The 56,755-nt window shown below is 71.9% G+C and carries 51 protein-coding genes and 1 pseudogene (2 of these 52 only partly in view); 33 read left to right on the forward strand and 19 right to left on the reverse strand.

What is annotated here, in order from left to right; genetic code table 11:
• A protein-coding gene (locus tag RNL97_RS20630) for a glutathionylspermidine synthase family protein (protein WP_313751032.1) crosses the window boundary here: on the forward strand, positions 1 to 660 show its 3' portion. It extends 528 nt beyond the left edge of the window; 660 of the gene's 1,188 nt are visible here — the last part of the coding sequence; the start codon falls outside the window, past its left edge; its stop codon occupies positions 658 to 660.
• Positions 661 to 670: 10 nt separating this feature from the next.
• On the opposite strand, the gene rocD is transcribed toward RNL97_RS20630, so the two are convergent.
• Positions 671 to 1,879 carry an ornithine--oxo-acid transaminase gene (rocD, locus tag RNL97_RS20635; protein WP_030577772.1) on the reverse strand — a complete coding sequence of 403 codons (1,209 nt, stop codon included), beginning with the start codon at positions 1,877 to 1,879 and terminating at the stop codon, positions 671 to 673.
• Between the two features lie 312 nt (positions 1,880 to 2,191).
• Here rocD and trpS point away from each other — a divergent pair, with 312 nt between their 5' ends.
• Both trpS and RNL97_RS20645 read left to right on the forward strand, forming a co-directional pair.
• Positions 2,192 to 3,184, forward strand: a complete 993-nt coding sequence (gene trpS, locus RNL97_RS20640; RefSeq protein WP_030577768.1) for a tryptophan--tRNA ligase — start codon at positions 2,192 to 2,194, stop codon at positions 3,182 to 3,184.
• A 121-nt stretch (positions 3,185 to 3,305) separates the two neighbouring features.
• Positions 3,306 to 3,908: a 2'-5' RNA ligase family protein gene (locus RNL97_RS20645; RefSeq protein WP_030577765.1), complete on the forward strand. Its 603-nt coding sequence runs from the start codon at positions 3,306 to 3,308 to the stop codon at positions 3,906 to 3,908.
• 39 nt (positions 3,909 to 3,947) lie between these two features.
• Here RNL97_RS20645 and RNL97_RS20650 read toward each other — a convergent pair whose 3' ends face one another.
• A complete protein-coding gene (locus RNL97_RS20650) occupies positions 3,948 to 4,703 on the reverse strand; it encodes a decaprenylphospho-beta-D-erythro-pentofuranosid-2-ulose 2-reductase (RefSeq protein WP_030577762.1) in 756 nt (251 codons plus the stop codon).
• A 43-nt stretch (positions 4,704 to 4,746) separates the two neighbouring features.
• Positions 4,747 to 6,108 (reverse strand): FAD-binding oxidoreductase, encoded by a 1,362-nt coding sequence (locus tag RNL97_RS20655; protein WP_243314877.1) that lies wholly within the window; start codon positions 6,106 to 6,108, stop codon positions 4,747 to 4,749.
• A 173-nt stretch (positions 6,109 to 6,281) separates the two neighbouring features.
• Between RNL97_RS20655 and RNL97_RS20660 the strand changes: the two genes are divergently transcribed.
• A complete protein-coding gene (locus RNL97_RS20660; RefSeq protein ID WP_030577758.1) occupies positions 6,282 to 7,241 on the forward strand; it encodes a YihY/virulence factor BrkB family protein in 960 nt (319 codons plus the stop codon).
• Between the two features lie 158 nt (positions 7,242 to 7,399).
• Here the strand turns inward: RNL97_RS20660 and RNL97_RS20665 are convergent, their stop codons facing one another.
• Positions 7,400 to 8,743 carry a D-alanyl-D-alanine carboxypeptidase family protein gene (locus RNL97_RS20665; RefSeq protein WP_030575904.1) on the reverse strand — a complete coding sequence of 448 codons (1,344 nt, stop codon included), beginning with the start codon at positions 8,741 to 8,743 and terminating at the stop codon, positions 7,400 to 7,402.
• Between the two features lie 133 nt (positions 8,744 to 8,876).
• On the opposite strand from RNL97_RS20665, the gene RNL97_RS20670 reads away from it, so the two are divergent.
• The 3 genes from RNL97_RS20670 to RNL97_RS20680 all read left to right on the forward strand — a co-directional run bounded on the left by RNL97_RS20670 (position 8,877) and on the right by RNL97_RS20680 (position 12,365).
• Complete coding sequence (locus RNL97_RS20670) at positions 8,877 to 9,122, forward strand: SCO4848 family membrane protein (RefSeq protein WP_030575907.1); 246 nt, start codon at positions 8,877 to 8,879, stop codon at positions 9,120 to 9,122.
• A 33-nt stretch (positions 9,123 to 9,155) separates the two neighbouring features.
• Positions 9,156 to 10,541, forward strand: a complete 1,386-nt coding sequence (locus RNL97_RS20675) for a metallophosphoesterase (protein WP_243316386.1) — start codon at positions 9,156 to 9,158, stop codon at positions 10,539 to 10,541.
• Positions 10,542 to 10,811: 270 nt separating this feature from the next.
• Positions 10,812 to 12,365 (forward strand): ABC transporter substrate-binding protein, encoded by a 1,554-nt coding sequence (locus RNL97_RS20680; RefSeq protein ID WP_030575914.1) that lies wholly within the window; start codon positions 10,812 to 10,814, stop codon positions 12,363 to 12,365.
• Positions 12,366 to 12,400: 35 nt separating this feature from the next.
• On the opposite strand, the gene RNL97_RS20685 is transcribed toward RNL97_RS20680, so the two are convergent.
• From RNL97_RS20685 to RNL97_RS20725, 9 genes are all read right to left on the reverse strand, one after another.
• A complete protein-coding gene (locus RNL97_RS20685; protein WP_030575916.1) occupies positions 12,401 to 13,138 on the reverse strand; it encodes a TetR/AcrR family transcriptional regulator in 738 nt (245 codons plus the stop codon).
• 10 nt (positions 13,139 to 13,148) lie between these two features.
• Complete coding sequence (locus RNL97_RS20690; RefSeq protein ID WP_030575919.1) at positions 13,149 to 13,583, reverse strand: thiol-disulfide oxidoreductase DCC family protein; 435 nt, start codon at positions 13,581 to 13,583, stop codon at positions 13,149 to 13,151.
• Positions 13,580 to 14,014: a hypothetical protein gene (locus RNL97_RS20695; RefSeq protein WP_010058617.1), complete on the reverse strand. Its 435-nt coding sequence runs from the start codon at positions 14,012 to 14,014 to the stop codon at positions 13,580 to 13,582. The genes RNL97_RS20690 and RNL97_RS20695 overlap by 4 nt, the downstream gene beginning before the upstream one ends.
• A gap of 125 nt (positions 14,015 to 14,139) precedes the next feature.
• Complete coding sequence (locus RNL97_RS20700; protein WP_030575922.1) at positions 14,140 to 14,739, reverse strand: hypothetical protein; 600 nt, start codon at positions 14,737 to 14,739, stop codon at positions 14,140 to 14,142.
• 141 nt (positions 14,740 to 14,880) lie between these two features.
• The gene (locus tag RNL97_RS20705; protein ID WP_030575925.1) at positions 14,881 to 15,648 is read right to left on the reverse strand and encodes a succinate dehydrogenase iron-sulfur subunit; all 768 of its coding nucleotides are present in this window, start codon (positions 15,646 to 15,648) and stop codon (positions 14,881 to 14,883) included.
• Positions 15,648 to 17,402: a succinate dehydrogenase flavoprotein subunit gene (gene sdhA, locus RNL97_RS20710; RefSeq protein ID WP_030575928.1), complete on the reverse strand. Its 1,755-nt coding sequence runs from the start codon at positions 17,400 to 17,402 to the stop codon at positions 15,648 to 15,650. Before sdhA ends, RNL97_RS20705 begins: the two co-directional genes overlap by 1 nt.
• A 30-nt stretch (positions 17,403 to 17,432) precedes the next feature.
• A complete protein-coding gene (locus RNL97_RS20715) occupies positions 17,433 to 17,924 on the reverse strand; it encodes a succinate dehydrogenase hydrophobic membrane anchor subunit (protein ID WP_030575931.1) in 492 nt (163 codons plus the stop codon).
• Between the two features lie 5 nt (positions 17,925 to 17,929).
• A complete protein-coding gene (gene sdhC / locus RNL97_RS20720; protein ID WP_010058610.1) occupies positions 17,930 to 18,310 on the reverse strand; it encodes a succinate dehydrogenase, cytochrome b556 subunit in 381 nt (126 codons plus the stop codon).
• 259 nt (positions 18,311 to 18,569) lie between these two features.
• Positions 18,570 to 19,115, reverse strand: a complete 546-nt coding sequence (locus tag RNL97_RS20725) for a 2-oxo-4-hydroxy-4-carboxy-5-ureidoimidazoline decarboxylase (RefSeq protein WP_030575934.1) — start codon at positions 19,113 to 19,115, stop codon at positions 18,570 to 18,572.
• Between the two features lie 445 nt (positions 19,116 to 19,560).
• Here RNL97_RS20725 and RNL97_RS20730 point away from each other — a divergent pair, with 445 nt between their 5' ends.
• The 3 genes from RNL97_RS20730 to RNL97_RS20740 all read left to right on the forward strand — a co-directional run bounded on the left by RNL97_RS20730 (position 19,561) and on the right by RNL97_RS20740 (position 22,814).
• Positions 19,561 to 21,171 carry a family 20 glycosylhydrolase gene (locus tag RNL97_RS20730; protein ID WP_030575937.1) on the forward strand — a complete coding sequence of 537 codons (1,611 nt, stop codon included), beginning with the start codon at positions 19,561 to 19,563 and terminating at the stop codon, positions 21,169 to 21,171.
• Positions 21,172 to 21,335: 164 nt separating this feature from the next.
• Positions 21,336 to 22,169: a DUF4328 domain-containing protein gene (locus RNL97_RS20735; protein ID WP_243314883.1), complete on the forward strand. Its 834-nt coding sequence runs from the start codon at positions 21,336 to 21,338 to the stop codon at positions 22,167 to 22,169.
• Positions 22,170 to 22,235: 66 nt separating this feature from the next.
• Positions 22,236 to 22,814, forward strand: a complete 579-nt coding sequence (locus tag RNL97_RS20740) for a hypothetical protein (protein WP_030575944.1) — start codon at positions 22,236 to 22,238, stop codon at positions 22,812 to 22,814.
• A 112-nt stretch (positions 22,815 to 22,926) separates the two neighbouring features.
• Here the strand turns inward: RNL97_RS20740 and RNL97_RS20745 are convergent, their stop codons facing one another.
• Positions 22,927 to 23,145: a hypothetical protein gene (locus tag RNL97_RS20745; protein ID WP_010058605.1), complete on the reverse strand. Its 219-nt coding sequence runs from the start codon at positions 23,143 to 23,145 to the stop codon at positions 22,927 to 22,929.
• Between the two features lie 890 nt (positions 23,146 to 24,035).
• Between RNL97_RS20745 and kdpF the strand changes: the two genes are divergently transcribed.
• The 6 genes and pseudogenes from kdpF (at position 24,036) to RNL97_RS20775 (ending at position 29,046) form a co-directional block, all read left to right on the forward strand.
• The gene (kdpF, locus tag RNL97_RS20750; RefSeq protein ID WP_010058599.1) at positions 24,036 to 24,125 is read left to right on the forward strand and encodes a K(+)-transporting ATPase subunit F; all 90 of its coding nucleotides are present in this window, start codon (positions 24,036 to 24,038) and stop codon (positions 24,123 to 24,125) included.
• Between the two features lie 8 nt (positions 24,126 to 24,133).
• A complete protein-coding gene (kdpA, locus tag RNL97_RS20755) occupies positions 24,134 to 25,798 on the forward strand; it encodes a potassium-transporting ATPase subunit KdpA (protein ID WP_030575950.1) in 1,665 nt (554 codons plus the stop codon).
• Positions 25,795 to 27,909 (forward strand): potassium-transporting ATPase subunit KdpB, encoded by a 2,115-nt coding sequence (gene kdpB / locus RNL97_RS20760; protein WP_243314884.1) that lies wholly within the window; start codon positions 25,795 to 25,797, stop codon positions 27,907 to 27,909. Before kdpA ends, kdpB begins: the two co-directional genes overlap by 4 nt.
• 6 nt (positions 27,910 to 27,915) lie before the next feature.
• A complete protein-coding gene (locus RNL97_RS20765; protein WP_030575955.1) occupies positions 27,916 to 28,584 on the forward strand; it encodes a potassium-transporting ATPase subunit C in 669 nt (222 codons plus the stop codon).
• A gap of 92 nt (positions 28,585 to 28,676) precedes the next feature.
• Positions 28,677 to 28,793: pseudogene (locus RNL97_RS20770) on the forward strand (transposase); the annotation flags it as partial.
• Positions 28,794 to 28,830: 37 nt separating this feature from the next.
• On the forward strand, positions 28,831 to 29,046 hold the full coding sequence (locus RNL97_RS20775) for an arsenate reductase/protein-tyrosine-phosphatase family protein (protein WP_313751038.1): 216 nt from the start codon (positions 28,831 to 28,833) through the stop codon (positions 29,044 to 29,046).
• Positions 29,047 to 29,065: 19 nt separating this feature from the next.
• On the opposite strand, the gene RNL97_RS20780 is transcribed toward RNL97_RS20775, so the two are convergent.
• The gene (locus tag RNL97_RS20780) at positions 29,066 to 30,241 is read right to left on the reverse strand and encodes a UDP-N-acetylglucosamine--N-acetylmuramyl-(pentapeptide) pyrophosphoryl-undecaprenol N-acetylglucosamine transferase (RefSeq protein ID WP_030575966.1); all 1,176 of its coding nucleotides are present in this window, start codon (positions 30,239 to 30,241) and stop codon (positions 29,066 to 29,068) included.
• A gap of 370 nt (positions 30,242 to 30,611) precedes the next feature.
• Here RNL97_RS20780 and RNL97_RS20785 point away from each other — a divergent pair, with 370 nt between their 5' ends.
• Positions 30,612 to 31,379 (forward strand): RNA polymerase sigma factor, encoded by a 768-nt coding sequence (locus RNL97_RS20785; protein ID WP_030575970.1) that lies wholly within the window; start codon positions 30,612 to 30,614, stop codon positions 31,377 to 31,379.
• Positions 31,379 to 32,512: a hypothetical protein gene (locus tag RNL97_RS20790; protein WP_030575972.1), complete on the forward strand. Its 1,134-nt coding sequence runs from the start codon at positions 31,379 to 31,381 to the stop codon at positions 32,510 to 32,512. Before RNL97_RS20785 ends, RNL97_RS20790 begins: the two co-directional genes overlap by 1 nt.
• Positions 32,513 to 32,725: 213 nt before the next feature.
• Here RNL97_RS20790 and RNL97_RS20795 read toward each other — a convergent pair whose 3' ends face one another.
• Complete coding sequence (locus tag RNL97_RS20795; RefSeq protein WP_243314893.1) at positions 32,726 to 33,703, reverse strand: L,D-transpeptidase family protein; 978 nt, start codon at positions 33,701 to 33,703, stop codon at positions 32,726 to 32,728.
• A gap of 241 nt (positions 33,704 to 33,944) precedes the next feature.
• Here RNL97_RS20795 and leuE point away from each other — a divergent pair, with 241 nt between their 5' ends.
• A complete protein-coding gene (gene leuE / locus RNL97_RS20800; protein ID WP_243314895.1) occupies positions 33,945 to 34,631 on the forward strand; it encodes a leucine efflux protein LeuE in 687 nt (228 codons plus the stop codon).
• Between the two features lie 17 nt (positions 34,632 to 34,648).
• Here the strand turns inward: leuE and RNL97_RS20805 are convergent, their stop codons facing one another.
• Positions 34,649 to 35,107 carry a winged helix DNA-binding protein gene (locus RNL97_RS20805; protein ID WP_030575980.1) on the reverse strand — a complete coding sequence of 153 codons (459 nt, stop codon included), beginning with the start codon at positions 35,105 to 35,107 and terminating at the stop codon, positions 34,649 to 34,651.
• Between the two features lie 176 nt (positions 35,108 to 35,283).
• Between RNL97_RS20805 and RNL97_RS20810 the strand changes: the two genes are divergently transcribed.
• The 5 genes from RNL97_RS20810 (at position 35,284) to RNL97_RS20830 (ending at position 42,590) form a co-directional block, all read left to right on the forward strand.
• Positions 35,284 to 36,249: a glycosyltransferase family 2 protein gene (locus tag RNL97_RS20810; protein ID WP_030575983.1), complete on the forward strand. Its 966-nt coding sequence runs from the start codon at positions 35,284 to 35,286 to the stop codon at positions 36,247 to 36,249.
• A 3-nt stretch (positions 36,250 to 36,252) separates the two neighbouring features.
• Positions 36,253 to 37,641 (forward strand): polysialyltransferase family glycosyltransferase, encoded by a 1,389-nt coding sequence (locus RNL97_RS20815; RefSeq protein WP_030575985.1) that lies wholly within the window; start codon positions 36,253 to 36,255, stop codon positions 37,639 to 37,641.
• Between the two features lie 66 nt (positions 37,642 to 37,707).
• Positions 37,708 to 39,057: a tetratricopeptide repeat protein gene (locus RNL97_RS20820; RefSeq protein ID WP_243314898.1), complete on the forward strand. Its 1,350-nt coding sequence runs from the start codon at positions 37,708 to 37,710 to the stop codon at positions 39,055 to 39,057.
• Positions 39,054 to 41,390 (forward strand): tetratricopeptide repeat protein, encoded by a 2,337-nt coding sequence (locus RNL97_RS20825; RefSeq protein ID WP_313751042.1) that lies wholly within the window; start codon positions 39,054 to 39,056, stop codon positions 41,388 to 41,390. The genes RNL97_RS20820 and RNL97_RS20825 overlap by 4 nt, the downstream gene beginning before the upstream one ends.
• A 105-nt stretch (positions 41,391 to 41,495) precedes the next feature.
• Positions 41,496 to 42,590 (forward strand): acyltransferase, encoded by a 1,095-nt coding sequence (locus tag RNL97_RS20830; protein ID WP_243314902.1) that lies wholly within the window; start codon positions 41,496 to 41,498, stop codon positions 42,588 to 42,590.
• A gap of 10 nt (positions 42,591 to 42,600) precedes the next feature.
• Here RNL97_RS20830 and RNL97_RS20835 read toward each other — a convergent pair whose 3' ends face one another.
• Together RNL97_RS20835 and RNL97_RS20840 are read right to left on the reverse strand one after the other, a co-directional pair.
• Entirely contained in the window at positions 42,601 to 43,938 is a 1,338-nt protein-coding gene (locus RNL97_RS20835; RefSeq protein WP_243314904.1) for an alpha-2,8-polysialyltransferase family protein, read from the reverse strand.
• A complete protein-coding gene (locus tag RNL97_RS20840) occupies positions 43,935 to 44,918 on the reverse strand; it encodes a glycosyltransferase family 2 protein (protein ID WP_243314905.1) in 984 nt (327 codons plus the stop codon). The genes RNL97_RS20835 and RNL97_RS20840 overlap by 4 nt, the downstream gene beginning before the upstream one ends.
• A gap of 208 nt (positions 44,919 to 45,126) precedes the next feature.
• Here RNL97_RS20840 and RNL97_RS20845 point away from each other — a divergent pair, with 208 nt between their 5' ends.
• The 9 genes from RNL97_RS20845 to RNL97_RS20885 all read left to right on the forward strand — a co-directional run.
• On the forward strand, positions 45,127 to 46,512 hold the full coding sequence (locus RNL97_RS20845; RefSeq protein ID WP_030576003.1) for a DUF6716 putative glycosyltransferase: 1,386 nt from the start codon (positions 45,127 to 45,129) through the stop codon (positions 46,510 to 46,512).
• 53 nt (positions 46,513 to 46,565) lie between these two features.
• Complete coding sequence (locus RNL97_RS20850) at positions 46,566 to 47,810, forward strand: N-acylneuraminate cytidylyltransferase (protein ID WP_030576006.1); 1,245 nt, start codon at positions 46,566 to 46,568, stop codon at positions 47,808 to 47,810.
• A gap of 12 nt (positions 47,811 to 47,822) precedes the next feature.
• Complete coding sequence (locus tag RNL97_RS20855) at positions 47,823 to 48,755, forward strand: N-acetylneuraminate synthase family protein (protein WP_006127058.1); 933 nt, start codon at positions 47,823 to 47,825, stop codon at positions 48,753 to 48,755.
• 10 nt (positions 48,756 to 48,765) lie between these two features.
• Positions 48,766 to 49,800: a hypothetical protein gene (locus tag RNL97_RS20860; protein ID WP_030576012.1), complete on the forward strand. Its 1,035-nt coding sequence runs from the start codon at positions 48,766 to 48,768 to the stop codon at positions 49,798 to 49,800.
• Between the two features lie 210 nt (positions 49,801 to 50,010).
• The gene (locus RNL97_RS20865; RefSeq protein WP_030576019.1) at positions 50,011 to 51,249 is read left to right on the forward strand and encodes an amidohydrolase; all 1,239 of its coding nucleotides are present in this window, start codon (positions 50,011 to 50,013) and stop codon (positions 51,247 to 51,249) included.
• Positions 51,250 to 51,431: 182 nt separating this feature from the next.
• Positions 51,432 to 52,478 (forward strand): BMP family lipoprotein, encoded by a 1,047-nt coding sequence (locus tag RNL97_RS20870; RefSeq protein WP_030576022.1) that lies wholly within the window; start codon positions 51,432 to 51,434, stop codon positions 52,476 to 52,478.
• 374 nt (positions 52,479 to 52,852) lie between these two features.
• Entirely contained in the window at positions 52,853 to 54,436 is a 1,584-nt protein-coding gene (locus RNL97_RS20875; RefSeq protein WP_050499922.1) for an ABC transporter ATP-binding protein, read from the forward strand.
• Positions 54,433 to 55,551 (forward strand): ABC transporter permease, encoded by a 1,119-nt coding sequence (locus tag RNL97_RS20880; RefSeq protein ID WP_030576028.1) that lies wholly within the window; start codon positions 54,433 to 54,435, stop codon positions 55,549 to 55,551. Before RNL97_RS20875 ends, RNL97_RS20880 begins: the two co-directional genes overlap by 4 nt.
• Positions 55,548 to 56,755 carry the 5' portion of an ABC transporter permease gene (locus RNL97_RS20885; RefSeq protein WP_313751047.1) on the forward strand. The gene runs 58 nt beyond the window's last position, so 1,208 of the gene's 1,266 nt are visible here — the first part of the coding sequence; its start codon is at positions 55,548 to 55,550; the stop codon falls past the right edge of the window. The genes RNL97_RS20880 and RNL97_RS20885 overlap by 4 nt, the downstream gene beginning before the upstream one ends.

Below are 56,755 nucleotides of genomic sequence, written 5' to 3' on the forward strand. Positions count from 1 at the left end.
TTCGTCCACTCCGACGGCGACGAGATCGGCGAGGACCTGATGACGGTCGCGTATCTGCGCGAGACCGCCGACCAGGCCGGCCTGGAGACGCACGCGCTGTCCGTCGAGGAGATCGGCTGGGACCGGCTGTCGGGCCGGTTCGTCGACGACCGGCTGCGCTTCATCCGCAGCTGTTTCAAGCTCTACCCCTGGGAGTGGCTGGCCACGGACCGCTTCGGCCCGCAGGTCCTGGACACCCTCGACAACGGGGGCGGCTCCGGCACCACCTGCTGGATCGAGCCCGCCTGGAAGATGCTGCTCTCCAACAAGGCGCTGCTGGCGATCCTCTGGGAGCTGTATCCCGGCCACCCGAACCTGCTGCCCGCCTACCTCGACGGCCCGCGCGAGCTGGCCGGGCCCGACGGGGCGGGGTACGTCTCCAAGCCGCTGCTGGGCCGCGAGGGCGCCGGGGTCGATCTCCACGGCCCCGGCTCCCCGCCCGTCCCGCGCGACGAGCCGTGCTGCTACCAGGAGCTGGCCCCGCTGCCCGAGATCGACGGCAACCGGGTGGTGCTCGGCGCGTGGACCGTCGAGGACGAGGCGGCGGGGCTCGGCATCCGGGAGTCGGCGGGGCCGGTCACGGACGAGTACGCCCGCTTCCTGCCCCACGTCCTCCTCTGAGAGCCGCGTCCTACCCGGCGCTCAGCACCGCACGGAGCCGGTCCAGGCCCCAGTCCAGGTCCTCCTTGGAGATCACCAGCGGCGGGGCGATCCGGATCGTCGAGCCGTGGGTGTCCTTCACCAGCACCCCCTGCTCCATCAGCTTCTCGGAGATCTCCCGGCCGGTGCCGAGCGCCGGAGCGATGTCCACCCCCGCCCACAGCCCCCGGCCGCGCACCGCCTCCACCGCGCCGCCGCCCGTCAACAGGCCCAGCTCCCGGTGCAGATGGTCGCCCAGCTCGGCCGCCCGCTGCTGGTACTCGCCGGTCCGCAGCATCGCGACCACCTCCAGCGCCACCGCGCACGCCAGCGGGTTCCCGCCGAAGGTGGAACCGTGCTCGCCGGGCCGGAACACCCCCAGCACGTCCGCCGACGAGACCACCGCGGAGACCGGCACCACCCCGCCGCCCAGCGCCTTGCCGAGCACGTACATGTCCGGCACCACACCCTCGTGGTCCAGCGCGAACGTCTTCCCGGTCCGGCCCAGGCCCGACTGGATCTCGTCCGCGATGAACAGCACGTTCCGCTCGCGGGTCAGCTCGCGCACGCCGGGGAGATAGCCGGCCGGCGGCACCAGCACCCCCGCCTCGCCCTGGATCGGCTCGATCAGCACCGCCACGGTGTTCTCGGTCATCGCCTCCCGCATCGCGGTGAGATCCCCGTACGGGACGATCTCGAAGCCCGGGGTGTACGGGCCGAAGTCGGCCCGCGCCTCCGGGTCGGTCGAGAAGCTGACGATCGTCGTCGTGCGGCCGTGGAAGTTGTCCGAGGCCACGATGATCTTGGCCATGCCGTCCGGCACGCCCTTGACCCGGTAGCCCCACTTGCGGGCGGTCTTCACCGCGGTCTCCACGGCCTCCGCCCCGGTGTTCATCGGCAGCACCGTCTCCATGCCGCACAGCGCCGCCAGCTCCGTACAGAAGTCGGCGAACCGGTCGTGGTAGAAGGCCCTGGACGTCAGCGTGACGCGTTCCAGCTGGGCCTTGGCCGCGTCGATGAGCCGGCGGTTGCCATGGCCGAAATTGAGCGCCGAATACCCGGCGAGCATGTCGAGGTAGCGGCGGCCCTCGACATCGGTCATCCAGGCGCCCTCGGCCGAGGCCACGACGACCGGCAGCGGATGGTAGTTGTGCGCGCTGTGCGCCTCGGCGGAGGCGATGGCGGTTTCCGTGGTCGACACGGGGTCTCCGTTCGTCGTGCGGCTGGGCGGCGGGTGGTGCCCACTTTGTATCGTCGGCCGGGACCCGCGCCGGGAAACCTTCATCCGGCGGCGCGCCCGCCGTCGCACGCCGGGCGCGCCGGAATGTGGGGTTCGTCTCAGCCGTGCGCTCCCGTGCTCCGGGACCGTGCGGTGACGCGCCCTTCCCGCCCCGCACCGGCTGCCGGAGATGCCCCGGGCACCTGAGACAATGGGGCCATGGCCTCTGATCGCCCTTCGCTCCCCACTGACCAGCCGCAGACGGGCCGCACCGGTGCGGCCGCCCGTCCGCGCGTGCTCTCCGGGATCCAGCCCACCGCAGGCTCGTTCCACCTAGGCAACTACCTGGGCGCGGTGCGCCAGTGGGTGGCGCTGCAGGAGAGTCATGACGCCTTCTACATGGTCGTGGACCTGCACGCGATCACGATCCCGCAGGACCCGGCCGAGCTGCGGGCCAACACCCGGCTCGCGGTGGCGCAGCTGCTGGCGGCCGGTCTGGACCCGGAGCGGTGCACGCTCTTCGTCCAGAGCCATGTGCCCGAGCACGCCCAGCTCGGCTGGGTGATGAACTGCCTCACCGGCTTCGGCGAGGCCTCCCGGATGACGCAGTTCAAGGACAAGTCCGCCAAGCAGGGCGCCGACCGGGCCACCGTCGGCCTCTTCACCTACCCGGTGCTCCAGGTCGCCGACATCCTGCTCTACCAGGCGAACCAGGTCCCGGTGGGCGAGGACCAGCGCCAGCACATCGAGCTGACGCGCGATCTCGCCGAGCGGTTCAACGGCCGGTACGGACAGACGTTCACCGTCCCCGCGCCGTACATCCTCAAGGAGACGGCGAAGATCTTCGACCTCCAGGACCCGGCGGTCAAGATGAGCAAGTCGGCCTCCACGCCGAAGGGCCTCATCAACCTGCTCGACGATCCGAAGGCCACCGCCAAGAAGGTGAAGAGCGCCGTCACCGACACCGACACGGTCATCCGCTACGACGCCGAGAAGAAGCCGGGCGTCAGCAATCTGCTCTCGATCCTCTCCACCCTCTCCGGCAGCCCCGTGGAGGATCTGGAACGCAGTTACGAGGGCAAGGGCTACGGCGCGCTGAAGACCGACCTGGCCGAAGCCATGGTGGAATTCGTCACTCCCTTCCGGGCCCGCACCCAGGAATACCTGGACGACCCGGAGACGCTGGACTCCATCCTGGCCAAGGGAGCGGAGAAGGCCAGGGCGGTCGCCGCGGAGACGCTGGCACAGACGTACGACCGGATGGGCTTCCTGCCCGCGAAGCACTGAGTCCAAGGGCCCTGGCGAGATCATGGCCGCAGGGGTCACACTTGCGGCGGAACGCGCGGGCCGGACACCCGGCCCGCGCGGCATGACCGAAAACCGACCATCGACGACGGAGGAGAACGACGTGGGGACCGTAACGCTCGGCGTTTCGATCGCGGTCCCGGAGCCCTACGGCAGCCTGCTCCAGGAACGCCGCGCGAGCTTCGGGGACCCTGCCGCCTACGGCATTCCCACCCACGTCACCCTGCTCCCGCCGACGGAGGCGGACGCGGCGGACCTGCCCGCGATCGAGGCGCATCTCGACACGATCGCCACGGCCGGCCGGCCGTTCCCGATGCGGCTGTCGGGCACCGGCACCTTCCGCCCGCTCTCGCCGGTCGTCTTCGTCCAGGTCGTCGCGGGCGCCTCGGCCTGCTCCTGGCTCCAGAAGCGGGTCCGGGACGCCTCCGGGCCCCTGGTCCGCGAGCTCCAGTTCCCGTACCACCCGCACGTCACCGTGGCCCACGGCATCTCCGAGGAGGCCATGGACCGGGCCTACGAGGATCTCGCCGACTACGAGGCCGCCTGGACCTGCGGTTCCTTCGCCCTGTACGAGCAGGGGCCGGACGCGGTCTGGCGCAAGCTCCGCGACTTCCCCTTCGGCGGAGGCGGCGGCGTGCCCGCCGTCCCCGCCCAGGGCGGCTACACCATCGAAGCGTCGTCGTCGGCCCCGTCGCTGCGGCCCTGAGAGCACCCTGCCCCGGCCCGACAGGCCGGACCGGCAGCCTCAGAGCGGCAGCCGCCGGAACAGCGGGCGCGGCATGTGCCGCAGCGCCGCCATCACCACCCGCAGCGAACCGGGCACCCACACGGTCTCCGAACGCCGCCGCAGCCCCGTGACGATCGCCGCCGCGACCTCCTCGGGCCCGGTCGCGAGCGGCTGCTCCGGCAGCCCCGCCGTGGCCCGGGTCCGGACGAACCCCGGCCGGACCACCATCACCTGCACCCCGGTCCCCTGGAGCGCGTCGCCGAGCCCCTGGGCGAAGGCGTCGAGCCCCGCCTTGCTGGAGCCGTAGATGAAGTCCGCGCGCCGGGCGCGCTCCCCGGCCACCGAGGACAGCACCACCAGCGAACCGTGCCCCTGCGCCTGCAGTGCGCCGGCGCACACCAGCCCGGCGGAGACCGCCCCCGTGTAGTTGGTCTGGGCGACCCGGACCGCGGCCATCGGCTCCTCCTCGTCCCGCGCCTGATCGCCGAGGACCCCGAACGCCATCAGCACCACGTCGATGTCGCCCTCCGCGAAGACCTTGCCGAGGGTGGCCTCGTGGGAGGCGGAGTCCAGCGCGTCGAAGTCGACGGTGTGCACGTCGGCCCCGCGCCCGCGCAGTTCGGCGGCGGCCGCGTCCAGGGCGGGGGAGGGGCGCCCGGCCAGCCAGACGCGGCGGGTGCGCAGGGCGATCAGCCGACGCGCGGTGGCCAGGGCGATCTCGGAGGTCCCGCCGAGGACGAGCAGGGACTGCGGGGCGCCGAAGGCATCCTTCACGGAAATCTCCTGGTCAGATGGGGTGGGATTCTTTGAGCGCCGGTCACAGTCCGAGCCGCCGCGACAGGTCCGAGCGGAACGCCCCCGTCGGGTCCAGCCGCGCCCGCAGCTCCCGGAACTCCGCCAGCCGCGGGTACATCGCGGCCGCCGTCTCCGGCCGCATCCGGGAGTCCTTCGCCAGGCAGACCCGGCCCCCGGCGGCGGCCACCTCCTCGTCGACGCCGTCGAGGAAGAGGGCCAGGCCGGGCAGGGCCGCGGGCAGATCCAGCTCCAGGGACCAGCCGGGCGCGGCGAACGACAGCAGACCGGGATCCGCCGCCCCGAACCGCTGGAGGACGGCCCGCACGGCGGGACTCCGGCGCGCCGCGATCCGGCGCACCACCCGGTGCAGGGTCTCCTCCTGGCCGTACCCGACGGTGAACCGGTAGCGCACCAGACCGCCTCGGCCGTAGAGCGGGCGTACGTCCGGGAGGGCGTCCGACGCGTGGAAGAAGGCGGGGACGGGGCGCAGTTCACCGGTCCGCGCGCGGGGCGTGCCGCGGTAGCGGACCTCGTTGCACAGGGCGGCCGCTGGGCCGAGGAGCCCGCCCGGCAGCGGCGGGAGGCCGGGGAGGAGGGATCTCCCCGGCGCTGCTCCGGGGCGCCGGGAGAGCCGAGTGCGCCCCGCGTGCGCCGGGCGCATATCGGGAGTCGCGTGCTCCCCCCGGGTGAGGACCCCGCGCCCGGTCGCCCGGCCCCGGGCCATCAGATCGACCCAGGCCGAGGCGTACGGCAGCCGGTCGCCGCCCGCGGTGAGACGGGCCAGCAGATCGTCCAGGTCCCCGGCGCGCTCGGTGGAGACCGCCATCAGCCCCGTGGTGACGCGCCGGAGGCGGAGCGTGGCGCCCAGGACCACCCCGGTCAGCCCGAGGCCCCCGGCGGTCGCGTCGAAGAGGGTGGTGCCCGGCAGCACCGTACGCACCTCGCCGTCGGCGGTGAGCAGCTCCAGGGCGCTCACGTGCCGGGTGAACGAACCCGCTCGCCGGTGGTCGAGCCCGGGCAGATCGGAGGCGATCGCCCCGCCGACCGTCACCCTGCCGGTCCCCGGCAGGACCGGCGGCAGCCAGCCCAGCGGCAGCAGGACCCGCAGCAGCCGCTCCAGACTCACGCCCGCGTCGCAGCGCACCACGCCGGCGGTGGCGTCCACCCCGCCGATCCTGGCCAGGCCCGACAGATCGAGCACCGAGCCGCCCGCGTTCTGCGCCGCGTCCCCGGGCGACCGCCCGAGCCCGCGCGCGATGACACCCCGGGGCCCGCGCCCCCGGACGACGGCGGCCGCCTCCTCGTCACCACGGGGGCGGAACCGCACGGCGGTCGTCGGGGCGGTGCGGCCCCAGCCGGTCAAGGACACCGTGTCGACGGACATGAGGGTGACCGTATCGTCCTGGAAATCCGGTTTGCGGCATTGGTGAATTCGCTCACCGGAACGGGTGATGGAGTGAGTGTCAGCGCAGGGTGACGGAGCTCCGCCGGGCGCGTCCGGGAGAGTCCGGGGCGGGGCCCCTGGTGTTCCGGGCTCAGGAGGGTACGCGTGACGTCATGGACTGGCTGAAAAAACTCCCGGTGATCGGGCCCCTGGTCGCCCGGCTGATGGAGACGCACGCCTGGCGTTCCTACGAGCGGCTGGACCGGGTCCACTGGGCCAGGCTCGCGGCGGCGATCACCTTCATCAGCTTTCTCGCCCTCTTCCCGCTGATCGCGGTGGGCGCGGCGATCGCCGCGGCGCTGCTGAGCGACAAGCAGCTCGACACCATCAAGGACAAGCTCGCCGACCAGGTGCCCGGCATCTCCGACCAGCTCGGCATCGACGCTCTGGTCGCCAACGCGGGCACGGTCGGCCTGGTGGCCGGTGCGCTGCTGCTCTTCACCGGCGTCGGCTGGATCGGCTCGCTGCGCGAGTGCCTGCGCGCGGTCTGGGAACTGGACGACGTCCAGGAGGCCAATCCCGTCGTCGCCAAGGTGAAGGACGCCGTGCTGCTGGTCGGCCTCGGCGGCGCGGGGCTCGTCACCCTGGCGGTCTCCACCGTCGGTTCGACGGCGGTCGGCTGGACCGCCGACCAGATCGGCATCCCCGAGGACGGGGCCGGCGGCATTCTCCTGCGGGTGGCCGCGCTGGCGGTCGCGGTCGTCGCCGACTTCCTGCTGCTGCTCTACCTGCTGACCCTGCTGCCCGGAGTGGAGCCGCCCCGGCGGCGGCTGGTGGTAGCGGCGCTGATCGGGGCGGTCGGCTTCGAACTGCTCAAGCTGTTGCTCGGCAGCTACATGAGGGACGTGGCGGGCAAGAGCATGTACGGCGCGTTCGGCGTGCCGATCGCCCTGCTCCTGTGGATCAACTTCACCGCGAAGCTGCTGCTGTTCTGCGCCGCGTGGACGGCGACCGGGAGCAAGGAGGAGGAGGGCGTGGGGCAGACGGACGAGCGGGCCGGGGCGGAGAAGGAAGCCGGGGCGGAGCAGAAGGCCGCCGGGGCCGAGGCACCCGGCGGCTCGACCCGGGCCTAGGGGCTTTCGTTTGGATCAGGTCGGGTCAGAGAGCGGGGTCCGGTGCGTGCAGTTGCAAGGCGGAGGATCGAGGCAACGCGGAGCGTTGGTGATTGACGACAACGCCGCAGATGCGCGTGCCGGGGCCCGCGAGCCCGACATGATCCAAACGAGAGGCCCTAAGACTTGTCTGCGGGCTTGCCGGCGGAGCCGGCCGGCTCCGCCGCCTCCGCGGTCCCACCCGCGTCCTTCGTCTCCGGTGCGTCCGCCGTCGGCGCGGTGCGGCCGCCCAGGCCCGGCAGCGGCCAGCGGCGGTTGACCAGGTACACCGCGGCGGCCACGGCCACCAGCAGACCGCCGATGATCGCCAGGGCGACCCCGGCCCCGCCGGAACCCTTCCCCGTGGAGGCGTGCGTGGCCTCCGCCTGGCCCCCCGTGCCCTGGTCGGCGCCGGCGGCGGGCGCCGCACCCTTGCCGCCGGTCGAGGCGCCGGTGTCCACGGACTTCGGCGGAACGAGCTGGCCGACCGGGGTCACCTTGCCGCTGGCGGCGAAGCCCCAGTCGAGCAGGTGGGCGGCCTCCTTGTAGACGGCGTGGCTCTCCTCCGCGGACGGGTTCATCACCGTGACCAGGAGGACCTTGCCGTTGCGCTCGGCGACACCGGTGAAGGTGTTGCCCGCGTGGGTGGTGTAGCCGTTCTTGACGCCTGCGATGCCCTGGTACGGATCCACGCCGATGTCCCCGGTGATCAGCCGGTTGGTGTTCTGGATCTCGAAGGACTCGCGCTTCTTGCCCTTCTTCTTCTCGCCGGGGAAGTCGGCCGAGGCGGTCGCCGCGTACTCGCGGAAGTCCTTCTTCTGCATCCCGCTGCGGGCGATCAGCGTCAGGTCGTACGCGCTGGAGACCTGGCGCGGCGCGTCGTACCCGTCCGGCGAGACCACCACGGTGTCCAGGGCCTGGAGCTCCTCCGCGTGCTTCTGCATCGCGGCCACCGTCTGCGGGACCCCGCCGTACATCTCGGAGAGGACGTGCACCGCGTCGTTGCCCGACCGCAGGAACACCCCGAGCCACAGGTCGTGGACCGTGTAGGTGTGGTCCTCCTTGATCCCGACCAGGCTGCTGCCCTCGCCGACCCCCGCCAGCTCGCTCTCCGACACCTTGTGGGTCTGGGTGGGCTGGAGGGCGGGCAGCACCGTGTCCGCGAAGAGCATCTTCAGGGTGGAGGCCGGGGGCAGCCGCCAGTGCGCGTTGTGCGCCGCCAGGACGTCCCCGCTCTCCGCGTCCGCGACGATCCAGGACCGGCCCGACAGCTTCTTCGGCAGCACCGGCGCCCCCGCACCCAGGTTGACCTGGGTGCCGGCCTTGCCGAGCTGCTCCCCGCCGAGGCTGGACATCGTGCTCGGCGGCTTCGGCTGTTTGTCGTCGCCCTTGTCCTTGTCGGCCGCTACGGCCGGGCTGAGGACGAAACCGGACAACAAGGCGGCGGATGTGACCGTGAGGGCGATCTTTTTCAGAACAGGCACGGTCGGAAACGTACAGGGCGAAGTTGGGGATGAGGACCCGGACCGGCTGACCCGCCGCAGGGAACGCCAGGACGGCCCCGTTCGGAGGCCACCCCGGAGGAAGGGGCCGGGGGACGACGGCGATACTGGACCCATGAAGCTCAGCCGCCGCGTGTCCTGGTTCCTGCTCGCGTTCGGGGTGTGGAGCTGGTTCATCTGGATCACTTTCGTCAAAAATCTATGGCAGGACGGCAGTGGCCTCGCCTTCGACGACGCGGGTGATCCGACCGGCTACTTCTGGGTGCACCTGCTGCTCGCCGTCACGTCCTTTCTTCTGGGGACGGCGGTCGGCGTGATCGGGTTGCGCGGAGTCCGGGCTTTGCGCGACACGCGCGCATGACGACGGGAACATGGGGAAGCTCGGATGGCTGCAGTGGTCTTCGCTCTGGTGGGGCTCGTCGTGCTGGCGCTGCTCGGCGCCGTGCACCGGTACGTGTGGCGGCGCTTCGTCGGTGACACGACGGCGCCCGGCAGCCGGCTGCGCCGGGCGGGCACCGTCGCCGTCTTCGTCCTGCCCCTGCTGAGCGTCGGCGCCATGACGTCCGGCCGGGTGGGCGCCCCCTTCCGGCTCCAGCAGGCGCTCGCCTGGCCGGGCTTCCTGTGGCTGGCCTGCCTGCTCTATCTGACGCTGGCGCTGCTCGTGGGCGAGGTCGTACGCCCGGTGCTCCTGCGCGTCCTCACCCGGCGGGACGCGGCGCGGGCGGAGGCGGAAACCGGAACGGCTTTGGGAACCCTCACGGAGACTTCCACCACCCCCACGGAGGTCCGGGACGAGGCCCGTCCCCGTACCGAGGACCTGGTGACGTCCGGGTCCGCCGGAGCCTCCGCCCCCTCGGAAGCGGTGGCGCGTACGGCATCCGAGGCTCCCGACCCCGTGGCGGAACCGGAAACGGAACCGGCAGCCACCACCCCCGCTCCCGCCCTGGTCCCCCACCCCTCCCGCCGGCTCTTCGTCTCCCGGGTCGTCGGGGGCGCGGCGGCCGCCGCCGGGCTCGCGACCGTCGGGTACGGGGCCTACGGCGTGCTGCGCGGGCCGAGCGTCAAGCGGATCACCGTCCCGCTCGCCAAACTGCCCCGCGCCGCCCACGGCTTCCGGATCGCCGTGGTCAGCGACATCCACATCGGCCCGATCCTGGGCCGCGCCCACACCCGCCGGATCGTCGACACCATCAACGCGACCTCGCCCGACCTGGTCGCCGTCGTCGGCGACCTCGTCGACGGGTCCGTCGCGGACCTCGGCTCCGCCGCCGAACCGCTGGCCGCCCTGCGCGCCCGGCACGGCAGTTACTTCGTCACCGGCAACCACGAGTACTTCTCCGGCGCCGAGCAGTGGGTCGACCACGTCCGCGAACTCGGTCTGGTCCCGCTGGAGAACGCCCGGGTCGAGATCGAGGGCTTCGACCTCGCCGGCGTCAACGACATCGCGGGCGAGACCGAGGGGCAGGGGCCCGACTTCGGCCGCGCGCTGGGCGACCGGGACCGGGGTCGCGCCGCGGTCCTGATGGCGCACCAGCCGGTCGTCATCCACGACGCCGTCGAGCACGGCGTCGACCTGCAACTCTCCGGCCACACCCACGGCGGCCAGCTCTGGCCCGGTAACTACTTGGCCGAGCTGGCCAATCCCACCGTCGCCGGCCTCGAACGCTACGGCGACACCCAGCTGTTCGTCTCGCGCGGCGCGGGCGCCTGGGGCCCGCCCGTCCGGGTGGGCGCCCCGTCCGACATCACGGTCGTGGAGCTGGCCTCCCGTCAGGCGTAGGCGTTGCGGGTGCGACGGTCCGGAACCCTCCGGTCCGTCATCATGAAATCCACACCGGTGCGTCACCGTCAGCTACGGAAACCCGCAGGTCGAAGGCAGGAAACAGCCTTTTCGGACAGGGCTCCCCGCCCGTGTCCAATAAAAGGCTGTGAGTGCCCCATTTACTCTTCCAGATGTGAAAATCGTGTGATTGGGTAAGCGCGAACATGCGGCGATGTGCGCGTCACAAACGCGACCGCCGAGGTGGGGCTGGTAAGGGAGAGCACGGCAATGCGGTCGGTCCGGGTACGGATTCTCGCGATTCTCGCGGTATTGGTCATAGCGGGCGTCGGTGCCTGGCAACTGCTCCCGTCGGGGGAGGCGAAGACCGACGCGATCACGGTCGGGACGTCGGACGTCGTCACCTCGCTCGACCCGGCCGGCGCCTACGACGCGGGTTCCTGGGCGATCTACAGCAACATCTACCAGTCGCTGATGACCTTCAAGCCCAACGCCGTCACACCGGAACCGGACGCCGCCGAGAGCTGCGGGTTCGTCGGGCAGAAGCTCCAGACGTACCAGTGCAAGCTCCGTGACGACCTGACCTTCTCCAACGGCCGCAAGATCACCGCCGAGGACGTCAAGTACTCCTTCGACCGGATCTTCCGGATCAAGTCGGACGTCGGCCCCGCGGGTCTCTTCCCGACGCTCAAGACGGTGACGACCGAGGGCCGCACCATCACCTTCAACCTGTCCGGCAGGGACGCGACCTTCCCGCAGAAGATCGCCACCGGCGCGGGTGCGATCGTCGACCCCACCAAGTACGCCGGGGACAAGCTCCGTCCGGGCAACCAGGTCGACGGTTCCGGCCCGTACGTCCTCAAGTCGTACGAGCCCGGGAAGAGTGCCGAGCTGGTGCCGAACCTGAAGTACCGGGGCGCGCTCAAGAAGACCGGCGAAGCGGTCGACATCCGCTACTTCAAGACCTCCGAGGAACTCCAGACCTCCTGGGACAACGACGAGGTGGACATCGCCCACCGCCAGCTGCCGGCCGAGACGCTCGCCGACCTCAACGTCAACGACCCGGACGTGCGGGTGACCGAGGCGGCCAGCGCCGAGATCCGCAACATCATCTTCAACTCCCGGGAGGGCTCGCCGTTCGGGCAGAAGAAGGTCCGCCAGGCCGTCGCCGCCCTCCTCGACCGGGGCCCGCTGGTCCGGAAGGTCTACCAGGGCACCGTCGACCCGCTGTACTCGCTGATCCCCACCGGCTACATCGGGCACAGCACCCCCTTCTTCGACGCCTACCCCTCCTCCGACCCGGCGCGCGCCAAGCAGCTGCTGGAGCAGGCCGGAGTGGAGACGCCCGTCGCCATCGACTTCGCCTACCGCGAGGGCGACATGTACACCAAGGAGACCGCCGAGCTCCACCGTCAGCTGGAGAAGGACGGGCTGTTCAAGGTGTCGGTGCAGGCCGTGGAGTGGACGAAGTACCAGAAGGAGTACGCGGCCGGGAAGTACGACATGTACACCGTCGGCTGGTTCCCCGACTTCCCGGACCCCGACACCTTCAGCCAGCCGCTCGTCGGCACCGGCAACGTCCTGCACAGCGGCTACTCCAGCAAGAAGATGGACCAGCTGATCGCCGCCACGCAGCAGTTCAGCGACCGCAGCCGCACGTCGAACGACTTCAAGGAGATGCAGGCGCTCGTCGGCGAGGACGTCCCGCTGCTGCCGCTGTGGCAGAAGAAGGACTACGTCGTCGCCAAGTCCGAGGTCGCCGGCTCCCAGTACCTCTCCGACGGCACCGGCACCTGGCGGCTGTGGGAACTGGCCTGGATCTGACGGGTCCGCCCCGGCCGACGGCCGGAGGCACCGTTTCAGTCCGACGGCCGGGGCCCCGCCCCGGCCGTCGCCGTACCCGGCAGGAACTCCACCAGCAGGCCGTGGATCTGCCGCACCAGCGGGCGCAGCACCCGGAACCGGGAGAGCGCGATGGCCCGGGCGGCGATCGGCGCGGTGCGCTCGACGAGCCGGCGGCTGCGCTCGGCCCCCTCGCTGCGGTCGTACACCCAGAAGAGCACCAGACCCATCTGCATCAGCCACATCAACTGCGGCAGCAGCGGGGCCAGTTCCGGGTCGCTCTTGACGTCCGCTCCGGCGATGCAGCGCTCGTGGATGGAGATCGCCGCGTCGCGGGCGGCCGCCGAGTCCTCCGAGAACGGGGAGAGCGGGCTGTCCGGGTCGGCCGCGTTCTTGAAGAACTGGGCGGCGAAGCGGTGGTACGGCTCCGCCACGTCCAGCCAGCCCAGCAGTACGCCCCTGATCCGTACGGTCAGATCCCGGTCGCCCTCCAGCACCGGCCGGACCGCCGTCGCGTGCTCGTCGGCGATCCGGTCGTAGAAGCCCTGGACCAGGTGCTCCTTCGAGGAGAAGTAGTAGTAGGCGTTCCCGACCGAGACGCCCGCCTCCTGGGCGATGGCCCGCATGGTCGTCCGGTCGTAGCCCCGCTCCGCGAAGAGCCGGAGCGCCGTTTCGAGGATCAGCGTGCGGGTCTGCTCGCTCTTCGCGGCCTTGGCCGGCCTCTTCTCCTGCACGTTCTTCTCTTCCTTCACCACGGGCCCAAGGCTATCGGGGACCCCACGCGCCGCCGGGCGGGGCGGCGCACTCACGCGCCCCGGGGGCGCAGGGCGGGAGGGCCGTCGAACGGTAGCGGGCGGCGGCCAGCACGGTGCCCCGTGCGAAGGGCCGCCCGGCCGGGGTGGTCAGCCAGTGGGCGCGGGCGCGGTACTTGGCGAGCGCCCACAGGCAGACGATCCAGGCGGCCGTCTCCCGGTAGACCTGCCCCAGATCGCCGACCACGGTGATCTCCTGGAGCGTCGCCGCGTGGTCCAGCTCCGGGAACCGCCGCCGCGCCTCCGCCGATCCGGCCGGGACGAGATCCAGCGGCACGAGCTGCGCCTGCCGCTGGAGCCAGCCCCGCAGGTGGACGCAGAGCGGGCACCGCGCGTCGTAGAGCACGGTGAGCCGCCGTACGGGACCGGGCCAGGGGGCCGGGCTCACCGGCCGGCCGCGGGGGCGGTCCACGGGCCCTGGGCCGCCGGCGGAGTCCAGCCCTGCGGCGGGACCGGCGGGGTCTGCTCGCGCTCCAGGGCGCTGCGGCGGCGGATGCGGCTGAGCACCCACACATTGCCCAGGTGCATCACGCCGAGCACCAGGAGGACGACGCCGACCTTCACCGAGAGGGCCTCGAACAACTCGCGGGCGTCGGCCACCCCGTCGGCGTTCTTCAGATACAGCGTGACGAACCCGAGGTTGACCAGATAGAAGCCGACCACGAGCAGGTGGTTCACGGCGTCGGCCAGCTTCTCGTTCCCGTGCAGCACGTCGGCGAGGAAGATCCGCCCGTTGCGGCTGAGCGTGCGGGCGACCCAGACGGTGAGCGCCACGCTGATCAGCAGGTAGATGACGTACGCGACAACAGTGAGGTCCATGCCCCACCCTCCCTTGAACGCGTTCAAAACTGCTCTTGGGCATGACTGTAGCCCCCTTCTTGAACATGTTCAAGAAGGGGGCCAGGGGGGTGGGTCCGTCAGGGGATGGGCAGCGGGCCCTTGGCTCAGATGCTCATGGAACGGGCCTGGTTGAGCTGGCCCATGATCGCGGGGAAGGTGTGCGGGCCCATCGCCGGGATCATCGTGGAGTGGTGCCGGCCGCCACTGGTCACCGTGACCTGGACGAAGCCGGTGGTCCGCTTCTCCTTCATCAGCAGGAACAGCAGCCCGATCAGGCAGAACAGTGCGAAGATGATCGCCAGCACGACCGCGTGCGCCGGGATCTTCTCCTCCGTACGCGACATGTCCGTGGCCGTCCACACCGCGCCCTTGAGCGGCATCGACCCGGACGGGGTGACGATCGCGTCGTTCATCACGGTGATGTCGCCGATCGACAGCACCGGCACCCCGCCCTGGCCCGGCACGCCCTGCGGTACCGGGAGGTACTGGCCGGGCATCGTCGGCTGACCGTGCTGGGGGTACCCGTAACCGGGCCCCGGCTGGGTCGCGGACTCCGGCAGCGGCTGCGGATAGCCGTACGCGGGGGCGCCGCCCGGGTTCGGATAGCCGTACGCCTGGCCGTCCGCGACGGTGGGCTGGTGGCCCGGCTGCTGGGGCGGGCCCCACTTGTAGGCGTCGTCCGCGTACGGATTCGGCTCGCTCACGACGATCCCCGTTCCTTCTCGGTCTTCAGCTCCGCTGAACCGTACCGCCCGCGCGGGCCCGGCGCAGCAACAGGCCCCGCCCCCGGCAGCGGCGAGGCTGCGGGGACGGGGCCCGTCGACGTAACAGGAGTTACGGGAAGGTCAGAAGCGACGCGTGATGAGCGCGCGCTTCACCTCCTGGATCGCCTTGGTGACCTCGATGCCACGCGGGCAGGCGTCCGTGCAGTTGAACGTGGTGCGGCAACGCCACACGCCGTCACGGTCGTTGAGGATCTCCAGCCGCTGCTCGCCGGCCTCGTCGCGCGAGTCGAAGATGAAGCGGTGGGCATTGACGATCGCCGCCGGGCCGAAGTACTGGCCGTCGTTCCAGAACACCGGGCACGAGGACGTGCACGCGGCGCACAGGATGCACTTGGTGGTGTCGTCGAACCGCTCGCGGTCCTCGGCGGACTGCAGACGCTCGCGGGTCGGCTCGTTCCCCTTGGTGACGAGGAAGGGCATGACGTCGCGGTACGCCTGGAAGAACGGGTCCATGTCGACCACGAGGTCCTTGAGGACCGTCAGGCCCTTGATGGCCTCGACCGTGATCGGCTTGTCCGGATTGATGTCCTTGATCAGCGTCTTGCAGGCGAGCCTGTTCTTGCCGTTGATCCGCATCGCGTCGGAACCGCAGATCCCGTGGGCACAGGAACGGCGGAACGTCAGGGTGCCGTCGAGCTCCCACTTGATCTTGTGAAGGGCGTCGAGAACACGCTCCTTCGGGTCGATCTCGATCTGGAAGTCCTGCCACTGGACCTCGTCCGACACCTCGGGGTTGAAGCGGCGGATCCGGAACGTGGCCATGATGAACGGCGAGTCGGCGAAGCCGGCCTCGGCCTTGTCGGTCTTGTCCAGGGTCGGGGTAGCCATCAGTACTTACGCTCCATCGGCTGGTAGCGGGTCGTCACGACCGGCTTGTAGTCGAGCCGGATCGACTCGGCGCCGTCGGCGGCCACCTCGCGGTACGCCATGGTGTGGCGCATGAAGTTGACGTCGTCGCGGTTCGGGTAGTCCTCGCGGTAGTGACCGCCGCGGGACTCCTTGCGGGCGAGCGCGGAGACCGCCATGACCTCGGCCAGGTCGAGCAGGTTGCCCAGCTCGATGGCCTCCAGCAGGTCGGTGTTGAACCGCTTGCCCTTGTCCTGGATGGACACGTTCAGATACCGCTCGCGCAGCTCGGCGATCTTGTCGACCGCCGTCTTGATCGTCTGCTCGGTGCGGAACACCATCACGTTGGCGTCCATGCACTCCTGGAGCTCCAGGCGCAGCGCCGCGACCCGCTCGGTGCCCGTGGAGTTGCGCAGCCGCGCCACCTGGTCGGCGACCAGCTGACCCGGGTTCTCGGGCAGTTCGACGAAGTCGTGCTTCGCCGCGTACTCGGCGGCCGCGATGCCGGAGCGCTTGCCGAAGACGTTGATGTCGAGCAGCGAGTTGGTGCCCAGGCGGTTGGCGCCGTGCACGGAGACACAGGCGACCTCGCCGGCGGCGTACAGGCCCGGGACGACGGTGGTGTTGTCGGCCAGCACCTCGCCCTCGACGTTGGTCGGGATGCCGCCCATGGCGTAGTGCGCGGTCGGCTGGATCGGGATCGGGTCCGTGTAGGGCTCGATGCCGAGGTACGTCCGCGCGAACTCCGTGATGTCCGGGAGCTTGGCGTCCAGCTGCTCCGGCGGCAGGTGCGTCAGGTCCAGGTACACGTGGTCACCGGCCGGACCGCAGCCGCGGCCCTCACGGATCTCGGTGTAGATGGAGCGCGAGACGACGTCACGGGACGCGAGGTCCTTCATGACCGGCGCGTACTTCTCCATGAAGCGCTCGCCGTCCTTGTTGCGGAGGATGCCGCCCTCACCGCGGGCGCCCTCCGTCAGCAGGATGCCCATGCGCCAGATGCCCGTCGGGTGGAACTGGAAGAACTCCATGTCCTCCAGCGGCAGACCGCGCCGGTAGCAGGCGGCCTGGCCGTCACCGGTCAGGGTGTGGGCGTTCGACGTCACCTTGAAGAACTTGCCGGTGCCGCCGGAGGCGTAGATGACCGACTTCGCCTGGAAGATGTGGATCTCGCCCGTCGCCAGCTCGTACGCGACGACGCCGGCGGACTTCTTGACCCCGTCGACCTCGGTGATCAGCTGGTCCAGGACGTAGAACTCGTTGAAGAACTCCACGCCCTCCTTGACGCAGTTCTGGTACAGCGTCTGGAGGATCATGTGGCCGGTGCGGTCCGCGGCGTAGCAGGACCGGCGGACCGGGGCCTCGCCGTGGCTGCGGGTGTGACCGCCGAAGCGGCGCTGGTCGATGCGGCCCTCGGGCGTCCGGTTGAACGGCAGGCCCATCTTCTCCAGGTCGAGGACGGCGTCGATGGCCTCCTTCGCCAGGATCTCGGCGGCGTCCTGGTCGACCAGGTAGTCACCGCCCTTGACCGTGTCGAAGGTGTGCCACTCCCAGTTGTCCTCCTCCACGTTGGCGAGCGCGGCGGCCATGCCGCCCTGCGCCGCGCCCGTGTGGGAGCGGGTGGGGTAGAGCTTCGTGAGCACGGCGGTGCGGCTGCGCTTGGTGGCCTCGATGGCCGCGCGCATGCCGGCGCCGCCGGCGCCGACGATGACGGTGTCGTACTTGTGGATCTGCATGGTTTTCCTCTGGTCCCTCTGTCCCGGCGCCTAGCGGATGTTCGGGTCGAAGGTGAAGATCACCAGCGTGCCCAGCAGGACGGTGAACACCGTGGCGGTGTACAGGAGCATCTTCAGCCAGAAGCGGGTGTTGTCCCGTTCGGCGTAGTCGTTGATGACCGTACGGAGGCCGTTGGCGCCGTGCAGCATGGCGAGCCACAGCATCAGCAGGTCCCAGACCTGCCAGAACGGCGAGGCCCAGCGGCCCGCCACGAAGGCGAAGCCGATCTTGGAGACGCCGCCGTCGAGCACCAGCTGGATCAGCAGGTGACCGATGACGAGGACGGTCAGCACGATGCCCGACAGGCGCATGAAGAGCCAGGCGTACATCTCGAAGTTGCCGCGCGAAGCCTTGGGGGTCTTGCCCGTGCGCTTGCGCGGGGGCTCGATCACCGGGGCCGGGTTGTCGGCGTCGAATCGGCCCAGAGGCCCGACGCCCTCGACATCGCCGATCGCGGCTGCGGAAGAAGTCTCGCTGGACATGGGCCTCAGCTCCCGAAGACGTCGCGTACGGCGTGACCGAGGACGGGGTACAGGGCCCCGACCATCAGCACGATCCAGATGCCCAGCACGGTCCAGAGCATCTGCTTCTGGAAGCGCGGGCCCTTGGCCCAGAAGTCCACGGCGATGATCCGGAGACCGTTCAGCGCGTGGAAGAGAATCGCGGCCACCAGGCCGTATTCGAGGAGGGCGACGATCGGCGTCTTGTACGTGGCCACGACGTCGTCGTAGGCCTCGGGGGAGACGCGGACGAGAGCGGTGTCCAGGACATGTACGAACAGGAAGAAGAAAATGAGGACACCGGTGACTCGATGAGCCACCCACGACCACATGCCTTCCCGGCCGCGGTACAGCGTTCCAGCCGGCACGGAAGAACCCTCCGGGAGCGGGGATTGGGGTCGGCCGGCTTGACTGTCGGTCTGACCCGGCCGGGTACGGTCCACCGGCCCCGGCCATCGTAGCGACGCTTTGTCGGTTCGTTCGCGCCGGGGCCTCTGGTGTGATCAAAGAGGCAATCAAACAGGCACGTACGGGCTAGAGAGTCTCTTGTCGGCCATGCCGGGTTCGCGTGCCCTGGAACCGCTCCTCGATCAGGCCCTGGAGTGCGCGCTCGCCGCTCGGGGTCCGCTACTGCCCGGGGTCCGCGGTCACCAGCTCGACGATCCGGCTCCGGGCGAGTCGGCGCAGCTCCTCGGCGGTCACCGCCCGCTCCTCGTCCACCTCGTGCGTCAGCCGGACCCGGATCCCGGCCAGCACCTGGTCCACGTGCAGGGAGGGGGCGTAGGCGTCCAGGCAGATCACGAAGGCGTGGCCGAACCTGCTCTCGTACGCCGCGTGCGCGGCCCGCAGCGCCAGATGGGCGGCGCGGGGCGCGTCGTGGTGCAGGCAGGGCGCGGGCTCCGCGGCCAGGGCCTCGGCGATGTCGCTGGGCGCGAGGTCGTAGCCCGCCTCGTCGGAGGCGGCCAGTAGAGCGCCGAGATCGGGGTAGGGGCGGTGGGCGGCCATCCGGTGGGCCCAGCGCAGACTGCCGCAGCACTCCAGGAAGGCCGCCTCGGCGGCGGCGAAGGGGAGGCTGTTGAAATGGGCCAGGCCGACGGCATGATCGACCGGCGCCCCGTCGGCGGGCGCCGCCGGGGCATCGGCCGGGACCGGGTGGCGCGGCTGCACGGGCACGGCCGACCGGCCGGCCGGGGGCGCGGATCGCTTCGGCAGGCCGGCGGGGGACTCGCTGGACCTGGACAGCGTGGACTCCTCGTATCAATGACAGCTGTGACCCGGTGGGCCCTGATCCCGCGAAGGGCCCGCAGGGGTACACGAAGGTCTTCCGTCCCTGAAAGACAGACGGGAGCGCAAGGAGGTTGCGCGGGGTGGGAGTGAAGAGGGAGACGAATGTGCCGCAACGCTAACGAGACCGGCCGGCGGCCGTCCGACGGACCGCGGAAGAATCACCCGAACGGGAGAGTTTCGGAACGTGTGATGGACGTCTGACCTGCGTCGGCCGGGGTTCCGTCCGGTCGCTCGCCGTCTTCGATGGGCGAGGCCACGGTAAAAATGCCAGCCTTGCACCCTATTCACTCGTTTCACTCGTCCTTGACCCCTCAACGGAGGAATCCGCCCGATGTCGCCCACGCGTGGTGCCCTTGTCACCGGCGCGGCTGCCACGGCCGCAGCCGCCGTCGTCCTCACCGTCGTCGTCTGGCCGGACGGATCCGGCAGCGGACCCTCCGGTGACACGGCGTCGCCCTCCGGGACCTCCGCCGAGGCCGCCGCCCCGTCGCCCTCCCGCAGCTACCCGGTGTCCAGCACGCCGAGCACGATCCCCGCGGTGCGCGAACACACCGCGGCCCGGGGGCCCGGCTGGCAGCCGGGCAAGGACAGCACCGTCGTCATCGCCAAGGGCAGCCAGGTGCTCGCCGACGAGGCGCAGCTGCTCGCCAAGGAGCTGAAGATCCGCTACCGGGGCGCCGAGCCGGCCCGGACGGGGGACGTCGAGCTGGCGCTCGGCGCCAAGGACGCGGGCCCCACCGAGTCGTACCGGCTCACCGTGCGCGACCGCAAGGTGAAGATCACCGGCCCCGACGAGTCGGGCGTCTTCTACGGCACCCGGACGCTCAAACAGTCGCTCAAGGCGGACGGCACGGTCCCCGAGGGCGTCGTCAACGACCGGCCGGACCGGCCGCAGCGCGGGCTCAACCTCGACATCGCGCGCAAGCACTACAGCGCGGAGTGGATTGAGGACCGCATACGCGAGATGGGCGACCTCAAGCTCAACCAGCTCGGCCTGCACTTCTCCGACGACCAGGCCTTCCGGATCGAGTCGAAGTCCCACCCCGAGGTGGTCTCCGACGAAGCCCTCACCCAGGACGAGGTCCGCCGCATCGTCGGCCTCGCCAACAGCCGGCACATCGAGGTCGTCCCCGAGATCGACTCGCCCGGACACCTCGGCGCGGTGCTGGCCGCCCACCCCGACCTCCAGCTGCGCAACACCGCGGGCGTCGAGTCGAAGGGCTCCATCGACATCTCCAAGCCGGCCGCGGCCAAGCTCATCGACGAACTCCTGGAGGAGTACACCGAGCTGTTCCCGGGGCGGTTCTGGCACCTCGGCGCGGACGAGTACCAGGCGCTGACCGTTCAGAACCCCGCCGCCTCCTACCCCCAGCTCCAGCGGGCAGCCGAGGAGAGGCACGGCGCCGACGCCACCATCGAGGACCTGGCCACCAGCTGGCTGAACGACCGCGCGGACGTCGTCGTCCCCAAGGGCCGGACCGCGAAGGCCTGGAACGACGGGCTCTTCCGGGGCACGAAGGTCAAGGCCGACGAGAACATCGAGATCGAGTACTGGACCGGCAAGGAGATCGGTGCCCGCCCGCCGCAGGAGTACCTCGCCGAGGGCTACAAGATGCTGAACCTCAACGACGAGTTCCTCTACTACGTGCTCGGCGAGCCCAACGACTTCGTCTACCCGACCGGTGAGCGGATCTACGAGCAGTGGACCCCGTTGGTCCTGCGCGGCACCGAACCCGTGGCCGAGCGCTACTCGAAGCAGATCCTCGGCGGCCGGTTCGCCGTCTGGGGCGACCTGCCGAACGCGCAGACCACCGAGCAGGTGGCCAACGGCATCAGGATGCCGCTCGTGGCGACCTCGCAGAAGCTGTGGGACCCGCGGAAGCCCGCGCTCAGCTGGGCGCAGTTCCAGGAACTGGCGAAGCGGACCGGCAGCGCGGGGTGAGGACGAGCGCGAGCCGCCGCTGAAACGGCTGTCCCTCCCCGCCCCCACCTGCGAAGATCCGGGACGGACGGCCCGGCAGCCGCCGGTCTGCGTATCGTCGGCCGCGCGCTCCCGGGGAGGGACGCGCGGCCGTGCACCCACACCGCGTCCCGGGGGGCTTCTCCGTGCTCTGTACCCGTTGCCGTATCCGAACGGCCGTCACCGACGACGGCCTGTGCACCTTCTGCTCGGGCACCCGGCCCCCGCTGCCCGACGGCCTGGTGGCCCCGGCCTCCGGACCCGGGGGCCGGGGCGTGGGCACCTGGCCGCGTTCGCCCGTGGGCCTCGCCCGGGCGGTGACGGCGCTGCTCGGCGTGGTGATCGCCGCCGACCTGTTCGCCATCGGCACGGGGCTGTATCTGCGCGGCCTCTGGCAGCGGCTGGTGAGCGACGGTGCCGTGGACGTCTACGGCGGGGACGGCCGGATGGCCGAGACGCTGTACGGCATCGCGGCGCGCTCCCAGGGCGTGGCGCTGCCGGCCACGGCCGTCGTCTTCATCATCTGGTTCCACCGGACCCGCCGGAACGCCGAGGTCTTCGACCCGTCCGTGCAGCGCATGGGCCCCGGCTGGGCGGTGGGCGGCTGGTTCGTCCCCGTCGCCAACTTCTGGATCCCCTACCGGGTCGCGAGCGGTGTGTGGGAGGCCGGTGCGCAGACCCGTCCGGACGGGGGCCGGCGCACGGTTCCCCGGACCCCGCTCAACCTCTGGTGGGGCGCGTGGGTCGCGAGCCTCCTCCTCACCCGGGTCGCCGAGCGCCTGTGGGAGCGGGCCGAGGACGCGGAAGCGATCGTGCGGGCCGGGGGCCTGGTGGCGGCATCGGACGCGGTGGACATCCTCGCCGCCGTCCTGGCCGTCCTCTACGTCCGCGCCGTGACCGGGATGCAGGTCGAACGGGCCCTGCAGGGACGGGCGCCCGACGGCCCGGCACAAGCCCCGGCCCCGGGAGCACACGAGTGACGCCCACTCCGAAGTGACGATTTTCAGCCATTCGGCGCAGTATCCGGTAGACCGAGGGAGACGTCGATGAGTCTGCTGGAACTGATCGGACGGGCCGACGAGCGCGCGCTGGCCGCCGGTGCCGTGGCCTGCCTGGAACGCTGTCTGCCGCTGCTCGCGGGGCCGGAGGCGGAGCCCTTGCGCCCGCTCTGGGCGAGTTGCGAGAACGGGCAGGATTGGGCCATCCGGCTCGCGGCGGTGCGGACGGCGATGGAGCAGGCGTCCGTCCCCGCCGGCCCGGCCGCGCTCGTCCGGGCCATGCTCGGCGCGGCCCCCTCCGACTTCGCCGCCGTACCGCTGCGGGAGTGGGCCGACGCCTGCTCGCTGGTCGCGCTCCGGGTCCACGGCCGGTTCGACGCCCCGGACGGGGACGCGCCGGCGGACGAGGAGGACCTGCTCAAGGCGGCCCGCAGCGGTGAGCCCGCCGCCGTGGGCCCGCTGGTCGCGGGGGAGCTGGAACGGCAGGTCCGGATCCTGGAGATCCTCGCGGAGACCACCGGCACGGCGGGCAGCGGCGCCGGCCTCCGCAAGGCGCTGGACCTGTCCACGGAGGGCCGCCGGGTGCTGCGCGCGGTCATGTCACGGCGGGCCAGGGGCCGGAGCTGAGGGCCGGGCGGGGCGGCGGCAGGCCCCGCCACCCGGTGCGTGAGCGGCACGGGAGCGGTACGGGTGTCGCGGACGGGCCCGGCCACGACACCCGTACCGATCGGGCCCGGCGTTACTTCGCCGCGTCCAGCGCCGCCAGGGCCTGCGCCCACCCGACGTACTTCAGGGCGGCGAGATCGGCGACCGTCACCACGCCGAACGCCTCCTTGAGCAGGTCGCCCTGACGGTCCGAGACACCCTTGAGCGCGGACACCGGTGCCGCCAGCACCTCAGGCACGCTCTTGTCCGCCCACGCCTTGTCCAGCACCTTGTCCAGGTCGATCGAAGCCACGCGCGTTCCCCTTCTCCCAGTAGATCTACAGACATGTAGAGCTTAGGAGGGGGTGGGCACGGCTCGCCGGGCACCGTCGGGAAATCACCTGCGAAAGTCCGAAAGACGCCCGGTCACCGCTTGCGTGCCTTGGGCAGGTGTCACAGGGACCAGGTGGCGCTGTGCAGCGCGGCGAGCCGTAGGTGGTCCGGCCGCCCATTCCGCCGCCGGGCAGGTGCCAGGCCGGCACGACGCGCAGGTCCGCGTGGCGCTCCCGCGCCTCGGCGGCGGCCCTGTGCAGGGCTGTCAGGAGGACCAGGGGTCTGCGGCGACGGACCGAACATGCCTTCCCCACCCTCCCGTTCCATCTCGTCCCGCCCGTGCCCGAGTACCCGGACCGGACGGGCGGCGCCTTCGGCCCGGTCGAGGTGCTGCCTTCCGTTCTGTGCGTCGGCGTCTTCCGCTCCACGGTGGTCGATCCCGGACGCGACCCGGTGATGCACCGCTCCGCCCTCGTCGTCGCGTGGGTCCAGGCCACCGCGGACGTGCCGTCGGGCGAGGGCGCCGACCCGCGCTGCGCGGTATCGACTGGGGCGCGCCGGCCCGGGACCACGAGCTGTAGGGCCTGTCGTCACGGCCGCGCGCGGCCGCAGCACGGCCCCGCCCGCCGGATGGCGTCAGGCGCGCGTCAAGCGGGCGTCAGGCAGTCGTCAAGGGTGGCTCCGCATTCATATGGACCCCGTCAAGGCGGCTTATCCCCGGGGTGAAGCCGAGGTTTGCTCGTATCGGCCGAACGGCTGATTCCCTTCCTCGCATCCTCAGGAGTTCACGATGGCCGACCTGGCCTTCGTCGCCACCACGATCGCGGTATTCGCGCTGGTGGCTCTCATCGCCCGGGCGGTGACCAGACCATGACCGCCGAGAATATCGTCGGGCTCGTCGTGGCCGTGTCCCTGCTCGGATATCTCGTCCTGGCTCTCCTGTATCCGGAGAGGTTCTGAGCACCGACATGAGTCCCCAGGCCGCTGGACTTCTCCAGCTCACAGCTCTGATAGCCGCCCTCGCCCTGGCCTACCGCCCGTTGGGCGACTACATGGCCAAGGTCTACTCCTCCGAGAAGCACTACAAGCCGGAGAAGTGGATATACAAGGTCATCGGAGCCAATCCGGCCGCCGAAATGCGCTGGCCCGCCTATCTGCGCGGAGTCCTCGCCTTTTCGGCGGTGAGCGTTCTCTTCCTGTATCTGCTGCAACGGATACAGGGATCTCTGCCCGGCTCGCTCGGCTTTTCCTCGATCGACCCGGATCAGGCGTTCAACACCGCCGCTTCCTTCGTCGCCAATACCAACTGGCAGTCGTACTACGGCGAACAGGCCATGGGCCACGTCGTACAGACCGGCGGCCTCGCGGTGCAGAACTTCCTGTCCGCGGCGGTCGGCCTGGCCGTGGCGGTGGCCCTCGTACGGGGCTTCGCCCGCTCCCGTACCGGCGAACTCGGCAACTTCTGGGCCGACCTCGTACGCGGCACCGTCCGCATCCTGGTCCCGATCTCGGTGATCGGCGCGCTCGTCCTGGTCGCCTGCGGGGCGATCCAGAACTTCTCGGGCATCCACCAGGTCGGCCAGTTCATGGGCGGCACGCAGGAGTGGAACGGCGGTGCGGTCGCCTCCCAGGAGGCCATCAAGGAGCTGGGCACCAACGGCGGCGGCTACTTCAACGCCAACTCCGCCCACCCCTTCGAGAACCCGAACCCCCTCTCCAACCTCTTCGAGGTCTTCCTCATCCTGCTGATCCCGTTCGCGCTGACCCGGACCTTCGGGCGGATGGCCGGATCGCTGCGGCAGGGGTACGCGATCCTCGGCGCGATGGCCGTCATCTGGATCGGCTTCACCGCCCTGATGATGTGGACCGAGTTCGCCCACCGGGGCCCGGCGTTCGAGATCGCGGGCGGGGCCATGGAGGGCAAGGAGACCCGCTTCGGGATCGCGGGCTCGTCGATCTTCGCCGTCGCCACGACGCTGACCTCGACCGGCGCGGTGAACTCCTTCCACTCCTCGTACACCGGCTTCGGCGGCGGCATCACCATGCTCGGCATGCAGCTCGGCGAGATCGCTCCCGGCGGTGTCGGCTCCGGCCTGTACGGCATGCTGATCATGGCGGTCATCGCGGTGTTCATCGCCGGGCTGATGGTCGGACGCACCCCGGAGTACCTCGGCAAGAAGATCGGCACCCGCCAGATCAAACTCGCCGCCTGCTACATCCTCGTCACCCCGGCGCTCGTGCTCGGCTTCACCGCGGTCGCCATGGCCCTGCCGACCCCCGCCGACTCGATGACCAACTCCGGCGCGCACGGCTTCTCCGAGATCCTGTACGCCTACACCTCCGGCGCCAACAACAACGGCTCCGCCTTCGCCGGGCTGGGCGCCGACACCCCGTGGTTCAACACGACCATCGGCCTCGCGATGCTGCTCGGCCGGTTCCTGCCGATGGTGTTCGTCCTCGCCCTGGCCGGTTCGCTCGCCGAGCAGCGGCCGGTGCCCGAGACCGCGGGCACGCTGCGCACCGACAAACCCCTCTACACGGGGCTGCTCGTCGGCACGATCCTCATCATCACCGGACTCACCTACTTCCCGGCCCTGGCGCTGGGTCCGCTCGCCGAAGGGCTCGCCTCATGAGCACCGTCACCCCCACCCCCACGCGTGCTCCGCACGGAGACCTCCCGCCGGCCGGCGGCCACGGCTCCGCCGACCGGGTCGGCAGCGGACTCTTCGACCCGCAGCAACTCCTGAAGTCGTTCCCGGACGCGCTGCGCAAGCTCGACCCGCGCGTGATGGTCACGTCACCGGTGATGTTCGTCGTGCTCGTCGGTTCGGTGGTCACCACGGTCCTCGCGCTCACCGACCCGACCGACTGGTTCGGCTGGGCGATCACCGGCTGGCTCTGGCTGACCACGGTCTTCGCCAACCTCGCCGAGGCGGTCGCCGAGGGCCGGGGCAAGGCGCAGGCCGACACCTTGCGCCGGGCCAAGACCGACACCGTCGCCCGCCGCCTCGCCGACGGGAAGGAGGAGCGGGTCGCCGGAACGGACCTGCGCATCGGCGACCTGGTGGTCTGCGAGGCCGGTGACGTCGTCCCCGGCGACGGGGACGTCGTCGAAGGCGTCGCCTCGGTCGACGAGTCCGCGATCACGGGCGAGTCGGCTCCGGTCATCCGGGAGTCCGGCGGTGACCGCTCGGCCGTCACCGGCGGTACGAAGGTGCTGTCCGACCGCGTCGTCATCAGGATCACCACCAAGCCGGGCGAGACCTTCATCGACCGGATGATCGGCCTGGTCGAGGGCGCCGCCCGGCAGAAGACGCCCAACGAGATCGCCCTGAACATCCTGCTGGCGTCCCTCACGATCGTCTTCCTGCTGGCCGTGGTCACCCTGAAACCGTTCGCGATCTACGCGGGCGCCGACGACCAGACCTCGCTGATCGTGCTCGCCGCCCTGCTGGTGTGTCTGATCCCCACCACGATCGGGGCGCTGCTGTCCGCGATCGGGATCGCCGGGATGGACCGGCTGGTCCAGCGCAACGTCCTGGCCATGTCGGGCCGCGCGGTCGAGGCCGCCGGTGACGTATCGACCCTGCTCCTCGACAAGACCGGCACCATCACCCTGGGCAACCGCCAGGCGGCCGCGTTCGTCCCGGTCAAGGGCGTGAGGGAAGCGGACCTCGCCGACGCCGCCCAGCTCTCCTCGCTCGCCGACGAGACCCCGGAGGGCCGGTCGATCGTGGTGCTCGCCAAGGAGACGTACGGGCTGCGGGAGCGGAACCAGGGCGAGCTGACGGGCGCCGCGTGGGTGGAGTTCACCGCGCAGACCCGGATGTCGGGCGTCGACCTGGACGGCCGCAAGGTCCGCAAGGGCGCGACCGGTTCCGTCCTGGCCTGGGTGACGGAGCGGGGCGGCCGGGTACCCGAGGACGCGGCGGCGCTCACGGACGGGATCGCCCGGGCCGGGGGCACACCGCTGCTGGTGGCCGTGGAGGACGCCGACGGCGCCCGGGTCCTCGGAGTCATCCACCTCAAGGACGTGGTGAAGGAGGGCATGCGGGAGCGGTTCGAGGAACTGCGCCGGATGGGCATCCGTACGGTCATGATCACGGGCGACAACCCGCTGACCGCGAAGGCCATCGCCGAGGAGGCGGGGGTCGACGACTTCCTGGCCGAGGCGACGCCCGAGGACAAGATGGCCCTCATCAAGCGGGAACAGGCCGGCGGCAAGCTCGTCGCCATGACCGGCGACGGCACCAACGACGCCCCCGCCCTGGCCCAGGCCGACGTCGGCGTCGCGATGAACACCGGAACCTCGGCCGCCAAGGAGGCCGGGAACATGGTGGACCTCGACTCCGACCCCACCAAACTCATCGAGATCGTCGGGATCGGCAAACAGCTCCTCATCACCCGAGGAGCCCTCACCACCTTCTCCATCGCCAACGACGTCGCGAAGTACTTCGCGATCATCCCCGCCATGTTCGCCGTGGCGTACCCGTCGCTGGACAAGCTGAACATCATGGGCCTGACCTCGCCCGAGTCCGCGATCCTCTCCGCGGTCGTCTTCAACGCGCTGATCATCGTCGCGCTGGTACCGCTCGCCCTCAAGGGCGTGCGCTACCGCCCCGCGAGCGCCGACCGGATGCTGCGCCGCAACCTCGGCCTGTACGGACTCGGCGGCCTCGTCGCCCCGTTCATCGGCATCAAGCTCATCGACCTGCTCCTGACCCTCATCCCTGGAATCGGCTGATCCGCCATGACCAACAACACCGTCAGCAGCACCGCGCGCGTACTCGGCGCCGCCCTGCGAGCCCTGCTCGTCCTCACCCTGGTGTGCGGGGTCGTCTACCCCCTCGCCGTCACCGGCGCCGCCCAGGCGCTGTTCCACGACCAGGCCAACGGCTCCGAGGTCAAGGACGCGAACGGGCAGGTCGTGGGCTCCTCGCTCATCGGCCAGCGGTACGACCTCCCGCCGAAGAAGGGCGAGACGTCACCGTCCCCCGACCTGAAGTGGTTCCAGCCCCGCCCGTCCAACGGTCTCGGCACCAACAGCGTCAACACCCAGTACTCCCTGCTCCTCTCCGGCGCCACCAACCGCTCCGGCGACAACGAGGAACTGATCCGGTGGGTGAAGGACGCCAAGGCGGCCGTGGCGAAGGACAACTCCACCCCCACGCACAAGGTGAACCCCGCAGACATCCCGCCCGACGCCGTCACATCCTCCGGCTCCGGCCTGGACCCGCACATCTCACCGGCGTACGCCGAACTCCAGGTCCACCGGGTCGCCGAGAGGAACGGCCTCGACGTGCAGAAGGTCGAGGGCCTGGTCGCCGATCACACCACCGGCCGACTGCTCGGCTTCATGGGCGAGCCCCGGGTGAACGTCCTTGAGCTGAACACGGCGCTCAGGGGTCTGACCCGGTAGGGGGTCCGGAGCCGGGGGCGGCCTCACGAGTGACCCACATCACCGTCGCGGACGTGCGCTTTCGTCGACGCGGCGCCCAGCCAGAGCCCCGTCGCGGCCTGAGCGGCGTCCGCCCGGTCATCTCCGACAGCCACAGCGGTCCGGTCAAAGCGATCCGCAAGGTCATGCTCGGCGCCGCCTGGCAGCGCTGCCCGGCGGCTGGGCTACGACCTCACCGCCCACCGTGCTCAGCAGATCAGCCTGGACATGCTGGATCGGGCGGACACGGTGCTCGCCATGGACGCCTCCGTTCTCGCTACCCTCCGGGCCGTCTGCGGCCCGGAGAACGAGAACAGACTGCGCCTCTACCTCGGCGACCTGGACGTGCCCGACCCGATGGGCCAGGACGACGCTGCCTTCCATGAGTGCGCTGTGCTCATTGAAGTCGGTGCCGCACTCCATATCGGTGGACGGATCACGTAGCCCACTGCGGGCCAGACTGTTACCGGGATGCTGCGGACAGGATCACGTCCACGAGCCTTTCCGCAGCGTCCGGGCGGCCGTGCGCCCCGGCCGCCGCGGCCATCGTGGCCCGGCGCTCCGGATCGTCGAGGAGTGGTCCGACCGCCTCGCGCAGGCGGCCGCCGGTGACCTCGCCGAGGAGGGCGACCGCGGCCCCGGACTCCTCCAGGTGGCGGGCGTTGTGGGCCTGTTCGTTCCCGGCCGCCGTGGCGAGCGGGATGAAGACGGCGGGCTTGCCCAGCGCGGTCAGCTCCGCCAGGGTGCCCGCGCCGCTGCGGGAGATCACGAGATCGGCGAGGGCCAGGACGTCCGGCAGTTCCGGTCCGACGAAGGCCGTGAGGTGGTACCGGGCGGCGAGGGAGGCCGGAAGCCCTGCCGCGCGCGCGGACAGCGTCTCCTGGTGGGCCGGGCCGCACTGGTGCACCACGTTGGCGCGCTCCAGCAGCCACGGCAGTTCGCCGCCGACCACGTCGTTGATCTGCTGCGAGCCCTGCGCGCCCCCGGTGACGTACACCGTCGGGAGCCGCCGGTCGAAGGTGTGGAGGCCGAGGGCAGCCACTGCCTTGTCCGGGTGGCCGGTCAGGATCTCCGGTCGTACGGGGTTGCCGGTGACCACCGCCGCCGACCGGACGCTCTCCGGCAGGAGCGGCAGGGTCGACTCCGAGGACACGGCGATCCGCGCGGCGGAACCGGCGAGCTTGCGGTTGGCGAGGCCGAGGCGGACGGTCTGCTCGTGCAGGACCAGCGGGACCCGGCACATCCGCGCGGCGAGCCCGGTCGGGACGGCGACGTAACCGCCCGTGGCGAGAACGACGTCCGGCCGGAAGGCGGAGACCGCGCTGCGCGCCTGGGCGACCCCGATCGGCACGCGCGCCATGTCCCGGACGTTGGCAGGAGACACCATCTTCAGCGGATTCGCGTGACGCCGGATCTTGCCCGTGGAGACGGTGGTGAACGGGATGCCCTCCGCGCCGGTGACCCGGGCTTCCAGACCCTCCGCCGTGCCGATCCACAGGACATCGAGCGTGCGGCCGGAAGCGTCCAGGCGTGCCCGCAAGGTCCGGATCGCGGTGAGGGCGGGGTAGGTGTGACCGCCGGTGCCCCCTCCCGTGACGATCAGGCGGAAGACGGATGCGGGGTGCGACGCGGTATTCACCCGGAGCAGTCTAGGGAGGGCCGGCCGGCCCGGCGAAATCCGTGCGGTGTCGGTCACGCCGTCGGTCGCCGGGAGGTCTGCGCACAGGGGCGGCCCTGGTCGGGGCACAGGGCGAAGAGGAGCGACGACCGGGGCCGCCACCCCCCACAGGAGAGGCCCCGGCCGTCTTCCACGGGGTCGCAGCACGACCCCGTACTCATCTCAGCGCCATGACTGCGTTTTCTGTCACACCGGAAGCGCGGCCGTCGAATTGTTGCGGGTTGTACAAGTCATGGACGTGGCCCCCACCGAGCACGTAGCGTGCTGGTTCGCGCAGGGTTGCGCAGCAGTTGACCAGCTGCGATTCAGGACGGCAGGGCGGGTTGAGGGAGTGCTGGGGGACGACGCGGAGCTGACTGCCGCGGTGCTCGCGGCACAGGACGGGGACGAGGACGCCTTCCGTGCTGTGTACCGCGCGGTGCACCCACGGTTGTTGGGCTACATACGGACGCTGGTCGGAGAGCCGGACGCCGAGGATGTGGCGTCCGAGGCGTGGCTGCAGATAGCGCGCGACCTCGGCCGGTTCAGCGGTGACGCCGACCGGTTCCGGGGCTGGGCCGCGCGCATCGCCCGCAACCGCTCTCTGGACCATCTGCGGATGCGCAGCCGCCGTCCCGCGATCGGCGGCGACGAGACCGAGCTGACCACACGCGCCGCCGAGTCCGACACCGCGGGCGACGCCATCGAAGCCCTGGACACCGACCGCACCATGTCCCTCATCGCCCAGCTGCCGCGGGACCAGGCCGAGGCCGTCGTGCTGCGGGTGGTCGTCGGGCTCGACGCGAAGAGCGCGGCGCAGACCCTGGGCAAGCGGCCCGGCGCCGTCCGCACCGCCGCCCACCGCGGGCTCAAGCGGCTGGCCGAACTCCTCGGCGCCGACGGGCAGCTCCCGGCGCCCCGGCCCGGCGGCGACGGAGCGTTCGGCCCGGACGGCACCGCGGACCGGCCCACGGCACAGGACGGCGGGAACGACACGGGCGGCGGTGCCGGGCTCGGGGCCGTACCCTCCCAGCGGCCCGGCCGAGGCGGTCCGGCGGCACCCGCCGTGGTCACTCCCGGTGTGACGCATTCGCGACCGTGGACGCAGAAGGACATGTGATGGCCGACGAGCACTACGAGTGGCTTGACAAGGACGCGGCGGAGAGACTGCTCCGCGGCGAACCGGTCGTCCCCGTGGGCGACGAGGCCCGTGCCGACGCCTTCCGCCTCGCCGAAGCGCTCGGCGCGACGCGCGCGGGGCTGAGGGCCCCGGCGGGCGAACTCCCCGGCGAGGAAGCCGTCCTCGCCGCGTTCCGGCAGGCCCGCCACGGCAGCGGCGTGGACCGGCTCGCCGGCCGTGCCGCCGGCGCCGCCGTCCCCGGCCGCCCCGGTCAGCTGCACGCCGTCCAGCTCGGCTCCGCCCCCGACACCCCGGGCGGCCGCCCGCGCTGGAGCCGCCCGGTCCGCTTCGGTCTGGTCGCCTCGCTCGCGGGCTGCGCGCTCGGCGGGGTGGCGGTCGCCGCCGGTACGGGCGTGTTCACCGCACCCTTCGGCGGGCAGGGCTCGCCCGCGCCGGCCAGCTCCGTATCCGCCGCCGTGACTCCGGGCCCGCTGATGTCCAGCGGCGCCGTCGACGACCCGTCGGCCCCGGCCGACCCCTCCGCGCCCGCCGAGGCGGAGTCCTCCTCCTCGCCCACGGCCCGCGAATCCGGCGGGCCCGAGCAGTCCGACGGCGCGCGGACCGGCGACACCGGCCGGGAGTCCGGCACGGGCCGCCCGGACACCCCCGCCCGTCCCGACGGCAGTGGCCGGGAGGAGAGCACCGGGGGCGGCGGGCAGGACGACCGGCCCGGCGGTTCCGGCGGGGACACGGACTCGGGCAACTGGTACGAGAAGTCCGTCAAGGCGTGCAAGGCCTTCCGCGAGGGCAGGCTGGACGACCGCAGCCGACGCCAGCTGATCGAGTTCGCCAAGGACGAGGAGAACCTGGAGCGCTTCTGCGACCGCCTCCTCGACGGGAACGGCGGGAGCGGCGGCAGCGGTGGGAACGGCGGCTCCGGCGGCGGGAACGGCGACGATGACGACGACGGCGGTCAGACCGGGCCGGGCGGCGGCGGCTCGCTGCCGCCCGTCTCCTTCCACCCCGTACCGCGTGCCGCCACGGCCCCGGAAGAGGGTGCCGGCGCAGGGTCGGACGCTGAGGTTCCGCCCCTCCGGCAGAGCACCGGTGCGGCCCCCGTGCAGACCCGCTGACCTGCACTTTCAGTTCCCGGCAGACGGCCCGCGCGACCAGGTGTGACGTTTTTCGGAGGCCGGGCGCAGTACAGAGTGAGCCGACTGGTCATCGGCCGCGCGACGAGCCGGGGTTCCCCCCGTACCTTCGGCTCGGCGCATCGGCGCGGGCGGGACACGTTCCCCCGGTCCCGCCCGCGCCCTCTCCTTCGTCCGCACCGGCCGAGCAGCCGGTCACCAGTAGACGACGACCTTGTCGCCGGTCCTCACCCGGTCGAACAGCGCCGCGACCTTCTTCTTGTCCCGTACGTTGACGCAGCCGTGCGAGGCACCGCCGTAGCCGTTGGCCGCGAAGTCCGCGGAGTAGTGCACCGCCTGACCGCCGCTGAAGAACAGGGCGTACGGCATCGGGGTGTCGTACAGCGTCGACACATGGTCCCGGGACTTCCAGAACACCTCGAACACGCCCTCGCGGGTGGGCGTGTACTCCGAGCCGAAGCGCACGTCCATCGCCGAGACGACCCGGCCGTCGATCATCCACGCCAGGGTCCGGCTGTTCTTGCTGATGCACAGGACCCGGCCCTTCAGACACCGTTCGTCCGGCGCGGACACCGGCCGCTCGGTCGGCGGGCGCAGTTCGGCGGCCGTCGGCACCCGGGTCATCGCCAGCAGCCGCTGCCAGGTCACCTCGTCGGTGGAGCCCGTGACCGGCAGGCTCCGCTTGGCCTGGAACGACCGCACGGCGTCGGCGGTGACGGAGCCGTAGTAGCCGGTGGGGTTGCGCCCGAAGTGGCCGATCCGGCGGAGCCGGGCCTGGAGTTCGCGCACCCGGTCGCTCTCGGCCCCGGTCCGCATCAGGACGCGCGACGGCGGTGCGGTGCTCGGTTCCGGGGCCGGACGGGCGGTCGTCGGTGCCGGGTCCGGGGCCGGTGCGGCGGTGGACGCCGACGGGCCGGGCGGTGGTGCGGTACGGGGCTTCGCGTCCTCGGACACGGGAGCGGTGGGGGAGGGGGCGGCGGCCCGTGTGGCCTGCACCGGCGGTGCCGTGTCCCGCGCCCCCGTGGCCGTACCCGGTTCGCACCCCGTCGTGAGGGCGGCCAGCGCGACGAGGGACACGGCGGCGACGCGACGGCCCGGTACCGCGTCGGCCGCACGCGCCCCGCGCGCGCCTCGTCCGCCCCGGCCGTCCCACCCGCTGTCCGTGCCCACCATGTTGGGTCCCCCTCGCTCACCCGCCGACCCGGCGCCTCCTGTACGGATTCCCGTCCGGCCCGGTCAGCGAATCCTCCGCCGGACGGCGGCCGCGCGTCCAGCCCCCCGAGGGCGCGCCCGGCCGATCATGGCCGGGTACGGGCCGTCGGGACCGGCCCCCTCCCGCTCGGCGCCCGACGGCCCGTACCGCCTGGTGGAACTCCCTGGACGGCGACCGGTACCGGCGTGCGACACTCCGTTCATGCTGGGTGTCACCGATCTTCCGACCTATCTCGCCGGCCTGGCGCTGATCGTTCTTCTGCCGGGTCCGAACTCGCTCTACGTGCTCTCTGTCGCCGCCCGACGCGGCGTACGCACCGGGTACAAAGCCGCCGCGGGCGTCTGGACCGGGGACGCCGTCCTGATGACGCTCGCCGCACTGGGCGCCGCGTCCCTGCTGACGACCACGCCCCTGCTCTTCGCGATCGTCAAGTACGCGGGCGCGGCCTATCTGACCTGGATGGCCATCGGGATGCTGCGGGCCGCCGTGGCCCTGTGGCGCGAGCGGCACCGGCGTACCGCCGAACTCGTGGAGACGGTCGGGGCGGAGGGTGCCGCCGGAACCTCCGGGGCGGCGGCGGGGCCCGTGGAGCGGCCCTACCGCCGTGCGCTCGTGGTCAGCCTGATCAACCCGAAGGCGATCCTGTTCCTGATCTCCTTCTTCGTCCAGTTCGTCGACCCCGGCTACGCCTACCCGGCACTGTCGTTCCTGGTGCTGGGCACCCTGCTCCAGCTCGCCAGCTTCGCCTACCTCTCGGTGCTGATCTTCGGCGGCACCCGGCTGGCCGCCGTCTTCCGCCGGCGCAAGCGGCTGTCGGCGGGGGCCACTTCGGCGGCCGGTGTCCTGTTCCTCGGGTTCGCCGCCAAGCTCTCGCTCAGCAGCGTGTAGCCCGGGGGCGGCCCGCCTCAGTGGTGCCAGGCCCTCCCCCCGACGTTGTGGATCATCCGCTGCAGCACCTTGAGCGCGGCGACGAACTCCGCGTCGTCGATGCCCTCGTGGATCTTTGCCCTCGCCCGGGCGACCCGGGCGTACGCCTTCTCGCGCAGCGCCCGCCCCCCGGGCGTCAGCCGCAGCCGCCCGGAGTCCTCGGTGGCCAGGCCCTGCCGGAGGAGGCCGTCGACGGCCTCCTCGATGCCGTCGGTCCCGGCGTCGAGGTAGCCGCTGAGCAGGGCGACCACCTCGGCCCGGTCCCGGCCCTCCTCGTCCGCCCCGTCCAGTTGGTTGAGCACCCACCAGGGCGGCTGCGTGAGTCCGTTCTCGGCCAGCGCCGACCTGATGTGGGTGACCGTCGCCTCGTGCGCGGCCCAGCTCCAGTAACCGATCGGCTGGAGGGCGAGTCCCGCGTCGTCGTGTGAGTAGTCCATGGCCCAGAACGTAGAACCTCAAGCGAAGTCGAGGTCAAGCCCCGCTCGCCGGGGAGCCTCCCGGCCCCGGTCATCCGGCGGACGCGCAGAGTTCACCCGCTGTCGTGGCGGGTGTCATCCGATCCTTCCGCGGTCTCACTACGTTGTCGGGACCATGATCGAAGGTGAGGGCGCGCGTGCCGAAACTGTCCGTTGTCGTACCGCTCCACAATGTCGCGGCCTACGCCCCGACCACGCTGGGGAGCCTGGCCCGCAACGCGGACCCGGACATCGAGTTCCTGCTGGTCGATGACGCGTCCGGCGACGGCACGCAGGACATCGTCGACCACTGGGCCGAGCGGCTGCCGCGCGCCCGCGTGATCAGGCACGGTACGAACGTCGGCATCGCGGCCGCCCGCAACAGCGGCATCGACGCCGCCGAGGGCGACTACCTCACCTTCCTCGACGGCGACGACTGGTACGCCCCAGGCCACCTGGGCCGGCTGCTGCGCGCCGCCCAGGACCTCGACTGCGACTTCGCCCGCACCGACCACGTGCAGTCCACCGGCACCAGCCGGGTCGTGCGGCGCGCACCCGCCCCGCTCCGGGACACCCCGCTCGACCCCCGCGACGGCATCGGGGTGCCCGAGCGCGAGACCATGGTCGACTACCCGTTCGTCTGGGCCGGGATCTACCACCGGCGGCTCTTCGCGGACGGCGCCCAGCGCTTCGCCACCGAACTGCGCACCGCCGAGGACCGGCTGTGGATCTGGCAGCTCCATCTGCGCGCCCGCACCTACGCGGCCCTCGGGCTGTACGGCATCTTCTACCGGCGCGGGGTCACCACCTCCCTGACCCAGATCAAGGACGCCCGCCAGCTCGACTTCTTCGCCTCCTACGACACGCTGCTCGACCAGCTGCGCGCCGACCGGGACGCGGACGTCCTGCTGCCGAAGGCCGTCCGTACCTACTGCGCGATGATCGCCTTCCACAACGAGAAGGCCGGCGACTACGAGCCCGCCACCGCCCGGAAACTGCGCGCCGAGTCCACCGCCGCGCTGGGCCGGATGCCTCAGGACGTGCTCGACCGCACCCTGACGATGATCGACGACAAGCGCGGCACGCTGCTCAGCCGTCTGCGCACCAAGCAGAAGGCCGCCTGACCGATGACCGTGTCCGCTTCCGTCCGTACGCCCCCGCGCACCCAGATCTTCCAGGTCTCCACCCTGTACGGCGCGGCCACCCTCGCCGCCGCGCTCGACGCCGGACAGTTCGGCCGGGCCCTCGACAGCCACCGCATCCTGCTGGTCTCCAACAACGCGGCCGTCCCCGAGACCGCCCTGCGCCTGGAGGAGATGCGCGGTTACGGATCCCTCGCCGCCCGCTTCGACGCCGTCGTCGACTGGAACGAGGCCATCAGCCCGCACCACCCCAGCGGCTGGGGCCCCCGCTCCGAGGAGACCGTCCTGTGGCAGCGGGCCTTCCGCCTCGCCTGGGACATCGCCCCCGACGCCCCCGTCGACCTCGCGGTCGAGTCCATCCAGGTCAACCCGGCCCGCGCGCTCGCCGCGATCTTCTCCGAGAGCGCCGTCCACGTCTACGCCGACGGCTTGATGAGCTACGGCCCCACCCGCAACCGGATGCCCCAGTCCATCGCCTGCCGCATCCGGCGCGTCCTCCACCTCGACCTGGTCACCGGGGTGCGCCCGCTCCTCCTCGCCGAGGCCGGCGTCGAACCCGAACTCGTCCCCGACGACGCCTTCCGCGCGGTCCTCTCCGAGATCGCCACCGCAGCGGCGGGCGACAAGGGGCTCGCCGCCGCCGAGGCCGCCGCCCCCACCGCGATGCTCCTCGGCCAGTACCTCGCCGCCCTCACCATCCTCACCCCGGAGGAGGAAGAGGAGCTGCACATCCGGATGCTGCGCGGAGCCGCCCGCGCCGGACACACCTCCATCCTCTTCAAGCCGCACCCCACCGCCCCGGCCCGCTACTCCCGCGCCCTGGACGAGGCCGCCGCCGAACTCGGCGTACGGCTCACCACGCTGGACAGCCCGCTGCTCGCCGAGACGCTGTACGAGCGGTGCGCGCCCACCCTCGTCGTCGGCTGCTTCTCCACCGCGATGTTCACCGCCGCCGCCTACTACGGCATCCCCGTCGCCCGCGTCGGCACCCGGCTGGTCCTCGACCGGATCACCCCGTACGAGAACAGCAACCGCATCCCGCTGACGATCACCGACCACCTCGTGCCCGACCTGGACACGCAGGGCGGCCCGGAAGCGCCGGGCGCCGGGGGCGTTCCCCACCTGCCGCGCACCGCGCCGGACACCCTCGCCCCGCTGGTGCGGACCGTCGGCTACTGCATGCAGGCCAAGCTCAACCCCGGGCTGCGCCCGGAGGCCGAGGCCTGGCTGCGGGAGCACCTCGACCCCACCACCCAGCACTACTTCAAGCGCCGCCGTCTGCAGAGCCTCACCCTGCCCGGCGGCGGCCCCCGGGGCGCGGCGGTCCGGCTGCGCCGCACCGTTCGGCGCACCCGCAGCACCCTGGGCCTCTGACCCGGGGCCGGGACCGGGGCCCGAACCCCGGTGCCGGCGTCCGACTCACAGAACGGCGGAACGAGCATGGGCCAGACCCTCACCGGGCTGCTCACGTCAGTACGTGCGATAGCGGGACGGCCGGGATCGCCGCCCCGGGCACGCCCCGGCGACGGACCGGACCCGGCGCTCCTGGCCGCCCTGCGGCACTGCGGCGACCACCTCGCCGCCCTCGCCGCCTCCGGCCCCCTCACCGACGCCCGCCGTACCCGGCTCATCGCGTCGATCGGGGCCCTGACCACCGCGTGCTCCACCCCGGACGCCGACGCGTTCGACGCGCTGCTGCGGACCGGGCAGCAGGCGCTGGACAGCGGCGGCGACGCCGAGGCCCGCCTCGCCCTGGCCCTCGCCGACGAGGCGACCGCCCTGCGCGCCCGCTCCAAGGGCGCCTGGCGGCTGCGCGGCAACGCCCTGGACGCGCTCGGCCGGAGCGAGGAGGCGATCACCGCGTACGAACGCCACCTCGCGCTCCAGCAGAACACCGCCGCCTCGCGTGATGTCGAACGCCGGGTCGCCGCCCTCCGCGCGGCGGGCGACCTCATCGACGAGGCGCTGGCGTTGGCCGGTGACGGTGACGGTGACGGTGACGGGAGTGAGGGCGCGGCCGGGGCGGTCCGCCTCTCCCGCCGGCTGCCCGCCGCCGACGCCCGCGCCGCCTTCACCGAACTCGTCCGGCTCCGTACCACCGAACGCGGCGCCGCCGACCCCGCCGTACGCCGGCTCGCCGCCCTCTACGCCGAGCACCGCCGGCTCTCGGACCGCGACCCGATGGCCGACCCGCTGCTCGGCGGGGCCGAACCCATCGGCGTCCCCGGTCTGCGCCGGTTCCTCGCGGGCCGGGCCGTCTGCCTGGTCGCCGACACACCGCACACCGCCGAGCAGGAACAGCGGCCCGGCAGTTCCCTGGCCGCCCTCATCGAGGGCTACGACCTCGTCGTGCGCTGCGACGCCGTACGCCACGCCGCCCCCACCGCCCGAACCGACCTGCACGCCGTCACCCTGCGCGGCGACGCCCCGTGGAAGGGCCCCCGGTGGGGCCGCCGGGCCACCGCCCGGCTGGTCTTCGGCGACCCGCTCCCGCACTGGCGGCTCGCCGTGCGCAGCCGGCTCGTCCCCGGCGCCCAGGACCGCATCGGCGACGCGACGCTGCGCCGCCCGTTGCACGACCCCGCGCTGCTCGCCGGGGCGGCGGATGCGGACGGGCCCGCGAGCACCGCGTACACCGTGCTGCGGCTCCTCGACTTCCTGGGCACCCCCGCCCGGGTGGACCTCATCGGGTTCGAAGGACCGGCGGCCCTGTCCCCGCGCGAGCGGGAGTGGATCGGATCGCGGGCCGGGACCACGGACGACACCGCAGTGAGGATCACGCTGAGATGACGACGCACGCCTCCACCCCCGAGGCCGGGTCCGCATCCGCCGACGACCGTCGCGCCGTCACCGGGAAGCGCCGGATCGCCTTCGCCGTGTACCTCGCCGACGCGGGCGAACTGCCGGGACTCCAGGCCCTCCTGCGCAGCCTCGCGCTGAGCAACCCGGCTCTCTGCGAGGACGTCGTCGTCCTGCACCCCGGCCTTCCGGACGCCGCCTTCGACGCCGTCCACCGGCTGCACCCCCGGCTGATCGCGCGCCCGGCCGCCGGACACCACGACGTGTTCCGCCTCGACGGCTACGACACCGTCATCGCCCTCACCCCCGCCCTGGTCGTCCTCGGCAGGATCGACCCGCTGCTGCGTCTGCGTACGGGCGTGGCCGCCGTGCCGCGCACCGCCCCGGACGGCGTCCCCGGCCCGCGCCACGGCTTCGCCGACGACGGCCTCCTGGTGATCCAGCGCCAGGACCTCGCCCACCCCGTACCGCCCGCCGCCGCGCGGGACATCCCGGAGGGCCTCCTCGTACCCCTGGACTCCCGGTACGACTTCCGGGCTCTGCGGCTCGGCGACGACCTGGCGGTCCCCGAAGAAGTCGTCGTCCTGAACTTCGCCGACGTGCCGATGCCCGGCACCGGCCCCGCCCACGCGGCCCGGGCGCGCCACGACCTGGACGACCAGGCGTTCCGCGCCGCCTACCTCGCCCTTCCCGGCGCGAAACACCCCGACCTGCTGCTGCATCTCGCCCTCCCGTTCCCCGACGGGTCCCGGCCGCCGATCGACCTGGTCCGGCAGCTCGCCGAGATCCACCGGGGGCGCGGGCACCACGATGTGGCCGTCGCCCTGCTGGGCGAGGCCGTCGCGGACCGCCCCGACCTGCCACGCTGCCACGAGACGCTCGGGGTCTGCCTGATGGCGCTGTCCCGGTACGAGGAGGCCGAGACGCATCTCCTCCTGGCGACCGCGTCCCCGGATTTCGCCCCCCGCGCGTACGGCCAACTCGCCCGGTTGGCCTGGCTGCTGGGCCGAAGCGAGGACGCCCGGGGGTACGCGCTCGCCGGTCTGGAGTCCGACCCGACCGATGCCAACTGCCGCGCCTGGTACGCCCGTACGTCCGAGATGGTCGCGGCGGACGCCACCGCGCCGGAGACTCCGGCCGGCGAACAGCTCGCCCATGTCGCCCTGTTCGCGGACGGGGACGAGAACGCGGGCGACAAGGTGCTGCCCGAGGCGGTCCGCAGCTGCTTCACCGCCGACACCGGCCCCGGCCGCTGGCACCAGCAGCACGCGCACCTGCTGGTCGACGAGACCGGCCTCGAACGCCTCAACGCCCGGCGGGCCGTGATCGTCGGCGGCGGCGGGCTCTTCCTCCCCGACACCGCGCCCAACGGCAACAGCGGCTGGCAGTGGAACATCCCCGACGACGTGCTCGCCCGGATCACCGCCCCCCTGGCGGTCTTCGCCGTCGGCTACAACGTCTTCGACGGCCAGCGCTACCGGCGCGAGCGCTTCGCGGCCTCCCTGCAAGCCCTGGTCGAGCGGTCCGCGTTCTTCGGGCTGCGCAACCACGGCTCCGTCGCCCGGGTCAGGGAGCTGCTGCCCGCCTCCCTCCGCGAGAAGGTGCGCTACCAGCCCTGCCCCACCACGGTCGCCCGCCACCTCGACGCCCGCCTCGCCGGAACGGCGGTACGCGAGGACACCGTCCTCGTCAACTGCGCCTACGACCGGGCCGGGCTCCGCTTCGGCCACGACTACGGGCACTTCCTCGCGGAGATGGCCGCGGCGATCCGGGCCATGTCGGCCGCTGCGGAGGTCCGTTACGCCGCGCACATGCCCGCCGACGAACGCTTCGTCGACGATCTGCGGCGCGAGCACGGCCTCGCCCTCCCCGTGGAGCCGCTGTACCTGCTCTCCAACGACGCCATCCGCGACCTCTACCGGCGCACCCGGCTGGTGATCGGCATGCGCGGTCACGCCGGGATGATCCCCTTCGGCTGCGGCACCCCCGTCATCAGCCTGGTCTCGCACCCCAAACTGGCCTACTTCCTGGCCGACATCGACCGGTCCGACTGGGGCGTCTCCGTCCACGAACGGGCCCTCGGCGCCCGCCTGGCGGAGCGGGCCCTCGCCGTGCTGGCCGACCATCCGGCGGCGGTGGCCGACGTCCACGACCGGCAGCGGATGCTGTGGTCCGTGACCCGGGACAACCTCGCGCTGCTGCGTGAACTCACCGGTCTGCCCGACCCGTTCGGCGATCCGGACCGGGGTGCGGACGCCGTGGTCCCCGCGCCCCGGTCCGTCGCCGACCGGGACCGGCCCACCCGCCCCCGGAACCACGCGTGAACCCCGTACCGCCCGTCGGCCGGCCCCGGACACGGGTGACCCGCGGCCCCGCACGGCCCCGGAACCACACGTGATCCGTACCGCCCCGCCCACCCCCTGAGGAACATGTCCACCACACCTCCCGCCTCGGCCTCCGCATCCGCTCCCGCCACGACGGCCCCTCAGGCGCCGCGCCCCGACCGGGCCGGGCACCGCCACGACATCGACCTCATCCGGCTGCTCTGCTCCATCGGCGTCATCGGCCTCCACACCGGCTCGGCGTTCGTGAACACCGTGGGCCGTACGGCGTCGGAGGGGGCCGGCACCTACTGGGCCGGGCTGACCGCCGACTCCGCCGGGCGCTTCGCCGTACCGCTCTTCTTCGCCATCGCCGGCTGGGTGGTCCTGGTCGGGGCCCCGCCCAAGGACGGCGCCCGGCTCCGGCGGCGCATCGTGCGGATCACCGTGCCGCTCGCCGTCTGGACCGCGCTCTACATCGCCTGGGGCAAGCTGCGCGACACCAACGACGACCCGGTCCGCCACCTCGCCCTGGACTCCGTGTTCGCCTCGGTCCGCCCCGCCTACCACCTCTGGTACCTGTACGCCTACCTCCCCGTGATCATGGTCCTGGGGCTGGTCGTCCTCGTCCGGGCGGGCAGACGGCCGTGGGGCCTCGGCGCGGTCCTGCTCGTCCTGGCGTCCGCCCCGTCGCTCCTCGGCGACCTGGCCGAGGCGACCGGCCGCGAACTGCCGCGTTTCGGTTGGGCGTTCGCCCCGTACCAGCTGATCTACGCGGTGCTCGGGGCGCTGCTGCTCGCCGCCCCCGCCGGGGCGTTCGGCAGGCGGCGGTGGCCCTGGCTGCTGCTCGCGGCGGCCGGACTCGCCGGAGTGATCGCGTACCAGCACGAGGTGCACTACGCGATCCCGTACGCGCACGTCCTGGTGGCCCTGTTCAGCTGCGGGGTCCTGGTGTCCCTGCACGGCGTGCGGGTCCCGGAGCGGGTGCGGCCCACGCTGGCCCGGCTGTCCGAGGCGTCGTTCGGGGCCTACCTGGTGCACGTCCTCGTGCTCGGCGTCCTCACCGACACCTTGGTCGGTGAGGACCTGGGCGGGACGGCCGCCGTGGCGCTCGCGGCCGGGATCACGGTGGCCACGACGGCCCTGTCGTTCGGCGCGGCCCTGCTGTGGGGGCGGGCTGGGGCGAGCAAGATCCTGGGCTGAGCCCTGGTGCTCAGCGACTCCCGCCCCGCAGCGCCCGCGCCCGCCGGACCACCCGGCGCAGCGCCGGGTTCGAGCGCAGGAACGCCAGCCGGGCCGGGACCACGCCGGGCAGCGCGAGCGAGGCCAGGCGGCGGCGCCTGAAGTAGCGCCAGGTGCGGCTGTCCAGATGCGCGGCGAGGTAGCGCTCGGCGGCCGGGCGCAGATCGGGGCGCACCTTCGGCCGCATCGCGAAGGCGACGGCGGCCAGCAGGCCGTCCAACTCGGCCCCGGATGCGGTCTCCTGTCGCGCGGCTGCCTCCTCCGAGCCGCCGAGCCCCGGCAGCACCGCGTCGGCGAGTGTCGCCGCCGTCCGCTCCGGGTTCTCGTACGGGGTCAGGCGCTCCAGCAGCAGCCCCGTGCCGACGGTCGCCACCGGCAGGCCGTGGAACCGGGCCGCCCCGAACAGCGCCGCCGAGGTGCAGCCCACGACCAGAGCGGGCCGCAGCCGGTGCGCCAGCACCTCGGCCGGGACCGGCGGCAGGCCGGCGAGGACGGTCAGTTCGACGCCGTGGCGGTCCGCCTCCGCGCGCAGCGCCGCCGGGTCTTCCCACGGGGCGTACGGATCCGGTGCGTACACCAGCCGGGTGTGACCGAGCGACACCGCCCCGCGCACCATCTCCCGCCGCAGCCCCGCCTCGTCGGCCGCCGGGATCAGCCCGGCCCCCGCCAGATCCTGCCCGAGCAGCAGCGCCGGCTCCTCGACGGCGGGCAGCACCACATCCGCGTCCGCGAGTTCGGCGACGACCTCGGTGATCGCCTCGGCCGGAACGCCGCGCGGCTCCACCCCGAACTCGCCGAGCAGCAGCGGGCGCACCCCGGCGACCAGGTCCGGATGGAGCAGCCGCCGCACCCGGGTCCCGGTCAGCGGCGGGATCTTCTCCCCGGTCGGGCCGTACGCGCCGGGCCCCTCGGCGTACACATCGACGGGGGCGCCGGCGAACACCTGGGTCAGGGCCCGGGCGGGGCCGGCGTGCGGGGAGTCCACGACGAGCTCCAGCTCCTCCTCGCCGAGCCCCCAGGCCCGCCGGAAGTGGCGCTCCCACAGTGGGGCGTCGTCCGCCCGGGGATTCCAGCCGTCCGGGTGGAAGGGGGCGATCGCGTCGTTCCACGAGAGCACCGCGTCGAACCGGGTGCGCAACCGCTCGAACCCGGCGCTTTCCGAGACATCGGCGACCGTCTCCGGGGCGGGACCGGTCCGGGACAGCAGCAGGATCCGGCGGTCGGGCCCGGTGAAGCAGCCCGCGTCGATCGCCGCGGCGAGCAGCACCGCCGCCCCGGGCGAGGAGGCGTGGAAGATCCGGATGGTCATGCGGCCGAGGCCCCCTTCGTGGCGGCCGGACGGCGGCGCAGCCTGCGCACCCGGGTCGCCCGTGTCACGTCCATGGCGTCGAGCGCCTCGTCCAGCAGCCGCTGCGGCAGGCGTCCCAGGGCCGCGGCCGCGCGCGACTTCAGTTCACGGGCCACGGCCGGTTCGAATTTGTCCAGGTCACCCAGATGGTGGGCGATGATCGCGCAGTACGTGCGTACGGCCTTCGGCAGGAACATCTCCGCCTCGCGGTCGGCGGCGGTCTCCGCGATCACCTGGTCGAATGCGCGAAGGAAATCGAGCTGACGCACATCGCCGATCTGCGTCAAGGAAGTCGCCACCCCGCGCCGGTAGAAATGGCTGAGCAGACCCAGGACGGCGAAGGATTCCGCCTCGCGGTGCAGTCGCCAGATCCACGGCCGGTCCTCCGCCGTGCGCAGCCCGTCGGTGAAGTGCAGCAGCCCCCGGTCCAGCAGCCGCCGGTGGTAGAGGCCCGCCCAGGCGAACGCGTAATCCACCGACGTGGTGCGGTGGGCCGGCAGGATCGCGGCCCGGGGATCGCTCACCACACCGTGCGGCCCGTGCGGAACCCGGCGTACGGTGCGTGCCTTGCCGTTCGCCTGGACGTGGTCGGTGCGCACGAAGTCGCAGCCCAGCGCCTCGGCCCCGGCCACCAGCCGCTCGTAGTGCCCGGCGGCCAGCCAGTCGTCGCCGTCCAGGAAGGCGATGTACTCGCCGCGGGCGGCGTCCAGACCGGTGTTGCGCGCGGTCGCCAGGCCGCCGTTCTCCTCGTGCCGCAGCAGGACGGCCCCGGGGATCTCGTCCGCTCCCCGGCGCAGCAGCGGGAGCGTCCCGTCGGTCGAACAGTCGTCGACGAGAAGGAACTCGAAGTCCTCGCGGGCGTTGGCCCGCAGACTTCTCAGGGTGTCGGGCGCGTAGGTCTGCACGTTGAAGAACGGCACGATGACGGAGAGCTTAACCACGCGCATCACGTTAGGTGCGGCTCCGGCCCATTCCTTTTCCGCCATGCGCCCAGCAGGTGAACAACGACCGACGCTCAGGTGAAGCGCCTTTTCCGGAAGGGGAATTGGCGTCCCATTCGGGGCGGTCCCCCAATCGTCGGCTCGCTGTTAACCATCTGTTGCCATCGCGTTGGGCCGCTCATCGAAATGCCTTCCTAACTTCTTGGACGTGCCCCCACGTACCAGCCATGAGGCCGAACCGGCCGAGACCCCCGCCGCCCGACCGGCGCTCCGGGTCGCCGTCCTCGCCGACTCCGACACCCGGTGGAAATGGGGCGCGCTCACCGCGCGCCGCCTGACCGCCGAGGCCGCCGGGGACGGACAGGACGCGCGCCCCGTCGAGGTCAGCGGGCTGCTGCTGCGCGGCCGGGCCACCCCGACACCCCGCCAGCTCGCGGAGGTCGGCGAGGTGGGCATCGACGCCGAGCGGGTCCGCGAGGTCACCGCCGCCGAGTTCCTGCACACCGTGCGCGACGAGGGCTTCGACCTCGTCGTCCTCGCCCTCGTCGGCGGCGGCGTCCAGGCCATGCTGCACGGCATCGCAGCCCTCGGCCTGCCCCGCCGGCCCGTCGTCGTCACCGGATACGTCGGCGTCGTCTACGAGAAGCTCGCCGACGGCCTCCTCCTGCGCCACGGGGCGGACGTCGTCCTCGCCAACTCGGCCCACGACGCGGAACGTTTCCGCGCGGTGTACGAGGGGGTGGGCGCCGACGCATCGGCCGTCACCGAGGCCGCCCTGCCCTTCCTGGGCGGGGCCCCGTACCGGCCGGAAGAGGGCCGCGACACCGTGGTGTTCGCCGCCCAGCCCTCCGTACCGGCCTCCCGCGCCGACCGTACGTACCTGCTCCGCCGCCTCGTCGAGCACGCCCGGCTGCACCCGCGCCGCGAGGTGCTGCTGAAGCTGCGCTCCAAGCCCGGCGAGCACACCACGCACATCGAGGAACTGCCCTACCAGAAGCTCGCGCAGAGGCTGCCGGGCGGGCTTCCGCCCAACTTCCGCCTGGTGTACGGGCACATGGGCGAGGTCCTGGACCGCACCGACCTCCTGGTCACCGTCTCCTCGACCGCCGCGCTGGAGTCCCTGCACCGCCGTATCCCGACCGCGATCCTCACCGACCTCGGCGTCCGCGAGATGCTCGGCAACCACCACTTCGTCGGCTCCGGGCTCCTCACCTCCTGGGACCGGCTCGACGGCGGGACCCGGCCCCGGCCGGACGCGGAGTGGGTGGCGGGGCAGGGCGTCGCCGCCGACGGCTCGTACGGCACCGCCTACGACACCGCCCGCGCCAAGGTCACCGCCCTCCTCGACGCCGGTCGACTCCCGCCGCTCGCCCCCTACTACACGCCCGCCAGCGCCCCCGGCTACCTCCCCGGCATCCTCGGCCGCCACCACCTGGCCCCCGACGGCACGCCCCTGCCCGGCGCGGCCGCGCCGCAGGAGCCCGGCCGGGTCCGGGGCGCGGTCCGCGAGACCGTCCGCAACGCGGCCCGCGGCGCCTACCGCCACGGCGTCCAGCGCGTCGCGCCGGTGATCCGCCGGATGGGGGAGCTGTGACCACTCCAGCGGCCTCGACAACCTCAGGAACCTCCATGACCCCAGGGACAACGATGCAGCCGCCCCCGCCCCCGACCGTCCTCGCCGTGATCCCCGCCCGCGGCGGATCCAAGGGCGTACCCGCCAAGAACCTCGCCGAGGTCGGCGGAATCCCGCTGGTCGCCCGCGCCGTTCGCGCCGCGCTCGGCGCCCCCGAGGTCACCGACGTCGTCGTCACCACCGACGACGGGGCCATCGCCGAGGCCGCCCGCACCGCCGCCGCCGACCTGCGCGCCGCCCACCGGCTGCACTGCGTTGAGCGCCCCGCCGCCATCGCGGGCGACACCGCGACCAGCGAAGCGGCCGTGCTGCACGCCCTGGACGTCTACGAGGCCGAGCGGGCCCGCACCGTCGACGTGGTCCTCCTCGTCCAGTGCACCAGCCCGTTCGTCTCCCGCGAGGACATCGACGGCGTGGCGCGGGCGGTGGCCCACGAGGGTGCGGACACGGCCGTCACGGTCGCCCCGTTCCACGGCTTCGTCTGGCGCGACGGGCACGCGGTCGAGGAGAGCACGTACGGCGTCAACCACGACAAGTCCGTACGCCCCCGCCGCCAGGACCGCCCCCAGGACTACCTGGAGACCGGCGCCGCCTACGCCATGGACGCGGCGGGCTTCCGTACCCACCGCCACCGCTTCTTCGGCCACACCGCCCTGGTCCCCACCGACCCGGCCCGGGTGCTGGAGATCGACGACCCGCACGACCTGGCCCGCGCCCGGGCCCTCGCCCCGCTCCTGGACCCCTCCCCGCTGCCCTCCCTCGCGGACGTGGACGCGGTCGTCCTGGACTTCGACGGCACCCAGACCGACGACCGGGTGATGGTCGACTCCGAGGGCCGCGAGACCGTCGCCGTCCACCGGGGCGACGGCCTCGGGATCGCCGCGCTGCGCAAGGCGGGCGTGCCCCTCCTGATCCTCTCCACCGAGCAGAACCCGGTCGTCGCCGCCCGGGCCCGGAAGCTGCAGATCCCCGTCCTGCACGGCATCGACCGCAAGGACGAGGCGCTGAAGCGCTGGTGCGACGAGCACTCCATCGCACCCGACCGGGTCCTCTACGTCGGCAACGACGTCAACGACCTGCCCTGCTTCTCCCTCGCCGGCTGGCCCGTCGCGGTCGCCAGCGCCCACGACTCGGTACGCGCCGCCGCGCGCGCCGTCACGACCACCCCCGGGGGCCACGGCGCCATCCGCGAGATCGCGGCCTGGCTGCTCGGCCCCACCCTCACCACCACCCACACCCCTGCTGTCCCCACCACGTAAGGAAGCACCACCATGAGCACCTCCCGCCTGCGCACCTTCGGCACCCGTACCGCCGGCCCCGGCAACCCCGTCTACATCACGGGTGAGATCGGCATCAACCACAACGGCGACCTCGACAACGCCATCGCGCTGATCGACGCGGCCGCCGAAGCCGGCTGCGACGCCGTCAAGTTCCAGAAGCGCACCCCGGAGATCTGCACCCCGCGCGACCAGTGGGACATCGAGCGCGACACCCCCTGGGGCCGGATGACGTACATCGACTACCGCCACCGCGTCGAGTTCGGCGAGGCGGAGTACACCGCCATCGCCGAGCACTGCGCCAAGCGCGGCATCGACTGGTTCGCCTCCCCGTGGGACACCGAGGCCGTCGCCTTCCTGGAGAAGTTCGACGTTCCCGCCCACAAGGTGGCCTCCGCCTCCCTCACCGACGACGAGCTGCTGCGGGCCCTGCGCGCCACCGGCCGCACGGTCATCCTCTCCACCGGCATGTCCACCCCGAAGCAGATCCGCCACGCGGTCGAGGTCCTCGGTTCGGACAACATCCTGCTCTGCCACGCCACTTCGACGTACCCGGCGAAGGCCGAGGAGCTGAACCTGCGGGTCATCAACACCCTCCAGCAGGAGTACCCGAACGTCCCGATCGGCTACTCCGGCCACGAGACCGGCCTGCAGACCACCCTCGCCGCCGTCGCGCTCGGCGCCACGTTCGTCGAGCGCCACATCACCCTGGACCGCGCCATGTGGGGCTCCGACCAGGCCGCCTCCGTCGAGCCGCAGGGCCTGACCCGGCTGGTCCGCGACATCCGCACCATCGAGCAGTCGCTCGGCGACGGCGTCAAGAAGGTGTACGAGTCCGAGCTCGGCCCGATGAAGAAGCTCCGCCGCGTCGCGGGCGTCGTCGCCGAGACCGAGAACGCGCCGGCCCCCGAGCCGGTCGCGGTCTGAGCGCCGACCGGTGAACCTCGCCTTCGTCGAGAGCCCGGTCCAGCTCCTGAACGTCCTGGAGTGGGTTCACACCCAGGGGGGAGACGACCCGACCGCCACCACGGTCGTCGTCCTCCCCCCGGTCGACCCGATGTCGCGCGGTCAGCTGCGCCGGATGGCGGAGCTGGCCCGCGACGAGGGCATCACGGTCCGCTGGCAGGAGGCGCGCGGCGAGTCCGGCGCCCCCCTGAAGGCCCTGCGCGCCCTGGCCGGTCTGGTCAGACGCGCGGACCACATAGTGATCGGCGACCCGTTCTCCCGCTACGTCCAGCTCCTGCTGACCCTGGTCCGCGCCGACCGCCTCACGGTGGTCGACGACGGCACGGCCACGATGGAGTTCGTCGCCCAGCTGGCCCGGGGCGAGCGCCTGACCCGGTGGCACCGCCGGGGCCGCACCGGACCGCGCGAACTGGTCCTGGCCCCGGTCACCGCCACCGCCCGCCGCCGCTTCACCCCGACGGCCGACCACACGGTCGACGTGTTCACCGCCATGCCGGTCGAGGCTCCGCCCGGCATCACGGTCACCCCGAACACCTTCGCCTGGACCCGGGCCCGCTTCGGTCCGCCCAGCATCGGCAAGGGCGCCGACCTCGTCGGCACCTCCCTGGTCGAGACGGGCGTCGTCGACCCCGTCCCGTACCAGGAGGCGGTGGCCTCCCTCGCCCGCACGCACGGCGCCACCCGCTACTTCGCCCACCGCCGCGAGTCCGCCGAGAAACTCCACGCCCTGGAAGCCGCCACCGGCCTGGAGATAGTCCGCCCGGACCTCCCCCTGGAACTGATCGCCCGCCGCGGCCCCGTCGGCCGCACGATCGTCAGCTTCCCCTCCACGGTCGTCCACACCCTCCCCCTGGCCCTGGCCGGCACGGGCGTGAACGTCGCGGTCTGCGACATCGCCCCGGAATGGCTCCGCGCCACGGCCTCCCCGCGCGCCCAGGGCTTCCTGAGCGGGGTCACGGAGACGGCGCGGGGGGTGCAGCGGCTGACCTCGACGGCCCACGCGTAGGGGCCCGCCCGGCGTGACCTCGGTATATCTGCTCCTGGCGGCAGGCGTCGCACCGTCGGCGCGCCCCGCCCCGAAAGGAAAACCGGTATACCCGCGACCACCCTCCGTCACACCTCCTCACCCGAACTTTGTTCGCCTGCACGGCTGAAATTTCCTAGATCCATGGCCAGTTGAGGGGTCAAGGGGCCTACGCTTCATAAGGTGAACCAGTTGAAGTCCCGCGCCTCCCGCCCCCACAACCCGGCCGGCCAGCCCGGGGGAGGTGCGCTGCCCGGCAGGCTCGGTGACGAACTCCGTGCCGAGCTGATCGCCTTCCGCCGGGATCTGCACATGCACCCCGAGCTCGGCAACCAGGAGTTCCGGACCACCGCCGCCATCAAGGACCGGCTGGAGAAGGCCGGGCTGAAGCCGCAGGTCCTCGCGGTGGGGACCGGGCTCATGTGCGACGTGGGGGAGTGGGACGGGGCCACGCCCATGCTGGCGTTGCGCGCGGACATCGACGCGCTGCCGATCCCGGACACCAAGGCCGGCGTGCCCTACCGGTCCACCGTGCCCGACCGGGCGCACGCCTGCGGCCACGACGTGCACACCACCACCGTCCTCGGCGCCGGCCTCGTGCTCGCCGATCTCGACCGGCAGGGGCTGCTGCCCAACGCCGTGCGGCTGATCTTCCAGCCCGCCGAGGAGGTCCTGCCCGGCGGCGCGGTCGACGCGATCGAGTCCGGGGTGCTGGAGGGCGTCGGCCGGATCATCGGCGTCCACTGCGACCCGAAGGTGGACGTCGGGCGGATCGGGCTGCGGATCGGGGCCATCACCTCGGCCTGCGACCGGCTGGAGATCACGCTCGACGGGCCCGGCGGCCACACCGCCCGCCCCCACCTCACCACCGACCTGGTCACCGCCGCCGCCCGGATCGCCGTCGACGTGCCCGCGCTGCTCGGCCGCCGGGTCGACGCCCGCGCCGGGCTCGCGCTGACCTGGGGCCGCCTGGAGACCGGGCACGCCCCCAACGTCATCCCGCAGCACGCCGAACTGTCCGGCACGGTCCGCTGCCTGAACCTGGACGCCTGGCGCGAGGCACCCGACCTGGTGCACGCCGCCGTCGACGAGGTGGCCGGAATGCATCGGGCCAAGACCGTCATCAACTACGTGCGCGGCGTGCCGCCCGTGGTGAACGACGCCGAGTCCATCGGCCTGCTGGACGCCGCGATGACCGAGCGCCGCGGATCGTATGCGATCGAGGACACCGAGCAGAGCCTCGGCGGCGAGGACTTCTCCTGGTATCTGGAGCAGGTGCCCGGCGCGATGGCCCGCCTCGGCGTCCGGACCCCGGGCGACACGCGCGGGCTCGACCTGCACCGCGGCAACTTCGACGTGGACGAAGAGGCCATCACCGTAGGGGTCGAGCTGTTCACGGCCGCCGCCCTGCTCGACGGCGGCCGTTCGTGAAGCGTTGACGCGGTCTTCGTAGGCCGTTCGTGGACTCCTGTGCCGCCTTGTGGGTGGCTTCTGTTCGCGACGATCCGATAACGGCTTCCGTACGTGCTCTTATCTGACATCTACGCGCGTTACGATCGCGGCGAAACCAGCGCCGGAAGAGGCGCTTCGGTCAGGTTTGAAGGAGCCTCCCCTTGCGCCGGATCACCAGGATCACCACCGTGGGCGTCGCGTCCGCGGCGCTCGCTCTCAGCGTCACCGCGTGTGGCGGAAACTCGTCGGACGCCGGTTCCGGCTCCGACGGCGACAAGGCCGCCATCGCGTACGACATCGGCGGCCGCGGCGACCAGTCGTTCAACGACGCCGCCTACGCGGGCCTCTCCAAGGCGGAGAAGGAGCTCGACGTCCAGGGCAGCGAGGCCGAGCCCTCCGACGGTGAGGGAGACGCGGACAAGGTCCAGCGCCTCACCGAGCTGGCCCGCTCCGGCAACAACCCGGTGATCGGCGTCGGCTTCGCCTACGCGCCCGCCATCAAGAAGGTCGCGCCGAAGTTCCCGAAGACCACCTTCGGCATCATCGACGACGCCTCGGTGACCGGCGAGAACATCGCCAACATCGTCTTCAACGAGGAGCAGGGCTCCTACCTCGCCGGCGTCGCCGCCGCCAAGGTGACCAAGTCCAAGACGGTCGGCTTCATCGGCGGTGTCGAGACCCCGCTGATCAAGAAGTTCGAGGCGGGCTTCGTCCAGGGCGTGAAGGACACCGACGCCTCGGTCAACGTGCTTCCGCAGTACCTGACGCAGCCGCCGGACTTCGGTGGCTTCTCCAAGCCCGACCTCGGCAAGGCCGCCGCGCAGGGCCAGCTCGACAAGAAGGCCGACGTGATCTACTCGGCCGCCGGTCTGGCCGGTTCCGGTGCCATCGAGGCCGTCTCCAAGGCGGGCAAGTGGAACATCGGCGTCGACTCCGACCAGTACAAGCAGAAGGGCCTCGCGGCCTACAAGGAGTCCATCCTGACGTCGGTCACCAAGGACGTCGAGGACTCCGTGTTCAACCTGATCAAGTCGGTCCAGGACGGCAAGCCGGAGACCGGTGAGATCCGCTACGGCCTGGACAAGGACGGCGTCGGCCTGTCGATGTCCAACCCGGCTTTCACGGACATGAAGGACGTCATCGCCGCCGTGGACAAGGCCAAGCAGGAGATCATCGACGGCAAGATCACCGTCAAGACCGCTCCGTAAGGCCGGATGCCGACGGCCCCTCCCGGGCCGTGGGCCCCGGCTGGCTTCCCCGGCCCTGTCCGTACGCCGCGCGGCTCCCGCCGCCGGTGACGGGCAGGGCCGCGGGCCAGCCGCCCGAGCCGTACAAGGGCTTCGGCGAAGACCGTACAGAGGCTTCCCCGAAGACCCGCGGCCCCCGCAGTCCGCAGTACGACCGAAGAAGATCCGCCTCTCGCAGTGCTCTCCCGCCCGGTCCGGACCCCGCGTCCGGGCCGCGACGTGCACCCGTGTTTCACGATTCGGCAGCGCTACGCGTGTAGACAGCCCTCCGGCGCGATAACTTCACCCCCGCCCCCCAGGGCCCCCGAGCCCCCCCAGCCCCTCCGCCCCCGCTCCTGTCCGGCCAAGGAGAGTGCGTCATCAACGCGTCCAGCAGCCCCCCTGCCGTAGAACTGCACGGCATCACCAAGCGCTTCCCCGGCGTCGTCGCCAACCACGACATCGACATCACCATCGGCAAGGGCACGGTCCACGCGCTCGTCGGTGAGAACGGCGCCGGCAAGTCCACCCTGATGAAGATCCTCTACGGCATGCAGAAGCCGGACGAGGGCACCATCGCGATCGACGGCGAGCAGGTCTCGTTCTCCAACCCGGGTGACGCCATCGAGCGCGGCATCGGCATGGTGCACCAGCACTTCATGCTCGCCGACAACTTCACCGTCCTGGAGAACGTCGTCCTCGGCGGCGAGAAGCTGTACGGCATCGGCTCCGGCGCCCGGAAGAAGATCAAGGAGATCTCCGACGCGTACGGCCTGGGCATCCGGCCCGACGCGCTCGTGGAGGACCTCGGGGTCGCCGACCGGCAGCGCGTGGAGATCCTCAAGGTGCTCTACCGGGGCGCCCGCATCCTCATCCTGGACGAGCCGACCGCGGTCCTCGTGCCGCAGGAGGTCGACGCGCTCTTCGCCAACCTGCGCGAGCTCAAGGCCGAGGGCCTGACCGTCATCTTCATCTCGCACAAGCTCGGCGAGGTGCTCTCGGTCGCCGACGACATCACCGTCATCCGCCGCGGTACGACCGTGGGCACCGCCGACCCGGCCTCCACCACGACCAAGCAGCTGGCCGAGCTGATGGTCGGCAGCGAGCTGCCCTCGCCGGAGACCCGCGAGTCCACCGTCACCGACGTACCGATGCTGCGGGTCCAGGACCTCAAGCTCACCGTCACCGACCCCGACGGCACCGTCCGCGACGTGCTCGCCGGCATCGACTTCACCATCCACCAGGGCGAGGTCCTGGGGATCGCGGGCGTCGAGGGCAACGGCCAGACCGAACTCATCGAGGCCCTCATGGGCATGCGGGACCCGGACGCCGGGGTCATCACCCTCGGCTCCGACGACATCTCGCACGCCCCGACCCGCAAGCGGCGCGAGTCCGGCATCGGCTACATCCCCGAGGACCGCCACCGCCACGGCGTCCTGCTGGACGCCCCGCTGTGGGAGAACCGCATCCTCGGCCACGTCACCGAGAAGCCCAACAGCCGCGGCTGGCTGCTGGACAACAAGGCGGCCCGTACCGACACCGAGCGCATCGTGCGCGAGTACGACGTCCGCACCCCGGGCATCGACGTCACCGCGGCGTCCCTCTCCGGCGGCAACCAGCAGAAGCTGATCGTCGGCCGCGAGATGAGCCACGCGCCCAAGTTCCTGATCGCCGCCCACCCCACCCGCGGTGTGGACGTCGGCGCGCAGGCCCAGATCTGGGACCAGATCCGCGAGGCCCGCCGCGAAGGGCTCGCCGTGCTGCTGATCTCGGCCGACCTGGACGAGCTGATCGGGCTCTCCGACACCCTGCGCGTCATGTACCGCGGCCGGCTGGTCGCGGACGCCGACCCGGCCACCATCACCCCGGAGGAACTGGGCTCGGCCATGACCGGCGCCGCCACCGGTCACCTCGAAGGCTCGGAGGACGAGGCCCGATGAAGAAATTCGACAAGGACCGGCTGATCCTGGGCTTCGCCGGCCCGGTGCTCGCCCTGGTCGTCGCCCTCGCGCTGACGACCGTGGTGCTGCTCGCCTCCGGGCAGAACCCCTTCGAGCCGTACCGGATCATGTTCGACTCGGCCTCCTACGCCGACGTCCAGGTCCTGATCATCAACCAGGCCGGTACGTACTACCTCGCCGCGCTCGCGGTGGCCATCGGCTTCCGGATGAACCTCTTCAACATCGGGGTCGACGGGCAGTACCGCCTCGCCGCGATGATGGCCGCGCTGGTCGGCGCGAGCGTCGACCTGCCGGGGCCGCTGCACATCGCGCTGATCGTGATCGTCGCGATGCTCGTCGGCGCGTTCTGGTCCGGTATCGCGGGCTTCCTGAAGACCACCCGCGGGGTGAGCGAGGTCGTCTCGACGATCATGCTCAACTCGATCGCCACCGCGCTCGTCGCCTGGATGATCCTGCCGAAGAACTTCGGTGAGCAGCCCGCCGGTTCCAACAACCTGACCACCGGTGAGATCCCGGAGTCCGGCTGGTTCCCGGGGCTGCCGATGGCGGACGGGGCCGGGGAGATCTACGGCTTCACCTTCGTCGCCGCGGGTTGCGGCGTCCTCTACTGGTTCGCCCTCAACCGCACCCGGTTCGGCTTCGACCTGCGCGCCACCGGCGCCAGTGAGAGCGCCGCCCAGGCCTCCGGTGTGGACGCCAAGAAGATGGTCCTCACCTCGATGCTGATCTCCGGTGCGGTCGCGGGCCTCGCCGGTATGCCGACCCTGCTCGGCGACACGCACACCTACAGCCTCGACTTCCCCACGGGCATCGGCTTCACCGGCATCACCATCGCGCTGCTGGGCCGGAACAACCCGCTCGGCATCGCCCTCAGCGCCCTGTTGATCGCGTTCCTGGACAAGTCCTCGGCCTCGCTCGACCAGTACGGGTACGAGAAGGAGATCGCCACGATCATGCAGGGCCTGATCGTGATCTCGGTCGTCGTCTCCTACGAGCTGGTCCGCCGTTACGGCATTCGCCGCCAGCAGCAGAAGGTCGGCGAGGAACTCGCCGCCGGACACGCCCTCACGACCGAGAAGGAGGCGGCCCTGTGAGCACCAGCAAAACCACCGCCGCACGCCCCGCCCCCCAGAAGGGCAACGGCCGCCGCAAGCTCACCCTGCCCGTTGTCCTGCTGATCGTCGCGGGCGGTCTCGCCCTGATCTCGCTGGTCCGCCTGATCAGCGGCGCCGAGGACATCACCTCGGTCGGCCAGGTCGCCGGTGCGCTGGAACTCGCCGTGCCGATCGGCCTCGCCGGACTCGGCGGTCTGTGGGCCGAGCGCGCGGGCGTCGTCAACATCGGCCTCGAAGGCATGATGATCCTCGGCACCTGGTTCGGGGCCTGGGCCGGGTTCCAGTGGGGCCCGTGGACGGGCGTCCTCTTCGGCGTTCTCGGCGGTTGCCTCGGCGGTCTGCTGCACGCGGTCATCACCGTCACCTTCGGCGTGAACCACATCGTCTCCGGTGTGGCCATCAACATCCTCGCCGTGGGCGTCACCCGCTACCTCTCCAACTTCGCCTTCGACGGCGTCCAGGGCGGCTCCTCGAAGCAGTCCCCGCGCATCGACCCGATCGACAAGATCACCGTTCCGGGGCTCTCGGACTGGCTCGCGGACCTCCAGCAGCACCACTGGTTCCTGATCTCCGACATCGCGGGCATCGTGGGCGGTCTGATCACCGGCCTGTCCCTGCTCACCGTCGTCGCCCTGCTGCTGATCCCCGCCACCTGGTGGATCCTGTGGCGCACCCCGTTCGGGCTGCGGCTGCGCTCCTGCGGCGAGTCCCCGGTGGCCGCCGAGACCCTCGGCGTCAACGTGTACAAGTACAAGTACATCGCCGTCACGGTCTCCGGCGGTCTGGCGGGGCTCGGCGGCGCGTTCCTCGCGATCGTCGCGACCGGCATCTACCAGGAGGGCCAGACCGGCGGCCGCGGCTACATCGGTCTCGCGGCGATGATCTTCGGCAACTGGATGCCGGGCGGTATGGCGCTGGGTGCGGGCCTCTTCGGCTTCACCGACAGCCTCAAGCTGCGTGGCGGCGCCGAGAACGTCCACGCGATGCTGCTCCTGTTGGCGATCCTGCTGGTCATCGCGGTGTTCTGGCAGCTGTACCGGAAGAAGTACGTCGCCGCGGCGATTTCGGCGACCGTCTCGGCGCTGCTGTTCACCTGGTACTTCCTGACCGATCAGGTGCCGAGCCAGTTCGTCGACGCCGCCCCGTACGTCACCACGCTGCTGGTCCTCGCGCTCTCCGCGCA

This window comes from Streptomyces parvus (assembly GCF_032121415.1).
Taxonomy (GTDB): domain Bacteria; phylum Actinomycetota; class Actinomycetes; order Streptomycetales; family Streptomycetaceae; genus Streptomyces; species Streptomyces globisporus_A.

What these genes read in the sequence shown, in the direction of transcription:
- RNL97_RS20805 (WP_030575980.1), bottom strand. Translation starts at nt 35,107, where the DNA reads ATGGACTACTCACACGACGACGCGGGACTCGCCCTCCAGCCGATCGGT.
- leuE (WP_243314895.1), top strand. Translation starts at nt 33,945, where the DNA reads ATGCTGGGTGTCACCGATCTTCCGACCTATCTCGCCGGCCTGGCGCTG.
- kdpB (WP_243314884.1), top strand. Translation starts at nt 25,795, where the DNA reads ATGAGCACCGTCACCCCCACCCCCACGCGTGCTCCGCACGGAGACCTC.
- RNL97_RS20775 (WP_313751038.1), top strand. Translation starts at nt 28,831, where the DNA reads ATGCTGGATCGGGCGGACACGGTGCTCGCCATGGACGCCTCCGTTCTC.
- RNL97_RS20855 (WP_006127058.1), top strand. Translation starts at nt 47,823, where the DNA reads ATGAGCACCTCCCGCCTGCGCACCTTCGGCACCCGTACCGCCGGCCCC.
- RNL97_RS20815 (WP_030575985.1), top strand. Translation starts at nt 36,253, where the DNA reads ATGACCGTGTCCGCTTCCGTCCGTACGCCCCCGCGCACCCAGATCTTC.
- RNL97_RS20680 (WP_030575914.1), top strand. Translation starts at nt 10,812, where the DNA reads ATGCGGTCGGTCCGGGTACGGATTCTCGCGATTCTCGCGGTATTGGTC.
- RNL97_RS20670 (WP_030575907.1), top strand. Translation starts at nt 8,877, where the DNA reads ATGAAGCTCAGCCGCCGCGTGTCCTGGTTCCTGCTCGCGTTCGGGGTG.
- RNL97_RS20790 (WP_030575972.1), top strand. Translation starts at nt 31,379, where the DNA reads ATGGCCGACGAGCACTACGAGTGGCTTGACAAGGACGCGGCGGAGAGA.
- RNL97_RS20660 (WP_030577758.1), top strand. Translation starts at nt 6,282, where the DNA reads ATGGACTGGCTGAAAAAACTCCCGGTGATCGGGCCCCTGGTCGCCCGG.
- RNL97_RS20730 (WP_030575937.1), top strand. Translation starts at nt 19,561, where the DNA reads ATGTCGCCCACGCGTGGTGCCCTTGTCACCGGCGCGGCTGCCACGGCC.
- RNL97_RS20765 (WP_030575955.1), top strand. Translation starts at nt 27,916, where the DNA reads ATGACCAACAACACCGTCAGCAGCACCGCGCGCGTACTCGGCGCCGCC.
- RNL97_RS20715 (WP_030575931.1), bottom strand. Translation starts at nt 17,924, where the DNA reads ATGTCCAGCGAGACTTCTTCCGCAGCCGCGATCGGCGATGTCGAGGGC.
- RNL97_RS20850 (WP_030576006.1), top strand. Translation starts at nt 46,566, where the DNA reads ATGCAGCCGCCCCCGCCCCCGACCGTCCTCGCCGTGATCCCCGCCCGC.
- sdhA (WP_030575928.1), bottom strand. Translation starts at nt 17,402, where the DNA reads ATGCAGATCCACAAGTACGACACCGTCATCGTCGGCGCCGGCGGCGCC.
- RNL97_RS20830 (WP_243314902.1), top strand. Translation starts at nt 41,496, where the DNA reads ATGTCCACCACACCTCCCGCCTCGGCCTCCGCATCCGCTCCCGCCACG.
- RNL97_RS20880 (WP_030576028.1), top strand. Translation starts at nt 54,433, where the DNA reads ATGAAGAAATTCGACAAGGACCGGCTGATCCTGGGCTTCGCCGGCCCG.
- RNL97_RS20795 (WP_243314893.1), bottom strand. Translation starts at nt 33,703, where the DNA reads ATGGTGGGCACGGACAGCGGGTGGGACGGCCGGGGCGGACGAGGCGCG.
- kdpF (WP_010058599.1), top strand. Translation starts at nt 24,036, where the DNA reads ATGACCGCCGAGAATATCGTCGGGCTCGTCGTGGCCGTGTCCCTGCTC.
- RNL97_RS20825 (WP_313751042.1), top strand. Translation starts at nt 39,054, where the DNA reads ATGACGACGCACGCCTCCACCCCCGAGGCCGGGTCCGCATCCGCCGAC.
- RNL97_RS20820 (WP_243314898.1), top strand. Translation starts at nt 37,708, where the DNA reads ATGGGCCAGACCCTCACCGGGCTGCTCACGTCAGTACGTGCGATAGCG.
- RNL97_RS20835 (WP_243314904.1), bottom strand. Translation starts at nt 43,938, where the DNA reads ATGACCATCCGGATCTTCCACGCCTCCTCGCCCGGGGCGGCGGTGCTG.
- RNL97_RS20705 (WP_030575925.1), bottom strand. Translation starts at nt 15,648, where the DNA reads ATGGCTACCCCGACCCTGGACAAGACCGACAAGGCCGAGGCCGGCTTC.
- RNL97_RS20740 (WP_030575944.1), top strand. Translation starts at nt 22,236, where the DNA reads ATGAGTCTGCTGGAACTGATCGGACGGGCCGACGAGCGCGCGCTGGCC.
- RNL97_RS20655 (WP_243314877.1), bottom strand. Translation starts at nt 6,108, where the DNA reads ATGTCCGTCGACACGGTGTCCTTGACCGGCTGGGGCCGCACCGCCCCG.
- kdpA (WP_030575950.1), top strand. Translation starts at nt 24,134, where the DNA reads ATGAGTCCCCAGGCCGCTGGACTTCTCCAGCTCACAGCTCTGATAGCC.
- RNL97_RS20695 (WP_010058617.1), bottom strand. Translation starts at nt 14,014, where the DNA reads ATGGACCTCACTGTTGTCGCGTACGTCATCTACCTGCTGATCAGCGTG.